At 74.8% G+C, this 56718-nt stretch carries 59 protein-coding genes and 1 pseudogene (1 of these 60 only partly in view); 31 read left to right on the top strand and 29 right to left on the bottom strand.

Annotation, left to right across the window (positions count from 1 at the left end; translation table 11 throughout):
• The 4 genes in view from ACI795_RS06730 to ppk2 are tightly spaced (at most 56 nt apart) and all read left to right on the top strand, a layout consistent with a single transcriptional unit that may run on beyond the window.
• A protein-coding gene (locus ACI795_RS06730) for a GNAT family N-acetyltransferase (protein ID WP_457074588.1) crosses the window boundary here: on the top strand, positions 1-177 show its 3' end. It extends 588 nt beyond the left edge of the window; only the last 177 of its 765 coding nucleotides appear in the window; its start codon lies beyond the left edge, outside the window; it ends in the stop codon at positions 175-177.
• A complete protein-coding gene (locus tag ACI795_RS06735; protein WP_457074589.1) occupies positions 174-1082 on the top strand; it encodes a lysophospholipid acyltransferase family protein in 909 nt (302 codons plus the stop codon). Before ACI795_RS06730 ends, ACI795_RS06735 begins: the two co-directional genes overlap by 4 nt.
• A complete protein-coding gene (locus tag ACI795_RS06740; protein ID WP_457074591.1) occupies positions 1072-2253 on the top strand; it encodes a glycosyltransferase family 4 protein in 1182 nt (393 codons plus the stop codon). Before ACI795_RS06735 ends, ACI795_RS06740 begins: the two co-directional genes overlap by 11 nt.
• A gap of 56 nt (positions 2254-2309) precedes the next feature.
• Complete coding sequence (ppk2, locus tag ACI795_RS06745) at positions 2310-3239, top strand: polyphosphate kinase 2 (RefSeq protein WP_457074594.1); 930 nt, start codon at positions 2310-2312, stop codon at positions 3237-3239.
• Between the two features lie 85 nt (positions 3240-3324).
• Here ppk2 and ACI795_RS06750 read toward each other — a convergent pair whose 3' ends face one another.
• The gene (locus ACI795_RS06750; protein ID WP_457074596.1) at positions 3325-4116 is read right to left on the bottom strand and encodes a DUF2382 domain-containing protein; all 792 of its coding nucleotides are present in this window, start codon (positions 4114-4116) and stop codon (positions 3325-3327) included.
• A gap of 257 nt (positions 4117-4373) precedes the next feature.
• Here ACI795_RS06750 and ACI795_RS06755 point away from each other — a divergent pair, with 257 nt between their 5' ends.
• Positions 4374-5183: a DUF3097 domain-containing protein gene (locus ACI795_RS06755; RefSeq protein ID WP_457074599.1), complete on the top strand. Its 810-nt coding sequence runs from the start codon at positions 4374-4376 to the stop codon at positions 5181-5183.
• Between the two features lie 211 nt (positions 5184-5394).
• On the opposite strand, the gene ACI795_RS06760 is transcribed toward ACI795_RS06755, so the two are convergent.
• From ACI795_RS06760 to ACI795_RS06775, 4 genes are all read right to left on the bottom strand, one after another.
• Positions 5395-6237, bottom strand: coding sequence for an aldo/keto reductase (locus tag ACI795_RS06760; RefSeq protein WP_457074601.1), 843 nt, complete (start codon positions 6235-6237; stop codon positions 5395-5397).
• 134 nt (positions 6238-6371) lie between these two features.
• On the bottom strand, positions 6372-6779 hold the full coding sequence (locus ACI795_RS06765; RefSeq protein ID WP_457074603.1) for a MerR family transcriptional regulator: 408 nt from the start codon (positions 6777-6779) through the stop codon (positions 6372-6374).
• The gene (locus ACI795_RS06770; RefSeq protein ID WP_457074604.1) at positions 6779-8260 is read right to left on the bottom strand and encodes a SulP family inorganic anion transporter; all 1482 of its coding nucleotides are present in this window, start codon (positions 8258-8260) and stop codon (positions 6779-6781) included. The genes ACI795_RS06765 and ACI795_RS06770 overlap by 1 nt, the downstream gene beginning before the upstream one ends.
• 90 nt (positions 8261-8350) lie before the next feature.
• The gene (locus ACI795_RS06775) at positions 8351-9607 is read right to left on the bottom strand and encodes an MFS transporter (protein WP_457074606.1); all 1257 of its coding nucleotides are present in this window, start codon (positions 9605-9607) and stop codon (positions 8351-8353) included.
• Between the two features lie 120 nt (positions 9608-9727).
• Between ACI795_RS06775 and moaA the strand changes: the two genes are divergently transcribed.
• Genes moaA through ACI795_RS06790 form a run of 3 tightly spaced genes read left to right on the top strand, consistent with a single transcriptional unit; the run spans position 9728 to position 11277 of the window.
• A complete protein-coding gene (moaA, locus tag ACI795_RS06780) occupies positions 9728-10777 on the top strand; it encodes a GTP 3',8-cyclase MoaA (protein WP_457074607.1) in 1050 nt (349 codons plus the stop codon).
• Positions 10778-10782: 5 nt separating this feature from the next.
• Positions 10783-11025, top strand: coding sequence for a MoaD/ThiS family protein (locus ACI795_RS06785; RefSeq protein WP_457066642.1), 243 nt, complete (start codon positions 10783-10785; stop codon positions 11023-11025).
• Positions 11026-11049: 24 nt separating this feature from the next.
• On the top strand, positions 11050-11277 hold the full coding sequence (locus tag ACI795_RS06790; protein ID WP_457074609.1) for a hypothetical protein: 228 nt from the start codon (positions 11050-11052) through the stop codon (positions 11275-11277).
• Between the two features lie 6 nt (positions 11278-11283).
• Here the strand turns inward: ACI795_RS06790 and ACI795_RS06795 are convergent, their stop codons facing one another.
• The 9 genes and pseudogenes from ACI795_RS06795 to ACI795_RS06835 form a co-directional block, all read right to left on the bottom strand.
• Positions 11284-12894 (bottom strand): SpoIIE family protein phosphatase, encoded by a 1611-nt coding sequence (locus ACI795_RS06795; RefSeq protein ID WP_457074611.1) that lies wholly within the window; start codon positions 12892-12894, stop codon positions 11284-11286.
• A 96-nt stretch (positions 12895-12990) separates the two neighbouring features.
• A complete protein-coding gene (locus tag ACI795_RS06800) occupies positions 12991-13410 on the bottom strand; it encodes a molybdenum cofactor biosynthesis protein MoaE (RefSeq protein ID WP_457074613.1) in 420 nt (139 codons plus the stop codon).
• Between the two features lie 23 nt (positions 13411-13433).
• Entirely contained in the window at positions 13434-14009 is a 576-nt protein-coding gene (locus ACI795_RS06805) for a nucleotidyltransferase family protein (RefSeq protein WP_457074614.1), read from the bottom strand.
• 12 nt (positions 14010-14021) lie between these two features.
• A complete protein-coding gene (locus ACI795_RS06810; RefSeq protein ID WP_457074760.1) occupies positions 14022-14477 on the bottom strand; it encodes a TOBE domain-containing protein in 456 nt (151 codons plus the stop codon).
• Positions 14478-14597: 120 nt separating this feature from the next.
• Positions 14598-15035 (bottom strand): annotated as a pseudogene (locus ACI795_RS06815) (ATP-binding cassette domain-containing protein); the annotation flags it as partial.
• A 29-nt stretch (positions 15036-15064) separates the two neighbouring features.
• A complete protein-coding gene (gene modB, locus ACI795_RS06820; protein WP_457074616.1) occupies positions 15065-15871 on the bottom strand; it encodes a molybdate ABC transporter permease subunit in 807 nt (268 codons plus the stop codon).
• Positions 15868-16614 carry a molybdate ABC transporter substrate-binding protein gene (gene modA / locus ACI795_RS06825; protein ID WP_457074618.1) on the bottom strand — a complete coding sequence of 249 codons (747 nt, stop codon included), beginning with the start codon at positions 16612-16614 and terminating at the stop codon, positions 15868-15870. The genes modB and modA overlap by 4 nt, the downstream gene beginning before the upstream one ends.
• Before the next feature lie 68 nt (positions 16615-16682).
• The gene (locus ACI795_RS06830; protein WP_457074620.1) at positions 16683-17075 is read right to left on the bottom strand and encodes a TOBE domain-containing protein; all 393 of its coding nucleotides are present in this window, start codon (positions 17073-17075) and stop codon (positions 16683-16685) included.
• A gap of 68 nt (positions 17076-17143) precedes the next feature.
• Positions 17144-17911 (bottom strand): polyprenol monophosphomannose synthase, encoded by a 768-nt coding sequence (locus ACI795_RS06835; protein ID WP_457074622.1) that lies wholly within the window; start codon positions 17909-17911, stop codon positions 17144-17146.
• 182 nt (positions 17912-18093) lie between these two features.
• Here ACI795_RS06835 and ACI795_RS06840 point away from each other — a divergent pair, with 182 nt between their 5' ends.
• From ACI795_RS06840 to ACI795_RS06895, 12 genes are all read left to right on the top strand, one after another.
• Positions 18094-18360 (top strand): hypothetical protein, encoded by a 267-nt coding sequence (locus ACI795_RS06840; RefSeq protein ID WP_457074623.1) that lies wholly within the window; start codon positions 18094-18096, stop codon positions 18358-18360.
• A gap of 4 nt (positions 18361-18364) precedes the next feature.
• Complete coding sequence (locus ACI795_RS06845) at positions 18365-19789, top strand: phospholipid carrier-dependent glycosyltransferase (protein ID WP_457074624.1); 1425 nt, start codon at positions 18365-18367, stop codon at positions 19787-19789.
• A gap of 65 nt (positions 19790-19854) precedes the next feature.
• Positions 19855-20223, top strand: coding sequence for a PadR family transcriptional regulator (locus ACI795_RS06850; RefSeq protein ID WP_457074625.1), 369 nt, complete (start codon positions 19855-19857; stop codon positions 20221-20223).
• A complete protein-coding gene (locus ACI795_RS06855; RefSeq protein WP_457074626.1) occupies positions 20220-20957 on the top strand; it encodes a hypothetical protein in 738 nt (245 codons plus the stop codon). The genes ACI795_RS06850 and ACI795_RS06855 overlap by 4 nt, the downstream gene beginning before the upstream one ends.
• A 56-nt stretch (positions 20958-21013) precedes the next feature.
• Positions 21014-22720 carry a RecQ family ATP-dependent DNA helicase gene (locus ACI795_RS06860; protein ID WP_457074627.1) on the top strand — a complete coding sequence of 569 codons (1707 nt, stop codon included), beginning with the start codon at positions 21014-21016 and terminating at the stop codon, positions 22718-22720.
• A gap of 89 nt (positions 22721-22809) precedes the next feature.
• A complete protein-coding gene (locus ACI795_RS06865) occupies positions 22810-24459 on the top strand; it encodes a carbamoyltransferase family protein (protein WP_457074628.1) in 1650 nt (549 codons plus the stop codon).
• A 120-nt stretch (positions 24460-24579) separates the two neighbouring features.
• Positions 24580-25038, top strand: a complete 459-nt coding sequence (locus ACI795_RS06870) for a DUF4383 domain-containing protein (protein WP_457074629.1) — start codon at positions 24580-24582, stop codon at positions 25036-25038.
• Between the two features lie 82 nt (positions 25039-25120).
• On the top strand, positions 25121-26332 hold the full coding sequence (locus ACI795_RS06875) for an acyl-CoA dehydrogenase family protein (RefSeq protein WP_457074630.1): 1212 nt from the start codon (positions 25121-25123) through the stop codon (positions 26330-26332).
• Positions 26333-26591: 259 nt separating this feature from the next.
• Positions 26592-26921 carry a sigma-70 family RNA polymerase sigma factor gene (locus tag ACI795_RS06880; protein WP_457074631.1) on the top strand — a complete coding sequence of 110 codons (330 nt, stop codon included), beginning with the start codon at positions 26592-26594 and terminating at the stop codon, positions 26919-26921.
• Position 26922: 1 nt separating this feature from the next.
• Positions 26923-28275, top strand: a complete 1353-nt coding sequence (locus ACI795_RS06885) for a hypothetical protein (protein ID WP_457074632.1) — start codon at positions 26923-26925, stop codon at positions 28273-28275.
• Positions 28272-28451, top strand: coding sequence for a hypothetical protein (locus ACI795_RS06890; protein ID WP_457074634.1), 180 nt, complete (start codon positions 28272-28274; stop codon positions 28449-28451). Before ACI795_RS06885 ends, ACI795_RS06890 begins: the two co-directional genes overlap by 4 nt.
• A 77-nt stretch (positions 28452-28528) precedes the next feature.
• Positions 28529-29518: a LacI family DNA-binding transcriptional regulator gene (locus ACI795_RS06895; RefSeq protein ID WP_457074635.1), complete on the top strand. Its 990-nt coding sequence runs from the start codon at positions 28529-28531 to the stop codon at positions 29516-29518.
• Positions 29519-29526: 8 nt separating this feature from the next.
• On the opposite strand, the gene ACI795_RS06900 is transcribed toward ACI795_RS06895, so the two are convergent.
• The gene (locus ACI795_RS06900) at positions 29527-29724 is read right to left on the bottom strand and encodes a hypothetical protein (RefSeq protein ID WP_457074637.1); all 198 of its coding nucleotides are present in this window, start codon (positions 29722-29724) and stop codon (positions 29527-29529) included.
• Positions 29721-30221, bottom strand: coding sequence for a GbsR/MarR family transcriptional regulator (locus tag ACI795_RS06905; protein ID WP_457074638.1), 501 nt, complete (start codon positions 30219-30221; stop codon positions 29721-29723). Before ACI795_RS06905 ends, ACI795_RS06900 begins: the two co-directional genes overlap by 4 nt.
• A gap of 96 nt (positions 30222-30317) precedes the next feature.
• Here ACI795_RS06905 and ACI795_RS06910 point away from each other — a divergent pair, with 96 nt between their 5' ends.
• Genes ACI795_RS06910 through ACI795_RS06920 form a run of 3 tightly spaced genes read left to right on the top strand, consistent with a single transcriptional unit; the run spans position 30318 to position 33399 of the window.
• Complete coding sequence (locus tag ACI795_RS06910; RefSeq protein ID WP_457074640.1) at positions 30318-31226, top strand: ATP-binding cassette domain-containing protein; 909 nt, start codon at positions 30318-30320, stop codon at positions 31224-31226.
• The gene (locus ACI795_RS06915) at positions 31223-32824 is read left to right on the top strand and encodes an ABC transporter permease (protein ID WP_457074642.1); all 1602 of its coding nucleotides are present in this window, start codon (positions 31223-31225) and stop codon (positions 32822-32824) included. Before ACI795_RS06910 ends, ACI795_RS06915 begins: the two co-directional genes overlap by 4 nt.
• A gap of 53 nt (positions 32825-32877) precedes the next feature.
• Entirely contained in the window at positions 32878-33399 is a 522-nt protein-coding gene (locus tag ACI795_RS06920) for a GNAT family N-acetyltransferase (protein WP_457074644.1), read from the top strand.
• A 3-nt stretch (positions 33400-33402) separates the two neighbouring features.
• Here the strand turns inward: ACI795_RS06920 and ACI795_RS06925 are convergent, their stop codons facing one another.
• On the bottom strand, positions 33403-35007 hold the full coding sequence (locus ACI795_RS06925; RefSeq protein ID WP_457074645.1) for an LCP family glycopolymer transferase: 1605 nt from the start codon (positions 35005-35007) through the stop codon (positions 33403-33405).
• A gap of 287 nt (positions 35008-35294) precedes the next feature.
• Between ACI795_RS06925 and ACI795_RS06930 the strand changes: the two genes are divergently transcribed.
• The 3 genes from ACI795_RS06930 (at position 35295) to ACI795_RS06940 (ending at position 37315) form a co-directional block, all read left to right on the top strand.
• On the top strand, positions 35295-36257 hold the full coding sequence (locus tag ACI795_RS06930) for an acyl-ACP desaturase (RefSeq protein WP_457074646.1): 963 nt from the start codon (positions 35295-35297) through the stop codon (positions 36255-36257).
• A 33-nt stretch (positions 36258-36290) separates the two neighbouring features.
• The gene (locus ACI795_RS06935) at positions 36291-37091 is read left to right on the top strand and encodes an exodeoxyribonuclease III (protein WP_457074647.1); all 801 of its coding nucleotides are present in this window, start codon (positions 36291-36293) and stop codon (positions 37089-37091) included.
• 74 nt (positions 37092-37165) lie between these two features.
• On the top strand, positions 37166-37315 hold the full coding sequence (locus ACI795_RS06940; RefSeq protein WP_457074649.1) for a hypothetical protein: 150 nt from the start codon (positions 37166-37168) through the stop codon (positions 37313-37315).
• Positions 37316-37334: 19 nt separating this feature from the next.
• Here the strand turns inward: ACI795_RS06940 and ACI795_RS06945 are convergent, their stop codons facing one another.
• Positions 37335-38189 (bottom strand): PP2C family protein-serine/threonine phosphatase, encoded by an 855-nt coding sequence (locus tag ACI795_RS06945; protein ID WP_457074651.1) that lies wholly within the window; start codon positions 38187-38189, stop codon positions 37335-37337.
• 178 nt (positions 38190-38367) lie between these two features.
• On the opposite strand from ACI795_RS06945, the gene yaaA reads away from it, so the two are divergent.
• On the top strand, positions 38368-39126 hold the full coding sequence (gene yaaA / locus ACI795_RS06950) for a peroxide stress protein YaaA (protein ID WP_457074652.1): 759 nt from the start codon (positions 38368-38370) through the stop codon (positions 39124-39126).
• A 42-nt stretch (positions 39127-39168) separates the two neighbouring features.
• Entirely contained in the window at positions 39169-40581 is a 1413-nt protein-coding gene (locus ACI795_RS06955; RefSeq protein ID WP_457074655.1) for an amidase, read from the top strand.
• Positions 40582-40606: 25 nt separating this feature from the next.
• On the opposite strand, the gene ACI795_RS06960 is transcribed toward ACI795_RS06955, so the two are convergent.
• From ACI795_RS06960 to ACI795_RS06970, 3 genes are all read right to left on the bottom strand, one after another.
• The gene (locus tag ACI795_RS06960; RefSeq protein WP_457074657.1) at positions 40607-41059 is read right to left on the bottom strand and encodes a PGPGW domain-containing protein; all 453 of its coding nucleotides are present in this window, start codon (positions 41057-41059) and stop codon (positions 40607-40609) included.
• Positions 41060-41088: 29 nt separating this feature from the next.
• Positions 41089-46014 (bottom strand): NAD-glutamate dehydrogenase, encoded by a 4926-nt coding sequence (locus ACI795_RS06965; protein ID WP_457074659.1) that lies wholly within the window; start codon positions 46012-46014, stop codon positions 41089-41091.
• 72 nt (positions 46015-46086) lie between these two features.
• On the bottom strand, positions 46087-46476 hold the full coding sequence (locus ACI795_RS06970; protein WP_457074661.1) for a phage holin family protein: 390 nt from the start codon (positions 46474-46476) through the stop codon (positions 46087-46089).
• A gap of 186 nt (positions 46477-46662) precedes the next feature.
• On the opposite strand from ACI795_RS06970, the gene ACI795_RS06975 reads away from it, so the two are divergent.
• The 3 genes from ACI795_RS06975 to ACI795_RS06985 all read left to right on the top strand — a co-directional run bounded on the left by ACI795_RS06975 (position 46663) and on the right by ACI795_RS06985 (position 49890).
• Positions 46663-47379, top strand: coding sequence for a TVP38/TMEM64 family protein (locus ACI795_RS06975; RefSeq protein WP_457074663.1), 717 nt, complete (start codon positions 46663-46665; stop codon positions 47377-47379).
• A gap of 248 nt (positions 47380-47627) precedes the next feature.
• Positions 47628-48815 carry an AAA family ATPase gene (locus ACI795_RS06980; protein WP_457074664.1) on the top strand — a complete coding sequence of 396 codons (1188 nt, stop codon included), beginning with the start codon at positions 47628-47630 and terminating at the stop codon, positions 48813-48815.
• 127 nt (positions 48816-48942) lie between these two features.
• Positions 48943-49890: an alpha/beta fold hydrolase gene (locus ACI795_RS06985; RefSeq protein WP_457074666.1), complete on the top strand. Its 948-nt coding sequence runs from the start codon at positions 48943-48945 to the stop codon at positions 49888-49890.
• Positions 49891-49896: 6 nt separating this feature from the next.
• Here the strand turns inward: ACI795_RS06985 and ACI795_RS06990 are convergent, their stop codons facing one another.
• The 8 genes from ACI795_RS06990 to ACI795_RS07025 all read right to left on the bottom strand — a co-directional run bounded on the left by ACI795_RS06990 (position 49897) and on the right by ACI795_RS07025 (position 56512).
• Entirely contained in the window at positions 49897-51609 is a 1713-nt protein-coding gene (locus ACI795_RS06990) for a SpoIIE family protein phosphatase (protein ID WP_457074668.1), read from the bottom strand.
• Positions 51610-51776: 167 nt separating this feature from the next.
• The gene (locus ACI795_RS06995) at positions 51777-52265 is read right to left on the bottom strand and encodes a hypothetical protein (protein ID WP_457074669.1); all 489 of its coding nucleotides are present in this window, start codon (positions 52263-52265) and stop codon (positions 51777-51779) included.
• Entirely contained in the window at positions 52262-52624 is a 363-nt protein-coding gene (locus ACI795_RS07000; RefSeq protein WP_457074671.1) for a response regulator, read from the bottom strand. Before ACI795_RS07000 ends, ACI795_RS06995 begins: the two co-directional genes overlap by 4 nt.
• The gene (locus ACI795_RS07005; protein WP_457074674.1) at positions 52621-53142 is read right to left on the bottom strand and encodes a chemotaxis protein CheX; all 522 of its coding nucleotides are present in this window, start codon (positions 53140-53142) and stop codon (positions 52621-52623) included. The genes ACI795_RS07000 and ACI795_RS07005 overlap by 4 nt, the downstream gene beginning before the upstream one ends.
• Positions 53139-53525 (bottom strand): response regulator, encoded by a 387-nt coding sequence (locus tag ACI795_RS07010; RefSeq protein WP_457074762.1) that lies wholly within the window; start codon positions 53523-53525, stop codon positions 53139-53141. Before ACI795_RS07010 ends, ACI795_RS07005 begins: the two co-directional genes overlap by 4 nt.
• 2 nt (positions 53526-53527) lie before the next feature.
• The gene (locus tag ACI795_RS07015; RefSeq protein WP_457074675.1) at positions 53528-54352 is read right to left on the bottom strand and encodes a CheR family methyltransferase; all 825 of its coding nucleotides are present in this window, start codon (positions 54350-54352) and stop codon (positions 53528-53530) included.
• Positions 54349-55482, bottom strand: a complete 1134-nt coding sequence (locus ACI795_RS07020) for a protein-glutamate methylesterase/protein-glutamine glutaminase (RefSeq protein ID WP_457074677.1) — start codon at positions 55480-55482, stop codon at positions 54349-54351. The genes ACI795_RS07015 and ACI795_RS07020 overlap by 4 nt, the downstream gene beginning before the upstream one ends.
• Positions 55483-55582: 100 nt before the next feature.
• Positions 55583-56512 carry a hypothetical protein gene (locus ACI795_RS07025; RefSeq protein WP_457074679.1) on the bottom strand — a complete coding sequence of 310 codons (930 nt, stop codon included), beginning with the start codon at positions 56510-56512 and terminating at the stop codon, positions 55583-55585.
• Positions 56513-56718 lie beyond the last annotated feature (206 nt).

The following is a 56718-nucleotide window of genomic DNA, read 5'->3' on the forward strand; positions in this document are numbered from 1 at the left end:
CGGCCCGAGCGCCTGGTGGTCCCGCCACTGCTGCGCGCCTACCTGAAGCTGGGGGCGCGGGTCTGCGGACGGCCGGCCTGGGACCCGGCCTTCGGGACGGCGGACTTCTACGTGCTGCTCGACCTCGCCGACGTCCCCCGCCCGGTGCTCGACCGGCTCACCGGAGCCGGGCGATGAGCGTCTGGCTGCCGGTGAGCGCCTGCACCACCGCCTGCGCCGGCGACCCGGCCCCCACCGTGGACGCCGGCACCCGGCGGCGACGGTGGCTGCGGCTGGCCGGGGCGCTCGCCGGGGCGGGCGCCGCCTCGCTGCGGGCTCCGCTGGCCAGCCCACGCGGTCGGCGCCGGATCCTCGTCTGCGCCGCCGCCCGGGTCCTGACGGCGGCCGGCGTCCGCGTCGAGGTGCACGCCTCCCCCGTCGGCTGGCCCCGCACCGGGCCCGGCCACGGCCCCGGGCACCTGGTGGTCAGCAACCACGTCTCCTGGGTCGACGACCTGGCGGTGCTCACCGCCGTCCCCGGCCTGCCGGTGGCCAAGCATGAGGTGGGCGCGTGGCCGCTGGTGGGCCCGCTGGCCCGCCGCGCCGGGGTGGTGCTGCTCGACCGCGCCCGGATCCGCACCCTGCCGGCCGCGGTGGCGCAGGCCGCCGCGGCGCTGCGCGCCGGCGCGACCGTGACGGTGCACCCGGAGGGGACGACGTCCTGCGGGGTGGAGCTGGAGCGGTTCCGCCCCGCCTTCTTCCAGGCCGCGGTCGACGCCGCGGCGCCGGTGTGCCCGGTCGCCGTCCGGTACCGGGTGGGCGGCGGGGCGCCCACCGCGCTCGCCGGCTACCTCGCCGACGAGCCCCTGTGGCGCAGCGTCGCCCGGGTGGTCGCCGCGCGGGACCTGGTCGTCGAGGTGCACCTGCTGCCGGCCCTGGACCCGGCGGGGGCGGACCGGCGCGAACTGGCCGCACTGGCCGAGTACGCCGTCGCCGCGGTCACCGAGTCCCGCGCCCCGGTCGTCACGGCGCACCCACGCCGGCTGCGGGAACCCGTCCGTCGGGTCGTGCCGGCACCCCGGGAACCCTCTCGTGCTGCGTGAGGAGGTGCCCGCCGACCCGGCCACCGTGGCCGTGCCCGGCGCGCCCGGGATGCGCGTGCTGGTGGTGGCGGAGACCTTCCTCCCGGCGGTCAACGGGGTCGTGAACTCGGTCCTGCGGCTGGTCGACCACCTGGCCGTGCGGGGGCACGACCCGGTGGTGCTCGCGCCCTCCGGGGCGGACTACGAGTCCCGCTGCGGCGCCTGGGTGCAGGTGGTCACCGTGCCGGCGATGCGGCTGCCCCGGTACCGCCAGCTGCAGCTCGCCCGGCCGGCCGGCGACCTCACCGGGGTGGTGCGCCGGCTGGCTCCCGACGTCGTCCACCTGGCGTCGCCCGCGGTGCTCGGGCTGGCCGCCGGCCGCGCCGCCCGCAGCCTGGGCGTGCCGTCGGTCGCGGTCTTCCAGACCGATCTGGCCGCCTACGCCCAGCGCTACCGGCTGCCCGGTGGCGAGGCCGCCGCCTGGCGGTTCCTGCGGACCGTGCACGGCACCGCCGACCTCACGCTCGCGCCGTCCTCACCGACGGCGGCGGAGCTCCGGCGGCACGGCATCGCGCCGGTGGCGCTGTGGCCGCGCGGGGTGGACCTGGAGCAGTTCCACCCCGGCCGGCGGGACCCGGCACTGCGCGCCGAGCTGGCTCCCGGCGGTGAACTGCTGGTCGGGGTGGTGGCACGGTTGGCGCTGGAGAAGCGGCTGGAGCTGCTCGCGCCGGTCAGCGAGCTGCCGGGCGTGCGGCTGGTCGTGGTCGGGGACGGTCCCCAGCGGCGGGCGCTGTCCCGGGCGATGCCGCGGGCGCGGTTCCTCGGCCAGCTCGGCGGTGCGGACCTGGGCGCCGTCGTCGCCTCGCTGGACCTGTTCGTCCACCCGGGGGCCGACGAGACGTTCTGCCAGGCGGTGCAGGAGGCGCTCGCCGCCGGGGTGCCGGCCGTGGTCGCCGCCTCCGGCGGGCCGCTGGACCTGGTGCGGCACCGGGAGAACGGCTGGCTGTGGGCCGGTGACGACCCGCACGTGCTGGCCGCGCTCGTCGCCGGGCTGCGCGACGACCCGGGCGCCCTGCAGGCGGCCGCCGTCCGGGCACGGCCCTCGGTGGCGAGCCGCACCTGGGGCCGGGTCGGCGATGCGCTCATCGACCACCTGCGGCAGGTCCGGGCCGCGGCCCAGTTGCGCGGGTGAGCGGCGGCACCGGTTCCACGTGGAACCGGCCGGGCGGTTCGGGTGAAGATCAGGGCGTGGACATCCGACCGGCGCCCTCCTCCGTCATCGACCTGTCGCAGTGGCGGCTCAACGCCCTGCCCGACACCAACAGCGACGAGGACTGGGACGACGACCGCGAGCTCTTCGACCCGGACGGCAACCGGGTCGACTCCTGGCGCGAGGGCTTCCCCTACGACGAGCGGCTGCACCGCCGCGAGTACGAGATCCAGAAGCGGGTGCTGCAGATCGAGCTGCTGAAGCTGCAGGGCTGGGTGAAGGAGACCGGCCAGAAGCTGGTCATCGTCTTCGAGGGCCGGGACGCCGCAGGCAAGGGCGGCACCATCAAGCGGTTCACCGAGCACCTCAACCCGCGCGGCGCCCGGGTGGTGGCGCTGGACAAGCCGTCCGAGCGCGAGCAGACCCAGTGGTACTTCCAGCGCTACGTGCAGCACCTGCCCGCCGCCGGGGAGATCGTGCTGTTCGACCGGTCCTGGTACAACCGCGCCGGCGTCGAGCGGGTGATGGGCTACTGCACACCGGAGGAGTACCGGCTGTTCATGCGCCAGGCCCCGGAGTTCGAGCGGATGCTCGTCGAGTCGGGCATCCACCTGGTGAAGTTCTGGTTCTCGGTGACCCGCGGCGAGCAGCGCAGCCGGTTCATCGTGCGGCAGATCGACCCGGTGCGGCAGTGGAAGCTCTCCCCCACCGACCTCGCCTCGCTGGACCGGTGGGACGCCTACACCGAGGCGAAGGAGGCGATGTTCCTGCACACCGACACCGAGCACGCGCCCTGGACGGTGGTCAAGAGCAACGACAAGAAGCGCGCCCGGCTCGGCGCCATGCGGCACGTGCTGCACCGCTTCGACTACACCGGCAAGGACGCCGCGGCGGTCGGGACGCCGGACCCGCTGATCGTCGGCCCGGCCGCCGACGTGCTGGAGGACGACGCCGCAGACCACGGCTGAGCTGCCGGCCCCGGCCACCCGGCCCCGGACAGCACAGCGCCCGCCCCGAACGGCCGGGGCGGGCGCTGGCAGGATCCTGCGGGGATCAGCGGCTGGTGCCGGTGACCCCGTCGGTGTCGACCTGCTCCTTGCGGACGGTCTCGCTGACCTGCTGCTGCTCGGTGACGGTCTCGGTGTCCAGGCGGACACGCTCGACCGGGACGGCCTCCTTCTCCACGACGGGGCGCTCGGCGTGCAGCGTCACCTCGTGCTCCTCCTCGGAGATCGCCGGGCCGTCCATGGCGTTGCCCCGGTTGGCGTCGGTGATCGGCTCACGCTCGATGCGGACCTCCTCGTGGGACACGGGGACGGTCTCGGTCACGTTCTCGGTGACCACGTACTTGCGCAGCCGGGCGCGGCCGGTCTCCTCCTGCCGGGTGCCGACGTTGACGCGCTCCTCGGAGAGGGTCATGGCGTCGTCGGTGGTCGGGCCGGAGGTGTCGTGGCCAACGGTGCCGTGGCGGTTGGTGTCGGTCGTGCCGGCAGCCGCGTCCGTCCGGGTCGTCGTCTCGGTGGTGGCCGTGCCACGGGTGGTGCCGTAGTACCGGTAGAGCTCCTGCTCCTCCTCGGGGGAGAGGTGCCCGTCGGTGTCGATCTTCGGCGCGTCCTTGACCTTCGCCTTGCTCACCGGGACCCGGACGCCGTCACCGGTCAGGTCCGCGTCCGCGATGGGGACGAAGGACTCCTTGGTGCCGAACATGCCGGTCTTCACGGTGACCCACTCCGGCTGGCCGGACTGGTCGTCGAGGTACACCTCGGAAGCGGTGCCGATCTTGTCGCCGTCGGCGTCGTAGACGTCTGCGCCGATCACGCGGTCGAGGGTGTCGGTGCCGATCATGGTTCCGTTCTCCTCAAGTTCGGGGACGTGTCGTCGCACAGAGATCTGCCCACGCACCACTTGCGGAAACGGCGGGTCCATGATCGACACGCGCGGGCACGGGGGTAGCACCCCGGTCTGCGGCGGCGTCCGTGCAGGTCAGGAGCGCCGTGTGCGGGACGATCAGCACAGGGGGCGACACGCCCGGGCGGGCCGGATTGGTCCCGGGACTGGCGTGTCGTCCAGATCGGCGCCACGTTCCCGCTCAGCATGGAGGGGTGCCTCCCCGTTCGCCGTACGACAACCTGGTCCACCCCCGCACCCGGAAGAAGCCGACGCCTGAGGTCGAGGCGCTGAAGGACGTCGTCGTCGAGGACCCCAGCAGCGGGTTCGTCGGCGCCGTCGTCCGGTGCGAGAAGGACGTCGTCCACCTCGAGGACCGGTTCGGGAAGGTGCGCGCCTACCCGCTGGGCCCCGGCTTCTGGGTCGACGGCCGGCCCGTGGTGCTGGTGCGGCCCAAGCAGAACGCCCCGTCGGGCCCGCAGCGCAGCGCGTCGGGGTCGACGTACGTGGTCGGCGCCCGGGCGCGGGTGGCCCGGGAGGGGCGGATCTACGTCGAGGGCAAGCACGACGCCGAGCTGGTGGAGAAGGTCTGGGGCCACGACCTGCGCATCGAGGGCGTCGTGGTCGAGCCGCTGCACGGCGTCGACGACCTGCCCGGGATCGTGCGAGAGTTCCGCCCGTCGTCGGGACGCCGGCTGGGCGTGCTCGTCGACCACCTGGTGACCGGTTCCAAGGAGTCCCGGATCGCCGCCCAGATCACCGGCGACCACGCCCTGGTCGTCGGCCACCCGTTCATCGACATCTGGCAGGCGGTCAAGCCCTCCGTCGTGGGGATCAAGGCCTGGCCGACCGTGCCCCGGGGCGAGGACTGGAAGACCGGCGTCTGCAAGCGGCTGGGCTGGGAGGACGACACCGGCTACGTGTGGGCCCAGCGCATCCTGGCCCGGGTGAAGGTGTGGACCGACCTGGAGCCGACGCTGATCGGCCGGGTCGAGGAGCTCATCGACTTCGTCACCACGGACTGAGCTGCGGCTTCCCACGTTCTTCAGGCGCTCTCCACGCACTGCGGCACGAGGGAAGCGGGAGGAACGCGGGGGATGCGGCCCGCGGACCCAGGACACGGCGACGGCCGCCGTCCCCGGAGGGACGACGGCCGCGTGGTGACGTGCTGGAACGGCCCCGCTGCAGGAGCCCGCGCTGAGCGTGCGAAGCGTGGGGGGCAGCGGGGTCCTTCAATCAGCTGGGGATGTAGTTGAAGTCGTCGGGGTTCGGGCCGTTGCGGCCGTCGGCCCGGTCCAGACCGTCGATCTCGCGCATGTCGTCCGCGGTGAGCTCGAAGTCGAACAGGTCGAAGTTCTGCTCGACGCGGCTGCGGGTGACCGACTTCGGGAAGATGATGTCGCCGCGCTGGATGGCCCACCGGAGCGCGGCCTGGGCCGGGCTCTTGCCGTACCGCTCGCCGACCCGGATGAGCGTCTCGTCGTCGAGCACCTTGCCCTGCGCGATCGGCGCCCACGCCTCGGTGCGGATCTCGTGGTCGGCGTTGAACGCCCGCAGGTCGTTCTGCGCGAAGTACGGGTGGACCTCGATCTGGTTCACCACCGGGCGGATCTCGGTCTCGGAGAACAGCCGGCGCAGGTGGTGGGCGTTGAAGTTGGAGACGCCGATGGCCTTGACCCGGCCGGAACGGTAGATCTCCTCCATCGCCTTCCAGGTCTCGACGTAGTCGACGTCGATGCCCGGCAGCGGCCAGTGGATGAGGAACAGGTCGAGGTAGTCGAACTTCAGCGCGTCCATCGTCCCGTCGAACGCCTTCAGCGCGGCGTCGCGGGCGTGGAAGCCGTTGTTCAGCTTGGAGGTCACGAAGATCTCCTCGCGCGGGACGCCGGACTGGCGGACGGCCTCGCCGACCTCGGCCTCGTTGCCGTACATCTGGGCGGTGTCGATGTGCCGGTAGCCGACCTCGAGCGCCGTGCGGGTGGCCTCGACGGTGTCCTCGGGCTTGATCTGGAAGACGCCGAAGCCGAGCTGCGGGATCTCGACGCCGTTGTTCAGGGTGATCGTGGGCACGGTGGCCATGCGATGTCCTCCTCGGGTGGTCTGCGGTGGTCTGGCGGCGCGCGAGGTCGTTCCGCGCTGCCGGCCTGGTGCAGTGCCTACCCGAGGCCGTCCGCCGTTACCCGCGAGGGATCTCACCCGAGGACCGGGAATGCTCAGCTCTCGGCGGGCAGCCGGCCGGCCAGGTCGGCGGCGAACCCCTCGGCCACCGCGAGCTGCTCCCGCAGCGCGGTGACCCGGGCGGTCGCGGCCTCGTGGAACATCCGCAGCCGGTCGACCAGCACGGCCCGGTCACCGTCCCCCGCCGCCAGGTCGGCGAGCAGCGTGAGCAGCTCCTGCATCTCCTCCAGGCTGAAGCCCAGCGGCTTCATCCGCTTGATCACCTCGAAGCGGGCGACGTCGGCGTCGCTGTAGAGCCGGAACCCGCCGTCGCTGCGGGCGGTGGGGACGACGAGCCCGTTCTCCTCGTAGAAGCGGATGGTCCGCAGACTCAGCCCGGTCCGCTCGGCGACCTGGCCGATCTGCATCAGCCCACCACCGGCGGCCGCGGTGGCCGAGGCCATCAGTGCGCCCCGGTCAGCTGGCCCGAGTGCCGCTCGTAGCGGTCCGCCGAGTGGCCGGTGAGCCCGACGACCTGCACGTGCTTGCCGCGCAGCTCGTACTTGTGGGTGATCGCGTCCAGCGCGGCGACGGTCGAGGCGTCCCAGACGTGGGCGTCGGTCAGGTCGATGACCACGTTCTGCGGGTCTCCGGCGTAGTCGAACTGCGTGTACAGGTCGTTGCTGGAGGCGAAGAACAGCGCGCCGCGCACGGAGTAGACGCGGGTGTCGGCGTCGGGGTCGACCTCGCTGGTCACCTCCACCAGGTGGGCGACCCGGCGGGCGAAGAGCACGCAGGCGACGAGCACGCCGGCGGCCACCCCGATGGCGAGGTTGTGGGTCATCAGCGTGCCGGCGACGGTCGTGAGCATCACCGCGGTCTCGCTGCGCGGCATCCGGTGGATGGTGCGCAGGCTGTACCAGTCGAAGGTGGCGATCGACACGAACACCATCACCGCGACGAGCGCGGCCATCGGGATGACCGCGACGACGTCACCCAGCGCGACCACCAGCACCAGCAGCAGGGCCCCGGCCAGGAAGGTGGAGAGCCGGGTGCGCGCCCCGGACTTCACGTTGATCATCGTCTGGCCGATCATCGCGCAGCCGCCCATGCCGCCGAACAGGCCCGAGGCGATGTTCGCGGTGCCCTGGCCCCACGACTCCCGCGACTTGTTCGAGGGGGTGTCGGTGAGGTCGTCGACGAGCTTGGCCGTCATCAGCGACTCCATCAGGCCCACGAAGGCGACGCCGAGGGCGAAGGGGGTGATGATCGTCAGCGTCTCGAGGGTGAACGGGACGGCCGGGATGCCGAAGAACGGCAGGCTGTCGGGCAGCTCGCCCTGGTCACCGACGGTCGGGACCTCCCACCCGGCGGCGACGACGACCCCGGTGACCAGGATGATCGCCACCAGCGGCGCCGGGACGGCGGTGGTGAACCGCGGCAGCCCGAAGATGATCACCAGCCCGGCGGCAGCCAGCGGGTAGACCAGCCACGGCACGTCGACCAGGTGGGTGAGCTGCGCGCTGAAGATCAGGATGGCCAGGGCGTTGACGAAGCCGACCATCACGCTGCGCGGGATGAACCGCATCAGCCGGGCGAAACCGACCAGGCCCAGCACCACCTGGAACACCCCGCCCAGGACGACGGCGGCGAACAGGTACTCGACGCCGTACTCGACGGCCAGCGGCGCCACCACCAGCGCGATCGCCCCGGTCGCCGCCGTGATCATGGCCGGGCGGCCGCCGGTGAAGGCGATCACCACCGCCATCACGAACGACGAGTAGAGCCCCACCCGGGGGTCGACCCCGGCGAGGATGGAGAAGCTGATCGCCTCCGGGATGAGCGCCAGGGCGACGACGAGGCCGGCGAGCACCTCGGTGCGGGCGACGGAGGGGCGGAGCCAGGCCGGGCGGGTCAGCCGTGGCGTGGGCAGGGTGGTGGGCACGCAGGTCTCCAGGGGATCTCCGGCGCAGGGCGGAACGCCCGCGCGACACTGGCTCCCACCCTGCCGGGCAAACCTCCCCTGACGTAAGGGTCAGGTGGTGAGTTCTCCGTCACGCCGGGTGGGGACCTCCGCCACCACCGGCGCGTCCGGACGGCGCAGCACCAGCCACCCGGCGACGCCGACCAACCCGGCCAGCGCCGCACCGAGCGCCGGGACGGCGAACGCCCCCTCGGCACCCCAGGCGTCCACGGCGGCTCCGGCCAGTGCCGAGCCCGCGGTCACCCCCACGGTCAGCCCGGTGGAGGTCCAGGTCAGCCCCTCGGTCAGCGCCGCCCGCGGGACCCGTGACTCGACCAACGACATCCCCGCGACCAGCAGCGGGGCGATGGTCAGCCCGGCGAGGAAGGCCAGCCCGACCAGCATCGGCAGCGAGTCGACCAGGTGGAGCGTCTGCGCTGCGGCGGCGAAGAGCAGGGCGCAGGCCAGGAACCGGCTGACCAGGGTGCCGGGCAGCCGGAGCACGCCGTAGGCCAGCCCGGCGACCAGGCTCCCGGCGGCGTACGTGGACAGCGCGAGGCCGGCCGCGGCCGGGTGCCCCTCCGCATCGGCGAACCCGACGACCACGACGTCGATCGCACCGAAGACGATGCCCATCGCCAGGTAGGTGACCGCGATCGCCACCAACCCGGCGGTGAGCACCCGCACCCGGGGCCGCGGCTGACCGGCCACCCGCCGCTCCACCGGCGGCGCGGTCGCCTCCAGCCGGGAGAGCACCAGCCCGCCGACGACGCCGAGCAGCAGCCCGGTCAGGAAGCCGGCCGGCGGCGACACCGCGGCTGCGAGCACGGTGACCGCGGGTGGGGCGGCGACGAAGACCACCTCGTCGGCGACCGACTCGAATGCGAAGGCGGTCTGCCGCTGCGCGGCGTCCGGCAGCGCGTGCGCCCAGCGGCTGCGCACCACCGAGCCGACGTTGGAGCCGCTGGCCCCGCACACGGCGGCCAGGGCGAACCAGGCCCAGCGGGGCCCGTCGGTCACCACCACGGTGACGAAGGCCAGGCCGGTGACCAGGTAGAGCAGCGCCGTCCAGCGCAGCACCGGGCTCTGCCCGATCCGGTCCATCAGCCGGGCCCACTGTGGGCTGGCGATCGCGAAGGACAGCGACAGCGTGCCGGCGACCGCGCCGGCCAGCGCGTAGCTGCCGGTCTCGCCGGCGACGAGCAGGACCGACCCCAGCCCGACCGTCGCCATCGGCACCCGGGCGAACCACCCGGCCAGCGAGAAGGCCCGGGCGCCGGGCACGGCGAACAGCTGGGCGTAGGGGGAGAAGACGGTGCGGGGTGACACGGTTCTCGTTCTCGCGCTCTCTGGCCACAGGCGAGTGCGGGGGTGCCCGCCGGACCCTCGGGTGGCGGTGCCGAACGTAGCAGCGCGCCACGGCTCGCGTCCGCCATTACATTGGGCCCGGTGACGACCTCCAGCCCCCTGCCCGACCCGCGGGTGCGCCCGCAGGTCACCCCGGGCACCGGCGGTCTGGTGGACCGGCACGGCCGGGTCGCCACCGACCTGCGGGTGTCGCTCACCGACCGCTGCAACCTGCGCTGCACGTACTGCATGCCACCGGAGGGCCTGCAGTGGCTCCCGAAGGTGGAGCAGCTCACCGACGACGAGGTCGTCCGGCTGGTCCGGATCGGCGTCGAGCTGCTGGGCGTCCGCGAGGTGCGGTTCACCGGCGGCGAGCCGCTGCTGCGCCCCGGGCTCCCGGGCATCGTGGCGGCCAGCACCGCGCTGCACCCCCGGCCGGAGGTCTCCCTGACCACCAACGCGATCGGGCTGTCCCGGATGGCGCCGGCGCTGGCCGAGGCCGGGCTGGACCGGATCAACGTCAGCCTGGACACCCTGGACCGCGACCGGTTCAAGCAGCTGACGTACCGCGACCGGCTCGACGACGTGCTGGCCGGCCTGCGGGCCGCGCGGGACGCCGGGCTCACCCCGGTGAAGGTCAACGCCGTGCTGCTGCACGGGATCAACGACGTCGACGCCGTCCCGCTGCTCGACTTCTGCCTGGAGCAGGGCTACGAGCTGCGGTTCATCGAGCAGATGCCGCTGGACGCCCACCACGCCTGGACCCGCGGCCGGATGGTCACCGGTGAGGACATCCTGGCGCGGCTCTCGACCGCACACACCCTCACCCCCGCCACCGAGGACCGCGGCTCCGCCCCGGCCGAACGCTGGCTGGTCGACGGCGGACCCGCCACGGTGGGTGTGATCGCCTCGGTCACCCGTTCCTTCTGCGGCGCCTGCGACCGGACCCGGGTCACCGCCGACGGCCAGGTGCGCAACTGCCTGTTCGCCCGCGAGGAGTCCGACCTGCGCGGCCCGATGCGCGAGGGCGCCACCGACGCCGAGCTGGCCGACCGCTGGCGCATCGCCACCCTGGGCAAGCTGCCCGGCCACGGCATCGACGACCCGTCGTTCCTGCAGCCGTCGCGGCCGATGTCCGCGATCGGGGGCTGAGGCCGGTGACCGTCACCGTGCGGTACTTCGCCGGGGCGCGGGCCGCGGCGGGCGTGACCACCGAGTCCCGGGAGGCGGCCAGCCTCGAGGAGCTGGTCGGCCAGATCGTCGACGCCCACGGCGAGCGGCTGGAGCGGGTGCTCACCGCCTGCTCGTTCCTGGTCGACGGAACGCAGACCCGGGACCGGTCGTTGGTGCTGGCGCCCGGTGCGGTGGTGGACGTCCTGCCGCCCTTTGCAGGAGGTTGATGACATGAGCGTGTGGAACAAGGCATGAGCATCTGGGACAAGGCCAGGGCCAAGGTCGAGCAGGCCGTGGGCCACGCCGAGGAGGTCTGGGGCCAGTCGCACGGCGACGCGGCCGCGACCCTCGACGGGGAGGCCCGCCGGCTGGAGGGCGAGGCCGAGGAGGAGCAGGCCGAGGAGGAGCAGGCCGGACACGGCGACGAGGCGCACCGCCGTCCGGACGACGACGGGCTGGCCGGCGCCGGAGCCCGCTGACCCCGCTCAGCCCACGCGGACCGGGGCCGCGAGGCGGATGGCGACCAGCGCGACGTCGTCCTCCGGCCGGCCGTGCACCAGCCGGTCGAGCAGTTCGTCGCACAGCTGACCCAGCGGCAGGCCGGCGAGCTCGACCGCGGTCTGCCGCAGGCGCGCCATCCCCTCGTCCAGGTCGCCGCCGCGCCGCTCGATGAGCCCGTCGGTGAACAGCAGCACCGTCGTCCCGCAGTCCAGGGTGACCACCGACTCCGCCCGCTGGGCGGTGGCGTCGACCCCGAGCATCAGGTCGCCGCGCCAGTCGGCCAGCGCGGCGAGGGTGCCGTCGGGGTGGATCACCAGCGGCGGCAGGTGCCCGGCGTTGCTCCAGCGCATCCGGGTGAGCCCCCGCGCGGCCTCCGCCGGGGTCTGCTCGAAGCGGGCGACCGCGGCGGTGGCGTAGGTGTCCACGTGCAGCTGCGCCATCGCGGCGTCCAGCCCGCGGAGCACCTCGCCCGGGCCGGCGTCGCTGTAGGTGGCGACCCCGCGCAGCAGCGCCCGCAGCTGGCCCATCGCCGCCGCGGCCACGGTGTCGTGGCCGACGACGTCCCCGATCACCAGCATCGTCGCCCCGGACGGCTGGGTGAACGCGTCGTACCAGTCGCCGCCGACCCGCGCGGCCTCCGCCGCCGGGGTGTAGCGGACCACCACCTCGGCCTGGTCGTCCTCGTAGCCGCCGGTGAGCAGGCTGCGCTGCAGGGCCTCGGCGAGCTGCCGCTGCTGGTCGAACAACCGGGCGTTGTCCAGCACCAGCCCGGCCCGGTCGGCGACCTCCTGGGAGGTGGCCAGGTCGGCCTCGCTGGGCGCGCGGCCGTCGTCGAAGTAGAGGGTGAGGACGCCGAGGGTGCGGCCCCGTCCGCGCAGCGGCAGGGTCACCCCGGAACCGGGGGCCAGCAGCTGCAGCAGCTCCCGGGCCTCGCACTCGGGCAGCAGGTCGGTGACGTCGGCACCCGGGGCGACCACCGTCTCCCCGAGCAGGGCGCGCACCACCGGCGAGGTGGCCGGCATCGACGACAGCCGGACCTCCGCGTACCGCTCCACCAGTGCCCGCCTCGCCGGGTCGACGTGCCACCAGCCGACGTCGCGCGGACGCCCGTCGTCGTCGAGGACGGTGAGGATGCACCAGTCGCCCATCACCGGGACGATCAGCCGCGGGATGCGGGCAGCCGCGGTGTCGACGTCCAGGGTGCCGGCCAGCTCCGCGCTGACCCGGGCCAGCATCGCCAGCCGGTCCTGGGCGGCCCGCCGGTCGGTGACGTCGATGAAGTACATCGCCAGACCGGCCTCGCTGGGCACCGCGCGCACCTCGAACCAGGCGTACAGCGGGTGCGGGTAGAAGGCCTCGATGACGGCCGGGCGCCCGGTGGCCACGCACTCGCGGAAGGTGCGGCCGAACTCGTTGTCGACGTTGGGCGGGAAGACCGACCAGTAGTCGCGACCGACCAGCTCCTCGCGCGAACGCCCGACGAACGCCTCGCCCGCGGCGTTGAGGTAGGTGATCCGCCACTCGCGGTCGACGGACATGAAGCCCATCGGCATCAGCTCGAGCTCCCGCTCGCCGCCCTCGTGCTGCGCCGCCATGCCCACCTCCCCGTCCCGGATCAGAGGCCGAGCGGTTCTGTTATGTCATGACGGATCGATGACGGGCAAGCAGCCACACCCCAGGCGCCCCACCGGTCACGGACAGGCCACCCACTCCTCCTGGCCGTCGGTGAACACCTGCCGCTTCCAGATCGGCAACCGGGCCTTCACCTCGTCGACCAGTTCGGCGCAGGCGGTGAACGCCTGGCCGCGGTGGGCGGCGCTCACCGCGCACGCCAGCGCGACGTCGCCGATGCCCAGCAGGCCGATCCGGTGCGAGACGGCGACGGAGCGGACCTCCGGGCGCGCGGCGAACTCGGCGGCGATCTCGGCGATCAGCTCCGGGGCCGTGGGGTGGCCGACGTACTCCAGCTCGGTGACCGACCGGCCGCCGTCGTGGTCGCGCACGACGCCGGCGAAGGAGACCACCGCACCGGCCGCCCTCTCGGCGACGGCGTCCTCGTGCTCGGCCACCGAGAGCGGCTCGTCGGTGACCCGGGCCAGCAGCGTGCTCACGGGCGCGACGGTACCCGCGCGGGTCAGCCGGCCGGGGGCACGTCCAGGTCGGTGGGGTCGGCCAGGCCGGTGCAGTCGACCTCGACGACGTCGCGGCCGGCCAGGTAGCCGCGGGCGCCCTCGTCACCGGTCGCGGCAGCGGCCACCCCGGCCCAGTGCTCGCGGCCCAGCAGCACCGGGTGGCTGCGGACCCCGTCGTAGGTGGCGACCGCCAGGACGTCCGGAGCGGCGTGCGCGGCCACCCGGGCCAGCGCCTCCGGCGTCATCCCCGGCATGTCGACCAGCTGCACCAGCACGGCGTCGGCCCGGCCGGGCCAGCCGCGCAACCCGTCCAGGCCGGTGCGCAGGCTGGAGGCCATCCCGGTCTCCCAGTCGCGGTTGGCCAGCACGGTGGCGCCGGAGAGGTCCGCGCGCTGCCACACCTCGACGGCGGAGGCGCCGAGGACGACGAGCACCGGGTCGCACACCGCGGCCGCCGTCCGGACCGCCCGCTCGACCAGCAGGCTGCCCCGGTACTCGACCAGGGCCTTGGGCATGCCGTACCGCCGGCCGCCCCCGGCGGCGAGCACCAGGCCGGCGACGGGCGCGTCCGATGTCATCCACCCACTCTCTCAGCGGGGGTAGACGGTGACCTCGCTGGCCTTCACCGCAGCCCAGACCCGGGCGCCCGGGGCGAGCGCCAGCTCGGCGAAGGACGCCGCGGTGACGTCGGCGGTCAGCGGCACCTCCCCGGCCAGGTCGCACCGCACCACCGAGCCGTGCGGCGTCGCGGCCACCAGCTCCACCGGCCACGCGTTGCGCGGACTGCCCTCGGGGCGCGCCAGGTGCAGCGCCACCGACTCCGGCCGGAGGGCGGCGAACACCGGACCGTGCACGGTCTCCGCGATCGACACCCGGCCGCCGTCGTCGAGGGCGACCGACGTCCCGGATGCCACCCCGGGCAGCAGCACCAGGCCGACCAGCCGGGCGACGTAGTCGGTGCGCGGCCGCCGGGCCACCTCCGCCGGCGTGCCGGTCTGCACGACCCGCCCGTCCTCGACCACCAGCACCCGGCCGGCCAGCGCCATCGCGTCCACCGGGTCGTGCGTCACCAGCACCGCGCAGCCGGCGTAGTCGGCCAGGTGCCGGTGCAGCTCGGCCCGGACCGCCAGCCGGGTGCGCGCGTCCAGCGCCGAGAGCGGCTCGTCCAGCAGCAGCACCCGCGGGTCGCCCACCAGCGCACGGGCCAGCGCAGCGCGCTGCGCCTGCCCACCGGAGAGCTGCCCGGGACGCCGCCCACCGAGCTCGCCGAGCCCCACCCGGTCCAGCCAGCCCGTCGCCACCGCCCGGGCGTCGGCGCGACGGGCTCCGCGGGCGCGCAGGCCGAAGGCGACGTTCTCGGTGATCGTCAGGTGCGGGAACAGCAGGTGGTCCTGGAAGACCATGCCCAGCGGGCGGCGGTGCGCGGTGAGGTGCACGCCCGGTGCGTCCCACAGCTCGTCGTCGACCCGGACCCGGCCGCCGTCCGGGCGCAGCAGCCCGGCGAGCACCCGCAGGACGGTGGACTTGCCCGCCCCGTTGGGGCCCAGCACCGCGAGCACCTCGCCGTCGGCGACGGAGAGCTCGACGTCGACGGCGAACCCACCCCGGTCGACGACGACGTGCGCGTCCAGGCTCATGCCGCCGCCCGTCCGAGCCAGCGGTCGCGGAGCAGCAGCAGGGTGGCCAGCGAGACGGCGAGCAGCACCAGGGACAGCGCGATCGCGGCGTCCGGGTCCGACTGCAGCGCCAGGTACACCGCCAGCGGCATCGTCTGCGTCGTCCCGGGGAAGTTCCCGGCGAAGGTGATCGTCGCGCCGAACTCGCCCAGCGCCCGCGCCCAGCACAGCACCGCACCGGCGGCGATCCCCGGCGCGACCAGCGGCAGGGTGACCCGGCGGAACGTCGTCCACCGGTCGGCGCCGAGGGTGGCCGCGGCGTCCTCGAACCGGGCGTCGGCGGCGCGCAGCGCCCCCTCCACGCTGATCACCAGGAACGGCATCGCGACGAACGTCTCGGCGAGGACGACGGCGGTGGTGGTGAACGGGACCGTCCAGCCGAACACCTCGTACAGCTGCTGCCCGACGATCCCCTGCCGACCGAGCACCAGGAACAGCGCGACGCCGCCGACCACCGGGGGCAGCACCAGCGGCACGGTCACCAGCGCCCGGAGCACGCTGCGCCCGCGTGCCCGGGAGCGGGCCAGCACCCAGGCGAGCGGGACGCCGAGCAGCAGGGACAGACCGGTGGCCAGGGTGGCCGAGAGCAGCGACAGCCGCAGCGCCTGGCCCACCGCCGGCTCGGCGAGCAGGGTGGGCAGCTGCGACCAGGGTGCCCGCAGCACCAGGCCGAGCAGCGGCAGCACCAGGAACACGACGGCCACCACCGCCGGCACCAGCAGCGGCGCCGGGACCCCGGCGTCCCGGTGCCGACGGGTGCTCACGGGACGGCGAACCCGGCGTCGGCGAGCGCCTGCTGCCCGGCGTCGCCGCGCACCAGGTCCACGAAGGCCTGCGCCGCGGTCGGATTCGCCGCGTCGGCCAGCACGGCGATCGGGTAGGCGTTGACCTGCCGGCCGGCCTCCGGGACCGGGATGCCCTCGACCCGGTCACCGGCGGCCCGCACGTCGGTGGCGTAGACGAGCGCCGCGTCCACCTCGCCCAGCTGCACCTTGGTCAGGGCGGCCCGGACGTCCTCCTCCTCGGTGTCCGGCCGGGCTTTGACGCCCGTGTCGGCGAGGACCGCCCGGGCCGCGGCGCCGCACGGGACGGCGGCCGCGCAGACCGCGAGGGTGAGGTCCTCGTCGGCGAGGTCGGCCAGCCCCGTGACCCCGCCCGGGTTGCCGGCCGGAACGGCGATCTCCAGGACGTTGCCGGCGAACACCACCGGGTCCTCGGCCAGGCCCGCGGCGGTGACCACCGCCATCTGCGGCTCGTCGGCCGAGGCGAAGACGTCCGCCGGGGCGCCCTGGGTGAGCTGGGTGGCCAGCGTGGAGCTGCCGGCGAAGGTGAACCGCACGGTCAGCCCGGGGTCCTGCGCCTCCAGCTCCGCGCCGAGGTCGGTGAAGACGTCGGTCAGCGAGGCGGCGGCGAGGACGGTGAGCGTGCGGTCGTCCCCGGCGGCCGGGGCACCGCAGCCGGTGAGCAGCAGCACGCCCGCCGCGGTGAGGACCAGCCCCCTCCTCACCGCACGATGACCCGGCAGGTGGGCGCTCGCTCCGCTCCTCACTCGCCGGCGCTCGCTGCGGTGCTCACTCACGGCACGTCCACGCTGACCTGGGTGGCCTTCACCGTGGCCACCGCGCGGGCGCCGACCTCCAGGCCCAGCTCGTCGGCGGCCTCCCGGCTCATCAGCGACACCAGCCGGAAGGGCCCGGCCTGGATCTCCACCTGGGCCATCACGCCGTCCCGCAGCACCCGGGTGACGATCCCGGCCATCCGGTTGCGGGCCGACGACGACCGGGTGACCCCCGGCGCCGGGGCGTCGTGCAGCTCGGCGGCGACCCGGGCCAGGTCGGCCCCGTCGACCTGCGCGGGGCCCGCGTCGCGGTGCGCGGCGAGCCGGTCGGCCTCGATCCAGCGCCGCACGGTGTCGTCGCTCACGCCCAGCAGCTGCGCGGCCTCGGCGATGCGGTAGGTGGTGGCCACTCGCGCACCGTAGCGGCCGCAAACGCGGGCCTACAAGCCAGTCAGACTCCGCAGATGCGGACTCCGGGTCACGCCGGGACGCGGCGGCGGAGCAGCACCGGGTGCCGGCCGCGGACCGGCTGCGCCCCGGTCCTCGCCGGCCGCAGCGAGGCCAGCGACCAGATGCCCACGCGGACCAGCGCCTCCCGGATGATCCGGCCGCTCATCTTGCTCTGCCCGAACTCCCGGTCGGCGAAGACGATCGGCACCTCGGCCAGGCGCAACCCGCGGGACCACACCTGCCGGGCCATGTCGATCTGGAAGCAGTAGCCCTGCGACTGCACCGACCCCAGGTCCAGCGACTCGAGCGCCTGCCGCCGGAAGGCGCGGAAGCCCCCGGTCGCATCGCCCAACGGCAGGCCGAGGGCGAGCTGGACGTAGCGGTTCGCACCGCGGCTGAGCAGCTCCCGGCGCCGCGGCCAGTTGCGCACGCTGCCACCGGGGACCCAGCGGGAGCCGAGCACGGCGTCGGCGGTCGCCAGCCGGTCCAGCAGCCGCGGCAGGTCCTCGGCCCGGTGCGACCCGTCGGCGTCCATCTGCGCAATGACGTCGTACCCCTGGTCCAGGGCCCAGCGGAAGCCCTGGACGTACGCCGGGCCGAGGCCGGCCTTGCCCGGTCGGTGCAGCACGTGCACCCGGGGGTCCGCGGCGGCGATCCGGTCGGCCAGGGCGCCGGTGCCGTCCGGGCTGGCGTCGTCGATGACCAGGACGTGCGCGTCCGGGACCGCCTCCAGCACGGCACTGAGGGTGCGGGGCAGGCTCTCGCGCTCCTGGTAGGTGGGGATGCAGACGCACACGTCTCGAAGGGTCACGATCGGAGCCATTGCCGCCCTCCGGCCGGAGGACACCTGAGCGAGGACACGATCGTGCAACGGTTGCGGCACAGGCGTGACCGGATCGTTACCCGCTCCCGTGGGTACCTCCCCGGAGGCGCGGTCATGGGACGGGGGACCGTTTCACCCGAGCTCAGGAGTCACCCATGAACCGCATCATCCGCGGCGTTGCCGCTGCCTCCTTCTCCGGCCTGGTCGTCTTCGGCGTCGGCGCCTGTGGCGCCGAGGAGGAGGGCACCGTCGACGTCACCGAGACCGAGCAGGTCACGGAGACCGAGGAGCAGTCGACCGAGGTCACCGAGACCCTCGAGCCCACCGAGACCGAGGTGTCCACCGAGACCGAGACGGTGGAGACCGAGACCGAGGTCAACACCGAGACCGAGACCGAGTACAGCACCGAGGACAACGGCTGATGCGATGAGCACAGTCGCTCCCGACGTGGAGCACCGAGCAACGGGCGGCGCCTTCCGGCGCCGCCCGTTGTGGGTCTGGGCACTGCCGCTCGCGCTCCTCCTGCTGGCCGCAGGCGTCCGGCTCTGGGCGCTCGGCGACCCCGGCCGCCTGTACTTCGACGAGAAGTACTACGTGCAGGACGCCGTGGACTACCTCAACCGCGGCGTCGAGGAGGGCCGGCCGGTCCATCCACCCATGGGCAAGTGGGTCATCGCCCTGGGCATCGAGCTGTTCGGCAGCGCCACTCCCACCGGCTGGCGGCTCGGGGTGGCGGTCGCCGGCTCCCTGACCGTCCTGCTGACCTACCTCAGCGGCCTGCGGCTGTTCCGGCGCCCCGCGCCCGCTGCGCTGGCGGCGCTGCTGGTCTGCCTGGACGGACTCGCGGTCACGACCAGCCGGATCGCCATGCTCGACGCCACCCTCGGGCTGTTCGTCGTCGCCGCGTTCTGGCTGGTGCTGGTGGACCGGGACGCGCGCCGGGCCGCCCGCGGACCGGGCGAACCGCTGCTCCGGTCGCTGCTGGGCTCCCGGTACCGGTGGCTGGCCGGGGTCGCCCTGGGACTGGCCGTGGCCACCAAGTGGTCCGGGCTGCTCGCGGTGGCCGCCGCCGGGCTGCTGGTGCTCGGCACCGAGCTCGCCGGTCGGGGCGAGGAGCTGCGCCGCGCGGCCCGCCGCGGCCTGGCCGTCGCCGCCGGCGGGGTGCTGAGCCTGCTGCTCGTCCCCGCCGCGGTCTACCTGACCAGCTACGCCGGCTTCTTCACCTCCTACTCCGACAGCCGGGCCTACGAGACCGCCTGCGCCGAGGGCGACTGCGGCACGTCTGCGGGTGACCGGCTGCAGACCTGGGTGGCCGACCAGGCCGACGTGGTCGCTTACCACGGGAGGCTCGAGGCCACCCACCCGTACCGGTCCAGCCCGCTGGGCTGGCCCTGGCTGCAGCGCCCGGTCCTCACCTATGCCGCGGAGTGCGCCACCACCGCGGACCCCGACGAGTGCGCCGTCCCGCCGGGCACCAAGGCCCGCATCGTGCAGCTGGGCAGCCCCGCGCTGTGGTGGCCGGCGCTGCTGGCCTACCCGGTGCTGCTGTGGCGCGCCGCCGCCCGCCGGGACGGGATCGCCGCCAGCATCCTCGTGCCGCTGCTGCTGCTGTGGGCCCCGTGGCTCGCCGCAGGCAAGCCCGGCTACTTCTTCTACCTGGTGCCGGCGGTGCCGTTCATCGCCCTCGCGCTGGTCCGGGCGGTCCAGGTCGGGCCACGCCCCCGGCTGGTCGGCGCCGGGGTCGCCGTCCTGTCGGTCGCGGCATTCGCGTTCTTCGCCCCGCTCTGGCTGGGACTGCCGACCGACCCCGACCTGCTGGACTTGCGGTACTGGCTGCCCACCTGGCGGTGACCCCGTGGGGGGACACGTCGGCGAGCGTGGTTGCGTTGCTACCTAGGTAGGTTCACCATCTAGGTGTGTCCCCGCCCTCGGGAGCCCCGAACCCCTGGCCTGCGCAGTGGCTGCGCGGCGTGCTCGAGCTGGCCGTCCTCGCCGTGGTCGACCGCGGGGAGACCTACGGCTACCGGATCGCCGCCGACCTGGAGGAGGCCGGCTTCGGCGTCGTCAAGGGCGGCACCCTCTACCCGCTGCTGGCCCGGTTGGAGGAGGACGGCGCCGTCGCCGCGACCTGGCGCGAGGGCGAGTCCGGACCCGGACGCAAGTGGTACAGCGCCACCCCCGCCGGCCGGCGGCGCCTGCGCGAGCAGGGTGCCTCCTGGCGGGCCTTCGCCCAGGTCACGGCCGACCTGCTGCCCGACCCCGTCCCGACCGGAGGCACCCCGTGACCGATCCCACCGCCCAGCCCGTGGCCGCCCCCCGCGCCGTCGACCGGTACTGCGACGACCTCCTGGTCGCGCTGCGCGTGCGCGACGTCCCGGGCCCGCGCATCGGGGAGGTGCTCACCGAGGTCCGCGCACACCTCGCCGACAGCGGGGAGAGCCCGGTCGCGGCGTTCGGCGCCCCGGAGGACTACGCCGCGGCGCTGACGGCGGACCGACCCCCGACCCCGGCCCGCGAGCGGGTGCACGAGGGGCTGGTCGCCGCCGCGTTCGCGGTGGGCGGCAGCTGGCTGGCGGACGGCGCGATGAGCCTGGCCGACGGCGAGCCGACCGCACTGGGGCCGGGAACGCTGCTGGTCGCCCTGCTCGCCGCGCTGGGTGGGCCCTGGGCGCTGACGCAGCTCGTCTCCAGCTCGCGGGCCCGGGTCGCGCGAGGGTTCCTGGCCGTGATCGGGACGCTCGCCGCCCTCGTCGCCGTCGACCAGCTGCTCGACGACCGGTTCGCGTTGGGCGTGCCGGCCGCCGTCACGGCGGCGCTCGGCCTCCTGGCGCTCGGCGCGGGCACGCTGGCCCTGCGCGGCTCGGCCGACCCGGTGGTCGACCCGTTCGTCCCGCCGGCCGTCGCCGACGCGCGTCGCCGGCGCGACGAGCGGCTGGTCACCGCCGCGCTGTGGGGCTGGCTGCTGCTCCTGGTGGCCGTGGCGGTCGGCGCGGCCGTGCTCGCCGACCGGCTGAGCTGACCAGCGCCGCACCCGGGCGTCGTTTGCCGATCTCGGGGGTCGGGCAGATGCCGCCGGTGACCAGCACCGCTCAGCAGAACCCCGTCGGCGGCTCCGCGTCGGCGCGCACCCGGCGCATCCGGGAGACCGCCCGGGAGGTGCTCGGGTTCGAGGACTTCCGCCCCGGTCAGGAGGAGGCGATGAAGGCCGTCGCCGCCGGCCGGGACACCCTGGCGGTGCTGCCCAGCGGCGCCGGCAAGTCGGCGGTGTACACCGTGCTCGGCACGCTGCTCGACGGCCCGGTGCTCATCGTCTCCCCGCTCATCGCCCTGCAGCGCGACCAGGTGCAGCGGCTGGCGGAGCTCGGCGAGGAGACGGTCGGGCGGGCTGCCGTGCTCAACTCCAGCCTGTCCGGCGGTGACCAGCAGACGGTCCTCGACGAGCTCCGTGACGGAACGGTCCGCTACTGCTTCCTCGCCCCGGAGCAGCTGGCCAAGCCCGAGGTCGTCGAGGCCATCCGCGAGGCGGGGCCGGCACTGTTCGTCGTCGACGAGGCGCACTGCGTCTCCGCCTGGGGGCACGACTTCCGCCCCGACTACCTGCGCCTGGGCGGCGTGGTCGAGCAGCTCGGCCACCCGACCGTGCTGGCGCTGACCGCAACCGCGGCCCCGCCGGTGCGCGCGGAGATCGTCGAGCGGCTGGAGATGCGCGACCCGGAGGTCGTCGTCGCAGGCTTCGACCGGCCGGAGATCCGGCTGGAGGTCGAGCAGCACGCCGACGCGCAGGGCAAGCACACCGCAGTCCTGGACCGGGTCACCGAGCTGACCGAGCAGGGCACCGGGATCCTCTACAGCGCCACCCGCCGGGGCACCGAGGAGTTCGCGCAGGCGCTCACCGAGCGCGGGCTGCGGGCGCAGGCCTATCACGCGGGGCTGAAGAAGAGCGACCGCGATGAGGTGCAGCGGGCCTTCATGGCCGGCGAGCTCGACGTCGTGGTCGCCACCACCGCCTTCGGCATGGGCATCGACCGGCCCGAGACCCGGTTCGTGGTGCACGCCGAGCCCGCCGACTCCATCGACAGCTACTACCAGGAGATCGGCCGGGCCGGCCGGGACGGCGAGCCGGCCACCGCGGTGCTGGTCTACCGGCAGGAGGACCTGGGCATCCGCAAGTTCTTCGCCGCCGGCGCCCCGGCGGAGGAGGAGCTCCAGCAGGTCGCCGGCCTGGTCCGGGCCGGCGTCGAGGCCGGGATGGACGGCGTCGACGTGAAGGAGCTGCGCGAGGAGACCGGCCGGGCCGCCACGCCGCTGGTCCGCGACCTGAACCTGCTGGAGCAGGCGGGCGCGGTGGTGCTCGACGACGAGGGGACGGCGTCCCCGGCCCCGGACGCCCCGGCACCGGGCGAGGCCGCCGCAGCCGCCCGCGAACTGGCCGAGCACCACATCCGCGTCGACGAGAGCCGGATCGAGATGATGCGCGGCTACGCCGAGACCACCGGGTGCCGCCGCCAGTTCCTCCTGGGGTACTTCGGCGAGCAGCTCGACGAGCCGTGCGGCAACTGCGACAACTGCAGCGCGGGGCTCTCCACCGAGCAGCACACCGCCGACGCCGATCACCCCTTCCCGGTCGACATGGCCGTGCAGCACACCGAGTGGGGCCCGGGCATCGTCATGCGGCACGAGGACGACCGGGTGGTCGTGCTCTTCGAGGAGGTCGGCTACAAGACCCTCGCCCTCAAGGCCGTCGTGGACAACCAGCTGCTGACCGGACGCACGGCCGGGTGATCTACGCCCTTTCGCCGTGCGGGTTCCCCGCGGCGGCTTGATCATGAACGCGGACCGGGCGAACGAGCCCGGCCGGGAGGAGCACGCGCGTGAAGGTCCTGGGCATCAACGCCATCTACCACGACCCGGCGGCGGCCCTGGTCGTCGACGGCAAGGTCGTGGCCGCGGCGGAGGAGGAGCGGTTCAGCCGGCGCAAGCACGGCAAGCGCCCGCTGCCCTGGAGCGCCTGGGAGCAGCCCGAGCTGGCCGCGGCCTGGTGCCTCGAGGAGGCCGGCATCCGGCCCGAGGAGCTCGACGCGGTCGCCTACTCCTTCGACCCGGCCCTGATGGGCACCCCGGAGGAGTCCGGGCTGAACGACCCCGGCGACGTCATGCGCAAGAAGTACGCCGAGATGGCCCCGGACTTCCTGGCCCATGCGCTGCCCGGCCTGGACCCGGCGAAGGTCCGCTTCGTCAAGCACCACGTCGCGCACGCCGCCTCGGCCGGCAAGGCCGCCCCGCAGCGCGACAACGCCGTCCTGGTGCTCGACGGCCGCGGCGAGGCGCACAGCCACCTGGCCGGCCGGTACGTCGACGGCCAGCTGGAGGTGCTCGCCGGCCAGGCGCTGCCGCACTCGCTGGGCCTGATGTACGAGGACCTCACCGACCACCTCGGCTTCCTGCGCAGCTCCGACGAGTTCAAGGTCATGGCGATGGCCTCCTACGGCAAGCCGCGGTTCCTCGGCGAGCTGTCCGAGCTGATCCGCGCCACCGACGACGGCGGCTTCCGCACCGAGAAGATCGACTTCACCGAGTTCGCCCCCCGGCTCCGCAAGGGCGACCAGTGGACCTCCGACCACGCCGACCTCGCCGCCAGCGTGCAGACGCGGCTGGAGGAGGTGCTGGTCGACCTGGCCCGCTGGGTGCACGAGCAGACCGGCGAGAAGACGCTGACCCTGGCCGGCGGCACCGCGCTCAACTGCGTGGCCAACACCCGGATCCTGGCCGAGAGCCCGTTCGAGGAGGTCTGGGTGCAGCCCGCCGCCGGCGACGCCGGCACGGCCCTGGGCGCCGCGCTGCACGTCGCCACCGAGCTGGGGGAGACCACCGAGCCGATGCCGGGGGCCGCGCTGGGCCGTGGCTGGAGCGACGACGAGATCGAGCAGTGGCTGGTCACCGCCGCGATCGACTACGAGCGCCCGGACGACGTCGCCGAGGCGGTCGCCGAGGTGCTGGCCGACAACGGCGTCGTCGCCTGGTTCCAGGGCCGCAGCGAGTACGGCCCCCGGGCGCTCGGGCACCGCTCGCTGCTCGCCCACCCCGGCTTCGAGGCCAACCTCGAGCGGATGAACGACGTCAAGGGGCGTGAGCAGTTCCGCCCGGTGGCGCCGATGGTGCTGCTGGAGCGGGCCCCGGAGATCTTCAGCCGCGGCCCGATCCCCTCGCCGTACATGCTCTTCGTGCACGACGTGGCCCCGGAGTGGAAGGACCGCATCCCCACCGTCACCCACGTCGACGGGACCGCGCGGATCCAGACCATCGACCCGGCCACCGAACCGCTGGTGCACCGGATGATCTCGGCGTTCGAGCGCCGCACCGGCATCCCGGTCGTGGTCAACACCAGCCTGAACACCGCCGGGCGCCCGATGGTCGACGACCCGCGCGACGCCCTCGAGTGCTTCGGCTCGGCGCCGGTCGACCTGCTGGCCATCGGCCCGTTCGTCGTCCGCCGCCCGAAGGCCACCCCCCGCCCCGCCTGAGGTCACGATCCGGAAACGGCCGTCACCCGAGCGGGTGACGGCCGTTTCGGGTGATCATGCCTGGGAACTCCCTGCGATGGCCCGCTGAGATCCGGCGGCCCGACGACACGGAGGGCACCCATGACTGCAGCAGACCGCAACACCGGCAACCGGGGAATGACCTGGCCGCAGATGCTGGCCATGGCGATCGGCGTGATCTACACGCTGATCGGCATCATCGGCTTCTTCATCACCGGCTTCGACGACTTCGCCGCGCACACCGACGAGACCCTGCTCGGGTTCTCCATCAACCCGCTGCACAACATCGTGCACCTGGTGATCGGCCTGGCCGGCATCGCGCTGGCCCGGAAGCTCAGCACCGCCCGGACCTACGGGTGGCTGCTCGCCGTCGGCTACGGCGCCGCGTTCGTCTACGGCCTGTTCGCCGCCGGCGAGGAGGAGCCGCTGAACTTCCTCAGCATCAACTGGGCGGACAACTGGCTGCACCTGGTCAGTGTCATCGCCGGCCTGGCCATCGCGCTCGGCCCTGTGAAGGACGCGGTCGACCGGGGCCGGGACGAGTCCCTGCGCACCCGCTGACCCAGCCCCGCACCGACACCGCCGCCCCGGCCGCCACCCGGCGTCCGGGGCGGTCGTGCGTCCGCACCGCTACGGTCCGGGGATGGACTTCAGCCTGTCCGCCCGGGCCGAGGACGTCACCGGCCGGATGTGGGACTTCATGCGGGAACGGGTGTTCCCCGCCGAGCCGGTGTACGACGCCTGGCGCGCTTCGCGCGGCCATGACGACCACGGGCACCCACCGGTGCTCGAGGAGCTCAAGGCGGAGGCACGCGCCCGCGGGCTGTGGAACCTCTTCTCCCCCGAGCTCTCCGGGCTGAGCAACCTGGAGTACGCCGGCGTCGCCGAGGTGACCGGCTGGTCACCGGTGATCGCGCCGGAGGTGACCAACTGCGGGGCCCCGGACACCGGCAACATGGAGACCCTGATGCTCTTCGGGACCCCGGAGCAGAAGACGCGCTGGCTCGAGCCGCTGCTGGCCGGGGAGATCCGGTCGGGGTTCGCGATGACCGAGCCCGACGTCGCCAGCTCCGACGCCCGCAACATCCAGACCTCGATCGTCCGGGACGGCGACGAGTACGTGGTCAACGGGCGCAAGTGGTGGACCAGCGGTGCCGCCGACGAGCGCTGCCAGGTGTTCATCGTGATGGGCAAGACCGACCCCGGGGGCGCCGCGCACCGGCAGCAGTCGATGGTGCTGGTGCCGCGGGGCACCCCCGGGCTGGAGATCGTCCGGCACCTGCCGGTGTTCGGCTACCAGGACCAGCACGGGCACTCGGAGCTGCGGTTCACCGACGTCCGGGTGCCGGTGGCGAACCTGCTGTCCGGCGAGGGCGACGGCTTCATGATCGCCCAGGCCCGGCTGGGCCCCGGCCGCATCCACCACTGCATGCGCGCGATCGGCATGGCCGAGCGGGCGCTGGCGCTGATGGTGGAGCGGGCCAAGGCCCGGGTCGCCTTCGGCCGCCCGCTGGCCGAGCAGGGCACCGTCCGGGAGCTGATCGCCCGCTCGCGCATCGAGATCGACTCCGCCCGGCTGCTGGTGCTCAAGACCGCCGACCTGATCGACCGGCACGGTGCCAAGGGCGCGCGCACCGAGATCGCCGCGATCAAGGTGGCCGCGCCCCAGGTCGCCTGCGACGTGATCGACCGGGCGATCCAGGTGCACGGCGGCGCCGGGGTCAGCGACGACACCGTGCTGGCCCGCTTCTACGCCAGCGCCCGCACGCTGCGGATCGTCGACGGCCCCGACGCGGTGCACGTCCGCTCGGTGGCCCGGGAGGAGCTGGCGCGCGAGCGCCCCTGGCACGGCTGAAGGTCACGACTCGGTCACGGTGACACCCCTGCGGCGCCCCCCACGGCGTCCTAGGGGGTGACGGCGGGAGGAGACCGGGTGCGAGCCGATCACGAGGCGGAGTTCGAGGCGTTCGTCGCCGCGCGCTCCGACGACCTGCTGCGGGTCGGGTTCCTGCTGACCGCCGACCGCGGTCACGCCGAGGACCTGCTGCAGACGGCGCTGCTCAAGGCCTACCGCCACTGGGGGGCGGATCTCCCGCGCGGACCCCTACCCCTACGTGCGCAAGGTGCTGGTCACCAGCGCGGCCAGCTGGCGACGCCGGCGGACGACGCAGGAGATCGTCTCGCTCCCGGCGCACGACGTCGCCGGCCCCGACCCGACCGACGACGTCGCCGAGCGGGACCGCATGGCCACCGCGCTGGCCACCCTGCCGCCCCGGATGCGGGCGGTGCTGGTGCTCCGCTACGGCGAGGACCTCGGCGAGGCGGCCACCGCCGCGGCGCTGGGCTGCTCGGTGAACACCGTCAAGAGCCAGACCACCCGAGGGCTCGCCCGGCTGCGTGCCGTGCTCGGCGAGCTCCCCACCCCTGCCCACTTGGAGTGCTGACGTGGACCTCATCGACGTCGAGATCGAGCTGCGGTCGCACCTGGCGAACCGGCCCACCCCACTGGCCCCCGACCCGCGGGACCTGGTGACCCGCACCCGCGACCGGCACCGCCGTCGGCGCCGCCACCAGGCCGCCGTCGCCGGCGTCGGGCTGTCCGTGGCGCTGGTGTTCGGCGCCGTCCCGGTGGTGGGCGCCCTGCTGCCCGAGCCCGGCACCGCGGTCGATGCCGCCGCACCCTCACGGGGGGTGAGCACGCAGAGCCTCTACGACCTGCCCACCCGGGGGCCCCTCGCCGACGACAGCGCCTGGCTGCAGGCGGTGGCCGCCCTGCCGTGGCGGGCCGACGAGCTCGACCCGGACACCCCTCCGCCCGTCGACAGCCGACGGGTGGCCTGGGCCGGCGACGTGGCCGGCGTCCGGGTCGCGTTCGTGCTGGGCAGCGCGGACGGCCGGCTCAGCGGGACCTGGTTCACCGGCCCGGCCGGCGCCGTCCCGGCGGCGATGACGCAGGCGACCGGAGGCCAGCGGGTGGTCCGCAACCAGCCGCTGGGGTTCCTCGACGTCCCCGCCGGCGGGTCGTCCGGTGTGCTGGTGGTCGTCGGCCTTCCCGGTGACACCGTCGAGCTGGTGGACGGCACCACCGTGACCGCGGACGGTGAGGAGCGGGTGGACCGGCGGCCGCTGCCCGGGGAGGACGGCGTGGCGGCCGGCCGGATCAGCACGCTCCGCGGCCTGGCGCACGGCGTGCGGGCCGTCGTGTCACGCAACGGGCAGGAGCTCGACTCGATGAGCTACGTCTCCTCCGACCGGGCCACCGCGATCGCGCGGTCCCCGGTCGAGGGGCTCACCGACCCGCGGGGCGTGCGCTCCCGGGTCTCCGCGGAAACGCTGCAGCAGGTGCTGGGGACGGTGGTGGGCGCCTACGGGTCCGGGATGGACGGCGCGACCCCCGTGCTGCTCGCGGCGGGGCCGACCGGGTCCGGCGAGCTGGTGCTGGCCGGGATCACGTTCCGCTCCGGCGCGACGGTGCTGGTGGTCGGCGCCACCCGGCTGAAGGCCGACGGGGCGACCACCGGCTCGGCGTCGACCGCCGACCCGCAGCCAGCCGGCGTCCCGCTGGTCGATCAGCTGCTGGCGGTGCCGCTGGGCGGGGACCTCGCGCTGAGCGGGCCCCGGGACGCCGCGGTGGCCGAGGTGCTGGACGGCGACGGGGCGCTCCTCACCACCCTGCCGCTGGTCGCCGGTTCCGGCGTGGGCAGCGCGGGGGACGGCCCAGCCGCGGCCTCGGTCCGCTTCCTGGCCGCGGACGGCACCGTGCTGGCCGAGGCCCCGGTCACCGAGCTGGCCCGATGACCGGGGAGCCCGCGTCGGTCATCGCCATGCGGCAACTGGCCGAGGAGGCCCACCGGCGGCCGCGGGGCCGGAGCACGGCGCTGCTGCGGACGGCGGCGGAGCACGCGGCCGACCGCCGGCAGCAGCGCGCCGGCGATCGGCCGGCCGGTCCCGGGGGCCAGCCCGCGGACGGCTGAGAACGGTTCCAGCCGGGCGGGCGGTTCCCCACCGGTTCCCGCGGTGGTACGACAGGGGCCCCGGCGGAGGAGGCAGCGTGGGCGAGGTCCGGCCCCCGGTGACGATCGAGCACGTGGCCCGGGTCGCCGGGGTTTCCCGGGCGACGGTGTCCCGGGTGCTGACCGGTTCCGGTCCCGCCTCGGCCGCGTCGGCCGCCCGGGTGCGGGACGCCGTCCAACAGCTCGGCTACGTCGCCGACCCGGTGGCCCGGGCGCTCGTGCGCGGGCGGGGCACCCGGCTGGTCGTCGCGGTGACCAGCGCGTCGGACGGTGACCTGGTCGACTGCCCCTACGTGTCCCGGGTGGTCGGTTCGGCCGCGCAGCAGTGCGCCGGCGAAGGCCTCGGCGTGGCGCTGCAGTGGCTGCCGCTGGCTGCGCCGGCGCCCGTCCTCGACGTGCTGGCCCGGGACCGCTCGGTCGCCGGGGTGGTCCTGGTCAACACCACCGCCCGGGTCCTGGCCGCCGTCCCAGCCCGGCTGGCCGGGCGGGTCGTCTCCATCGGTGCCGGCTCGCCGGCCGTCCCCCTCGTCGACGTCGATGGCGCGATGGCCGCGACTGCGCTCACCGAGCACCTCCTCCGGTCCGGTCGTCGCCGCGTGGCGATGCTGGCCGGGCCGCCGTGGCTGCCCTGCGCGCAGCCCCCGGTCGCCGCCCACCGGTCCGCGATGCACGCCGCCGGGCTGCCCGATCGGGTGCTGGCCGGTGACTACACCACCGCGAGCGGCCGGCGCGGTGCCGCCGAGGCGTTGCGCCGCTGGCCGGACACCGACGCGCTGTACGCCATCTGCGACGAGACGGCGCTCGGGGCGATCCGGACGGTGCGGGCGCTGGGCCGCCGGGTGCCCGACGACGTCGCGGTCACCGGCTTCGACGACCTGCCGCTGGCCGCCTTCAGCGGACCGTCGCTGACCACCGCGACCCATCCGGTCGAGGCGATCGCGGCCCGGGCCGCGGGCACCGTGCTCGGGTACGACGCGGCTCCGGTCACGCTGTTCCCCTCGGAGCTGGTCGTGCGCGAGAGCGCGTGACCCCCGGGTCAGCCGCGCGGCGCGCGGCGGTACAGGAGGAACCCGACCACCGCGAGCGCGACGGCCAGCACGAGCTGGCCGATGCCGACGCCGGCCCGGTCGGCGCCGAACCAGGTGACGCTGGAGACCAGCAACACGGCCGCGATGCCGAGCACGAGCAGGGCGACGAGTCGTTCACTGGGGCGGCGGGGGGCGGGTGAGGTCACGCGCCGACCCTACGGGCGCGCCGGTCCCGCTCGGCGGGCCATCGCTCGAGCATCGCGGCGAGCTCCGCGCGGAAGTACGCGAAGAAGTCCCGGGTCTCGGCCAGCCGCCGGCCGCCGGGCCGCTCGTCGCCGAGATCGGCCACCCCCGCGGCGACCACCCGCTCGTAGTGCTCCAGGGCGCCCAGCCGGGCGGCGAAGAACCGGGACCACAGGTCCTCGTCGTGCAGCACGTAGAGGTCGCTGCGCGTGCCCGGCTCCCGCTCCCGGGTCAGGAACCCGATCTGCACCAGCTGGCGCACCGCGCCGCTGATCGCCGCGGGGCTGACCTGGAGCCCCTCGGCGAGCTCGGTCGCGGTGTAGCGGTCGGCGTCGTCGGCGAGTGCGTAGGCGAGCACCCGGGCGGCCATCGGCTGCATCCCGGTCTCGCGCAGCACCAGGGCGAACCGCTCCACGAACCGGAGCAGCACGACCCGCTCGGCGTCGTCCTCGTCGGCCACCGGACCTCCTCTCCTGCACTCGGGACGCGAGGTTACCCGCCTGTATCACCATCAATGAGCTTCACAAGTTTGTGAAGCGTGTGTAGCTTCGCCGCCATGACCGAGGTGATCGCGGTGTCCGGGCTGGTGAAGTCCTTCGGGCGCACCCGGGCGCTGGACGGGTTGGACCTCACCGTGCGCGCCGGGGAGGTGCACGGCTTCCTCGGCCCGAACGGCGCGGGGAAGTCCACGACGATCCGGGTGCTGCTCGGGCTGCTGCGGGCCGACTCCGGCGACGTGCGGCTGCTGGGCGGCGACCCCTGGCGGGACGCCGTCGCCCTGCACCGCCGGCTGGCCTACGTGCCCGGCGACGTCGTCCTGTGGCCCACCCTCAGCGGCGGGGAGGTGATCGACCTGCTCGGCCGGCTGCGCGGCGGCCTGGACCCCCGGCGGCGCGCCGAGCTGCTGGAGCGCTTCGACCTCGACCCGCGCAAGAAGGCGCGGACCTACTCCAAGGGCAACCGGCAGAAGGTCGCGCTCGTCGCGGCGCTGGCCTCCGACGCCGAGCTGCTGGTGCTCGACGAGCCGACCTCCGGGCTCGACCCGCTGATGGAGGCGACCTTCCAGCGCTGCGTGCAGGAGGTCCGTGCCGAGGGCCGCACGGTGCTGCTGAGCAGCCACATCCTCGCCGAGGCGGAGGCGCTGTGCGACCGGGTGAGCATCATCCGGCAGGGCCGCACCGTGCAGAGCGGCACCCTCGCCGAGCTGCGCCACCTGACCCGCACCGCGGTCACCGCGGAGACCGACCGCCCCGCGCCCGGGCTGGCCGAGCTGCCCGGGGTGCACGGGCTGGAGGCGACCGACGGCCGCGTGGCCTTCGACGTCGACGGCGACGCGCTGGACGCCGCGGTGCGCTGCCTGAGCGAGGCCGGGCTGCGGTCCCTGCACAGCGCGCCGCCCACCCTGGAGGAGCTCTTCCTCCGGCACTACGACCAGACGGCCGCCACCGCGGACGGCGCGCGGTGACCGCCCGCCCCGCGCTGACCGGCACCGGCGCGCTGCTCCGGTTCGCGCTCCGCCGGGACCGGGTGCGGCTGCCCGTCTGGGTGGTCGGCGGCACCCTGCTGGTGGTCGTGCAGTCCGCCGCCGCCCAGTCGACCTACGACTCGCCCGGCTCGCTGGCCGCCTACCGGGTCTCCGTGGGCAGCAACGCCGCCTCGATCGCCCTCGCCGGCCCGCCGGTGGGCCTGGACACGATCGCGGGCACCGTCGCCTTCGAGATGGCCACCCCGCTCGCCGTCGTCGCGGCGCTGATGGTCATGTTCACCACCGTGCGGCACACCCGCGCCGACGAGGAGCTCGGGCGCACCGAGCTGGTCCGGTCGACCCGGATCGGCCGGCACGCCCCGCTGGCCGCGGGCGCGGCCGTCGCCGCGCTGGCCAGTGCGGCACTGGGGGCGGCGATCGGCGCCGGGGCCACCGCCAGCGGCCTCCCCGCGACCGGCTCCTTCCTGCTGGGCGCCTCGGCGACGGCGACCGGGCTGGTGTTCACCGGGCTCACCGCACTGGCCGCCCAGGTCGTCTCCACCGCGCGCGGGGTGTACGGCCTGGTCGGCGCCCTGCTCGGGGCGTCCCTGGTGGTGCGGGCCATCGGCGACGTCGAGGGCAACGGACTGTCCTGGGCGTCCCCGGTGGGCTGGGCCCAGGCCAGCCACCCCTGGTCCGACGACCGCTGGTGGCCGCTGCTGCTGAGCGTGGCCGGTGGCGGGCTGGCGCTGGCGGCGGCCGCCCAGGTGCTGGACCGGCGGGACCTCGGTGCCGGGCTGGTGCAGCCCCGCCCCGCGGCCGCGGTGGCCCCGCGGTCACTGCTCTCACCCCTGGGCCTGGCCTGGCGGCTGCACCGCGGCGCCCTGCTCGGCTGGGCGGTCGGGGTGGCGCTGCTGGGCGCGGTCTACGGCGCCCTCGCCGAGTCGGTGGAGACGCTGCTGACCGACAACCCCGACGTCGCCGCCTTCCTGCCCGATGCCTCCTCGGCCGGGCTGGTCGACGCCTTCCTCAGCGTGGCGCTGACCATGACGGCGCTGCTGGTGGCCGCCTACGGGGTCTCGGCGGCGCTGCGGGCCCGGTCCGAGGAGGCCGCCGGTCGCGCCGAGCCGGTGCTGGCCACCGCGACCTCGCGGAGCCGCTGGCTGGGCGGGCACGTCCTGATCACCCTCGCCGGGACGTTCGTGCTGCTCGGGCTCGGCGGGCTCGGCATGGGTGCGGCCCGCGCGGTCTCCACCGGGGACCCCGGTGACCTCGCCCGGGTGCTCGGCGCGGCGCTGGCGCACACGGCCGGCGTCTGGGTGGTGGTCGCGGTCGCCGTCGCCCTGGTCGGGCTGGCCCCCGAGCCGGCGCTGCCCGCGGCCTGGGCAGCCTTCGGTGTGGTCGCCGTCGTCACGTTGTTCGCCGAGTCCTTCGACTGGCCCAGCTGGGTGGCCGACCTCTCGCCGCTGGCCTGGACGCCGGCCATGCCGGTGGAGCCCTGGTCGACCGCGCCGGTGGCCGGGCTGCTGGCGGTCACCGCGGCGCTGGCCACGATCGGCCTCGGCGCGTTCCGCCGCCGCGACCTCGCCACCGCCTGAGGCAGGCCGGGAAATCGGCTGCGGCCACGCCGGGCCCGGGGCAGCATGCCGGCGTGATCATCCGCCGCGAGCAGCCGGCCGACGCCGGACGCGTTCGTGAGGTGCACCGCGCGGCGTTCGCGCCGCCGGACCTCCCGGACGGCGGAGAGGCCGTGGAGGTGCGGCTGGTCGACGAGCTCCGCGCGGACCCCGGCTTCCTGCCCCACCTGGCGCTCGTCGCGGTCCAGGGGGATCAGGTGATCGGGCATGTGCTCGCCACCCGCGGCCGGCTGGAGCCCCTCGGGGTCCCCGCGCTGGGCCTGGGGCCGCTCGGGGTGCTCCCCACCGCCCAGCGGCGCGGCGTCGGGACCGCCCTGGTGCACGCACTGCTCGCCGTGGCCGAGGCGTGCGACGAACGGCTGGTCGTCCTGCTGGGCGCACCGGCGTACTACCGGCGGTTCGGGTTCCGCCCCGCCGCCGAGTTGGGGGTCACCGCCCCGGACCCGCACTGGGGCGAGCACTTCCAGGCTCGACTGCTGGGCCCGGCGACGCCGCCGGGCACCTTCCGGTACGCCGCACCCTTCGACCGGCTCTGAGGCTCAGCTGCGCTTGGTCGGCGGCTTGCCGGCGTCCAGCGCCTCCCGCGCCTGGGCCGGGTCGTAGGCGCAGGCGTCGGTCACCTCGGCGGCCGGGCTCGCGGCCGCCGAGGTGCCCGGCGAGCTCGACGCGGCCGGCGGACTCGGCGCAGCGGCGGAGCTCGACGGCTGCGTGGCGCCGGCCGGCGGCGCGGTGGTCCCGGCTGCTGCGTCGCCGTCCGACGGCGGCTGCAGCGCCTCCTGCACCAGTGACCGGATGCGGTCGTAGTCCGGATAGGCCGGGGTGATCACCGTGTCGTCGAAGACGACGCTGCGGATCTCGGTGTCCTGCACGAGGAAGGCCAGGTCGACGACGTCGTCCAGCAGCGACTGCGGGATGTCGGTGGAGACGATGTCCTGCGTCGTCGCGGCCAGCTCCCGGTACCGGGACAGCAGGGTCACCGGGTCGGCGGACTCGACGATCGCGTCGATGACGCAGCGCTGGCGGTCCATCCGCTGGTAGTCCGAGAGCCCGTAGCGGCCCCGGGCGAAGTCCAGCGCGCGCGGGCCGTCCATGTGCTGGTCCGGGCCCGGCGCGATGTAGTCGTCGGGGAGCTCCTGACCGACGATGCCGTTGACCGGGACCCAGTAGTTCACGTTGACCGTGATGCCGCCCAGCGCGTCGACCAGCCGGCTGAACCCCTCGAGGTTGACCAGCACGAAGTAGTCGATGTGCAGGCCCAGCGCCTCGCCGACGCCCAGCTTGAGCATGTCCGCGCCGAGGTCGTCGGTCGGCCCCAGGATGTCGGGGTACCAGGCCGGGCCGTTGCGGTACACGGCGTTGAGCAGGCTCTCGCTCTCGCTGCCGACGTCGAACCCGTCGGGCCAGACGTCGTGCAGCGGGCTGTCCTCGGGGAAGGGCAGGTCCTCGAGGTTGCGGGGCAGGCTGAACAGCGTCGTCTGCCCGGTGCGGGTCTGGATGTTGGCGACGATGACGGTGTCGGTGCGCACCCCGTCGCGCCCCTCCCCGCCGTCGCCGCCGAGCAGGAGGACGTTGACCTCCTGCTGGTCCCCGAAGGGGTGGTCGTCGTCCACCGGCTCGGTGACGGTGGCGCTCTCCCGGTCGGCGAACACCGTCTCGACCAGGTCGCGCTGCGCCAGGGCGGCCCCCACCGCCTGGTGGGTCGGCCAGGCGATCCCCGCGCAGAGGACCAGGACCACCCCGGCGCCCACCGCCTGCTGCCAGGGACGGAGCCGGCGCGGGCGCAGCACGAGGTACCCGGCGACCACCATCACCGCCCAGGCCACGGCGAGCACGACCATCCCGACGACCACCCAGGTGAGGGCGGTGGAGTCCACGGCCACCCGGACGGCGTCCCGCCAGCCGCCCAGCCCGAGCCACACCAGCCCGGCCATCAGCAGCCCGAACACGACGAGGACGGCGGCGCCCAGGCGGCGCCGGCCACCGGCCACCAGGGCCGTGCCCGGCAGGACGGCGCCGACGACGGTGAGCCACAGCGCGGAGCCGAAGCCGCGGACGGAGTGCCGGCCGTGGCCGCGGACGGCGGTGGCGCCGGCGGGTGGCGGGGGTCCGGAGGTGCGGGCCGGGCCCGACGGGTCGTCGCTCACGCAGCCGTCGTCCCCTCGCAGCACCCGATCATCCCGCCCATGCTCCCACCGTGGGCGGGTGCCGTGCGCCGGATCCACCTGTGGATCACCCGTCCGGGCCTGCGATGTCGACGGTGCGTCCTCGCATGATCACGGTCAGCCCACGTTCCCGGGCGCGGCTGCGACCGGGGGAACGACCTGCGGACTGCACCGGCCGAGCCCTGGGTAACCGGGGAGAGCGGCGCCGCCGCCCACGTTGTTACGGTTGCGTAGGTTACGAGACCGTAGGTCAGATCCCAGGAGGACCCGTGCCGCAGACCCCGTCACAGTCCGCGCTGCTCATCGAGCTCGAGTCGGTCGTGGAGGAGAACCTCAACCGCCATCTCGGGCTGGCCCAGGAGTGGCACCCGCACGACTACGTCCCCTGGTCCGAGGGGCGCGACTTCGGGTTCCTCGGGGGCGAGGACTGGTCGCCGGAGCAGTCGAGGCTGGACGAGACCGCCAAGGCGGCGATGTTCACCAACCTGCTCACCGAGGACAACCTGCCCAGCTACCACCGGGAGATCGCCACCCAGTTCGGCCGGGACGGCGCCTGGGGCACCTGGGTGGGCCGCTGGACGGCGGAGGAGAACCGGCACGGCATCGCCCTGCGGGACTACCTCGTCGTCACCCGTGGGGTCGACCCGGTGGAGCTCGAGCGGGCCCGGATGGACTACATGACCTCCGGCTACGACTCCGGCGACAAGACCGCGCTGGAGACGGTCGCCTACGTGTCCTTCCAGGAGCTCGCCACCCGGGTGAGCCACCGGAACACCGGCAAGGCCACCGGCGACCCGATCGCCGACCAGCTGCTCGCCCGGATCGCCAAGGACGAGAACCTGCACATGGTCTTCTACCGGAACATCGTCTCCGCGGCGTTCGAGATCGACCCCGACGCCACCATGCGCGCAGTCGCCGACGAGGTCATGCGGTTCGAGATGCCCGGGGCCACCATGGCCGGCTTCCGCAAGAACTCGGTGATCATCGCCAAGGCCGGCATCTACGACCTGCGCCTGCACCACGACGAGGTCATCTCCCCGGTGCTGCGCGCCTGGAAGGTGTTCGAGCGGACCAACCTCGGCCCCGCGGGCGAGCAGGCCCGCGAGGAGCTGGCGCAGTTCATGGTGGGGCTGGACGCCCAGGCGACGAAGTTCGTGGAGAGCCGCGAGCGGCTGCGCGCCCGCCAGCAGGCCCGGCAGGACACCCAGCTCACCCCGCTCCCCCAAGCCTGACGACGGCGCCGGGCCCACCTAGGCTCGGTCCCCGTGCGCCTGGCGACCTGGAACGTGAACTCCATCCGCAGCCGCGTCGACCGGGTGGAAGCCTGGCTGCAGCGCAGCGACGTCGACGTCCTGGCGCTGCAGGAGACCAAGTGCAAGGACGAGCAGTTCCCCGAGGAGCGCTTCCGCGCGCTGGGCTACGAGGTGGCCCACGTCGGCTACTCGCAGTGGAACGGCGTCGCGCTGCTGTCCCGGGTGGGGCTGACCGACGTCGAGGTGGGCTTCCCGGGGATGCCGTCCTGGGCCAAGGAGGGCGCCGAGCCGGCCGCCGAGGCCCGGGCGCTGGGCGCCACCTGCGGCGGGGTCCGGGTGTGGAGCCTCTACGTGCCCAACGGCCGCACGCTCACCGACCCGCACCTGCAGTACAAGCTGGAGTGGCTGGAGGCCCTGCGGGTCAGCGCCGGCGGCTGGCTGACCGAGGACGCCGAGGCGCAGGTGGCGCTCGTCGGTGACTGGAACATCGCCCCGCAGGACGACGACGTCTGGGACATCTCGGTGTTCAGCTCCTCCACGCACGTCTCCGAGCCGGAGCGGGCGGCCTTCCGCGGCGTGGTCGAGGCCGGGTTCACCGACGTCGTCCGGCCGTACACCCCGGGGCCGGGCGTCTACACGTACTGGGACTACACCCAGCTGCGCTTCCCCCGCCGCGAGGGCATGCGCATCGACTTCGTGCTGGGCTCCCCCGCGCTGGCCCGCCGGGTCAGCGACGCCCGGATCGACCGCGAGGAGCGCAAGGGCAAGGGCGCCAGCGACCACGCCCCGGTCGTCGTCGACCTCGCCGACTGAGTCGCCGGCGGCTGGCGTGCGACGCCGCCGGTACGCCACCCGCGCACAGCGACGAGCCCTGCTGATGCGCGACGGTGGCTGCCGGCACGCAGCCGCCGTCACTGCTCCCCCACCCGGGCTCCCTGCCCACCGCCCTGCCCTCCGACGGCGAGCGGATGGACCTGCGCCACGCGGCGTGGGCACTCATGGCCCACGGAGACGTGGTGCGCCGCCGGGCGGCCTGAGGGCCGGACACCCTGCGGGTCAGTGCGGGCGGTGCTGGACCAGGCCGACCGGCACCGGGCCGGGCCAGTCGGCCTCCAGTGCCTCGGCGGTCTCCTCGCGCAGCTCCTGCGCCGCCCCCACGGTGCACAGCCGCTGCGGCAGCGGGCCCTCGGTCGATCGCACGTCGGCGACGACGACGGTGATGTTGTCCGTCGGCGGTCCGGCGAGCGCGGCGTCCCGCAGCGCCGCGGCCGCGTCGGCCGGGGTACCGGTGCCGAGCAGCCCGGCGATGACGTCCGGGGGGACGACGTCGGAGAGGCCGTCGGAGCAGACCATCACCCGATCACCGGGGGCGGCGTCCAGCCGGATCACGTCCAGCGCGGCGACGTCGTCGTCCGCGCCGTGCAGCGCGGCGTAGACCGCCGACCGCTGCGGGTGCACCCGGGCCTGGGCCGGGGTGAGGCTGCCGGCGTCGATCAGCGCCTGCACGAGGGTGTGGTCGGTGCTCACCTGGGTCAGCTCACCGGCCGAGAGCAGGTAGCCGCGGGAGTCGCCGATGTGCAGCAGCACCAGACCCTCCGCGTCGACGTGCATCGCGGTGAGGGTGGTCGCCATCGTGCGCAGCCGCGGGCGCTCGGTGTAGGCGGCGCGGATCCGCTCGTTCGCGCTGGCCACCACCCGGACCGGGTCGTCGGCCCCGTCCCCGGTGCTGCCCACGGCCAGCGGCGCGAGCCAGGTGGCGACCAGCGAGGAGGCGACCGCACCGCCGACGTTGCCGCCGACCCCGTCGGCGATCGCGACCAGCAGTGGCCCCCCGACCGCGGAGTCCTGGTTGTCCGGGCGTGGACCGCGGGTGGAGACGGCTGCGCTGTCCAGCACGAGCACCGTCTCCACCTCCTGACCTGCAGAACTCCACCCCGGGCACTGCGCACGGCAGTGATCGAGGACGTTAGATGACCCGACGGCGCATCGCCCGCGAGCAGCGCCGTACGCCGCCCGCGGCTCCGGGCGCCCCGACAGCCTGCCACCGCGGTGTCCGGGCACCGACCGCCGCCCCGTACCGTCGGACGACGTGCTCGTCCTGCTGCCCCCGTCGGAGACCAAGCAGCCCGGTGGCGAGGGTCCCCCGCTCGACCTGGCGGCGCTCACCGCGCCGGAGCTGACGCCGATCCGCGCGCAGTTGGTCGGCGCGCTGGTCGACCTCGCCGCCGACGTCCCGGCCGCCCGCGCCGCGCTCGGGCTCTCGGCGAAGCAGGACGAGGAGATCACCCGGAACGCCGCGCTGCGCACCAGCCCGACGATGCCGGCCATCGAGCGCTACACCGGCGTGCTCTACGACGCGCTGGACGTCCGGTCGCTGACCCGTGCCCAGCGGTCCCGCGCCGCCGGCCGGCTGGCCGTGGGGTCGGCGCTGTTCGGCGTCGTGCGGGCGGGCGACCCGGTGCCGGCCTACCGGCTCTCAGCGGGCTCGGCGCTGCCCGGCCTGCCCACCCTGCGGTCGCTGTGGAAGCCCGCGCTCACCGACGTGCTGGCCGGCACCGGCGAGCTCGTCGTCGACCTGCGCTCGGGCGCCTACGCGGAGCTGGCCCCGGTGCCGGACGCGGTCACCGTCCAGGTGCTCAGCGAGCGGCCGGACGGCACCCGTGCGGTCGTCTCGCACTTCAACAAGGCGCACAAGGGACGGCTGGCCCGCCTGCTGGCGACGACGACGGCCGAACCGGAGTCCGTGGTGCGCCTGCGCGCGCTGCTGCGCCGCAACGGGTTGCACGTGGAACACGACGGCGGCAGCCAGCTCACCCTGATCGTGCCGGTTGACGCGGTCACCCGGTGAGCACGGTTACTCACCGCTGAGAGACCGGCTAGCGTCGCCGGGGTGAGCGACGACCTGTGCACCCGCCCGGCCACCGAGCTGGCGGCGCTGATCCGCTCCCGGCAGGTGAGCGCCCGCGAGCTGCTGGAGGCCCACCTGGCGCGGATCGACCGGCTGGACCCGGCGCTCAACGCGATCGTGACGCTGGATCCCGAGGGCGCCCGCGCCGCGGCCGACGCCGCCGACGCCCAGCTCGCCGCCGGCCAGCCCGTCGGCCCGCTGCACGGCCTGCCGGTGGCGCACAAGGACACCCACCAGACCGGCGGCATGCGGACGACGTGGGGCTCGCCCCTGCACGCCGACACCGTGCCCGCGCGCGACGAGCTGGCCGTGGCCCGGCTGCGGGCCGCCGGCGCGATCCGGGTGGGCAAGACGAACGTGCCGGAGTTCGCCGCCGGATCACACACCTTCAACACCCTCTTCGGTGCCACGCACAACCCCTACCGGCACGGGCTGTCGGCCGGCGGGTCCTCCGGCGGGGCGGCCGCAGCGCTGGCGGCCGGGCTCGTGCCGCTGGCCGAGGGCAGCGACATGGGCGGCTCGCTGCGCAACCCCGCCGCCTTCTGCAACGTCGTGGGGCTGCGCACCACCCCGGGCCGGGTGCCCACCCACCCGGCACCGATCGGCTGGTCGCAGCTGTCGGTGCAGGGCCCGATGGGCCGGACCGTCTCCGACGTCGCCCTCCAGCTGTCGGTGCTGGCCGGCCCCGACCCGCGGGTGCCGATCTCGCTGTCCGAGCCCGGGCACCCCTTCGCCGCGCCACTGCCCACCGAGCTGACCGGCCTGCGGATCGCCTGGACCCCGGACCTCGGCGGCCGGGTGCCGGTCGACCCGGCGATCACCGAGGTCCTCATGGCCCAGCTCGGGGTGTTCCGGGACCTGGGCGCGATCGTCGAGGAGGACTGCCCGGACCTGCGCGACGCCGACGAGGTGTTCGGGGTGCTGCGGGCCTGGCTGTTCGAGGCGAGCTTCGGCGACCAGGTGCGGCGGAGCCCGGAGATGTTCAAGCAGACGATCCGCTGGAACGCCGAACGGGGCGCGGAGCTCACCGGGGCCGACGTCGGCCGGGCCGAGGTCGCGCACACGAAGCTGTACGAGCGCGTCGTCGCCTTCTTCGAGCGGTACGACGTGCTGCTCGCCCCGACCACGCAGGTGCTGCCCTTCCCGGTGGAGGTCGAGTACCCCACCGCGGTGAACGGGGTGGAGTTCGACGACTACCTGGGCTGGATGCGGTCCTGCACGCTGATCTCGGCCACCGGGTGCCCCGCGCTGTCGGTGCCCGGCGGCTTCACCGCCGACGGGCTGCCGGTGGGCCTGCAGGTCGTCGGCGCCCCCCGGGCGGACCGCCGGGTGCTCGAGGTCGGGCACGCCTTCGAGCAGGCCACCGGCCACGGCCTGCGCCGTCCCGAGCTCTGAGGAGGCCGCGGGTCGAGCCGGCGGCTCAGTCCTGGTGGGGCGCCGCCGCGCGGTAGGCGCCGCCGCTGCCGGGGACGCCGGCCGGGCGGTGCGCCCGCTCGACCTGGACGTGCTCTTCGTGCCGGGCGAAGACCACGGTCCCGACGAGGAAGAGCCCGGAGATGATCAGCACGACGGCGGTGAAGGCGTTGGCGAACGGGATGTCCACCCCGATCAGGGTGAGCACGCCGAGCGCGGCGAGGGCGAGTGCGGCGAGCACCGCCCCGGCAGCGCGCCACGGACTGCGGCCGACCTCCTCGATGCCCTCCTCGGCCTTCTCCCGGGCGTAGTCCAGCGGCTTCTTGGCCCAGGAGAAGCGGGTGGCGAGCACCGCCAGGCCGGCCGCCACGAGCACGAAGCCCGGCCCGGGCAGCACGAGGAGGGCGATGCCGGCGAGGGTCAGCAGGCCACCCAGGACGGCGACGACGACGGTCTTCACCGTCCGGTTGTGCCCCGCCGATCAGTGGGTCATGCGCGCCGGCGCAGGCCGCGCAGGGTGCGCACGGCGACGAGCAGCTCGGCGAGCTCGTGCCGCTCGCCGGTCGCCAGCTCCTCCAGCTGCACCGCGGCGCGTTGCTGGGCCACGTCCCAGGCGTCGGCCCACCGGCCGACCAGGGCGTCCGCCGGCTCGTCGTCCGACCGGCGCAGGCCCAGCACATCGGCGGCGAGCGTCACCTGCTCGGTGGCGAGGTCGTCGCGCAGCGAGGTGCGGGCGATGGAGTCCCACCGGCGGTTGCGGGGCAGCGCGATGACCAGCTCCCGCAGCGGGACCAGGCCCAGCCGCTCGCCCAGGCACTGGGCCACCTGGGCGGCCAGCGCGATCGGTGCGCCGGTGGTCTCGGCGACCACCGCGAGGTCGAGCGCAGCCGGCAGCAGCGGCGCGACCGCCACCTGCGCGGCCAGCTCCGCGGGGACGCCGTCGGCCTGCAGCGCGGCGGCCCGCTCCGCGTAGCCGGCGGCGTCGGCGCCCAGCAGCCACCCGGGCAGCCCGGCGGAGACCTCCGCGACGGGCCCGGTGAACCGGTCGACGACGGCCTGCAGCGACGGCGCGGGCTCCGCGGTCAGCTCCGGCAGCCGGAGGAGCCAGCGGGTGGCCCGCTCGGCCAGCCGGGTCGCCTCGGTGCGCAGGTGCACCTGGGTGGCCGCCGGCACCCGGTTGTCCAGCTCGCGCGGCGCGTCCCAGAGCCGGTCGACGTCGAAGACGGCCCGGGCGACGGCGTGGGCCCGGACCACCGCCGCCAGCGGCGCCCCGGTCTCCTCGGCCAGCCGGAACACCCCGGTGACGCCAGCGGTGTTGACGGTGCGGTTGGTGAGGACGGTCGCCACGATCTCCCGGCGCAGCGGGTGGTCGGCCAGCGCTGCGGCGAACCGGCCGCGCAGCGGACCGGGGAAGTACTCCTGCAGCAGCCCGGCCAGCGCCGGGTCATCGGGCAGCCCGGAGGCGAGCACCGCGTCGCCGGCCTCGATCTTGGCGTAGGCCAGCAGCACCGACAGCTCGGGGCCGGTCAGCGCCAGCCCGTCCCGGCGGCGCTCGGTGATCGCCCGGTCGTCGGGCAGGAACTCCACCGCCCGGTCCAGCCGGCCCCCGCGCTCCAGCCAGCGCAGGTAGCGCTGGTGGGCGTCGAGCAGGCCCCGCGCGGCCGCGGCCTCGCCGGCCAGCGTGGCGTTCTGCGCGTGGTTGTCGGTGAGCACGGCGGCCGCGACCTCGTCGGTCATCTCGGCCAGCAGCCGGGCCCGCCCCCCGGCGTCCAGCCGACCCTCGTCGACCACCCGGTTCAGCGCGATCTTGATGTTGACCTCGTGGTCGGAGGTGTCCACCCCGGCGGAGTTGTCGATGGCGTCGGTGTTCAGCCGCCCGCCGGTCAGGGCGTACTCGATCCGGCCGCGCTGGGTCAGGCCGAGGTTGCCGCCCTCCCCCACCACCCGGACGCGCAGCTGCCCCCCGTTGACCCGGACGGCGTCGTTGGCCTTGTCGCCCACGTCGGCCGCGCTCTCCGTGGCCGCCTTCACGTAGGTGCCGATGCCGCCGTTGAACAGCAGGTCGACCGGGGCGAGCAGCACGGCGCGGACCAGGTCGACCGGGCTGAGCGAATCGACGCCCGCGGGCAGCCCGAGGGCCTCGCGCATCGGCGCGGACACCGGCACCGCCTTCGCCGTCCGCGGCCACACCCCGCCGCCGGGGCTGATCAGCGACCGGTCGTAGTCCGCCCAGGAGGAGCGCGGCAGGCCGAACAGCCGCTGCCGCTCGGCGAAGGAGGTGGCGGCGTCCGGCGTCGGGTCGACGAACACGTGCCGGTGGTCGAAGGCGGCGACCAGCCGCAGGTGCTCGGACAGCAGCATGCCGTTGCCGAAGACGTCGCCGGACATGTCACCGATGCCGACGACGGTCACCTCCTGGCTCTGCACGTCGACGCCGAGCTCGCGGAAGTGCCGGGTGACCGACTCCCAGGCACCCCGGGCGGTGATGCCCATGGCCTTGTGGTCGTAGCCGACCGAGCCGCCGGAGGCGAAGGCGTCGCCCAGCCAGAAGCCGCGTTCGATCGCCACCGCGTTGGCCAGATCGGAGAAGGTCGCCGTCCCCTTGTCGGCGGCGACCACCAGGTAGGTGTCGTCACCGTCGTACCGGACCACCCGCTCCGGCGGGGCGACCTCCCCCTCGACCAGGTTGTCGGTGAGCGAGAGCAGGGCGCCGATGAACAGCCGGTAGCAGGCCTGCCCCTCGGCCAGCACGTCGTCCCGCGAAGCGCCCTCACCCGGCGGCCGGAGCGGGACGAACCCGCCCTTGGCGCCGGTGGGGACGATGACGGTGTTCTTCACCGTCTGCGCCTTGACCAGGCCGAGCACCTCGGTGCGCAGGTCCTCGCGGCGGTCGCTCCAGCGGAGCCCGCCCCGGGCGACGGCGCCGAAGCGCAGGTGCACCCCGAGCACCCGCGGGGAGCTGACCCAGACCTCCCGGGCCGGCCGCGGCTCGGGCAGGTCGGGCACCCCGGTCGGGTCCAGCTTCAGCGCCAGCGGCGCGCGCCCGGCGACGACGTCGGCGGTGTACGCCGTGGTGCGCACGGTCGCCCGGACCGCGGCGAGCAGCGCGGTGAGCACCCGGTCGGCGTCCAGCGACGCCACCTCGCCGATCGCCTCGGTCAGCGAGGTGACCAGCGCCTCGGTGCGGGACTCGCGCCCGGCGGCGCGGTCGGGGTGGAAGCGGGTCTCGAACAGCGCCACCAGCCGGGCGACGATGCGCGGGTGGGCGGCGAGTGTCTGCTGGAGGTAGTCCTGGCCGAAGGGCAGCCCGCCCTGGCGCAGCCACTGCACGTAGGCGCGCAGCACCGCCACCTGCCGCCAGGTGAGCCCGGCCAGCAGCACCAGGGCGTTGAGCCCGTCGTCCTCGGTGCGGCCGGCCCAGACCGCGGTGACCGTCTCGGTGAACCGCTCCGGGAGGGTGCCCGCGAAGGGCACCTCGTCGGTGGTGGAGGCCAGCCCGAAGTCGTAGACCCAGGCCAGCGGGGCGCCGATCCGGTCGATCTCGTAGGGCCGTTCGTCGAGGACGTCGACGCCCATGTGCTGCAGCACCGGGAGGACGTCGGACAGCAGCAGCCGGTCCCCCACCCGGTAGATCGTCAGCCGTCGCTCCCCCTCGGCCGGGTCCCGCGGCGAGCGCAGGCGCAGGTCCATCTGCCCCGGTGCGAGCCGGTCCAGCCGGGCCAGGTCGTCGACGGCGACCGCCGCCGGGAAGTCCTCCTGGTAGGCCGCGGGGAAGGCGTCGGCGACCCGGGCGAGCAGCCGGGGGGCTCCGTCGCCGTGCCGGGCGGCCAGCGCGTCGGCCAGGTCGTCGGTCCAGCTGCGGGCGGCGCCGGCCAGCGCCGTCTCCAGGGCCGGCACGTCGACGTCCGGCAGCTGCGGCAGCCCCCGCCGGCTGACCGGCACCCGCACGACGAAGTGCAGCCGGGTGAGCACCGACTCGCTGGAGCGGACGGTGAACTCCACCGCCGTCCCGCCCAGGTGCTCCAGCAGCAGCTGCTGCATCGCCAGCCGGACGGCGGTCGTGTAGCGGTCCCGGGGCAGGTAGACCAGCGCGGAGAAGAACCGGCCGAACGGGTCGCGGCGCAGGAACAGCCGGGTCTGCCGGCGTTCGCGCAGGTGCAGCACGGCCAGCGCCACCGGCAGCAGCTCGTCGACGTCGACCTGGAGCAGCTCGTCGCGCGGGTAGCTCTCCAGGACGTCGAGCAGCTCCTTGCCCGAGTGGCTGTCGGCCGGGACGCCGGAGCCGGCGAGGACGGCGGCGGCGGTGCGGCGCACCAGCGGCACGTCCCGGACGCTGCTGGCGTAGGCCTCGGTGGGGAACAGGCCGACCAGCAGGTGCTGACGCGCCCGGCTGCCGGGGGCGTCGCTGGGCAGGTCGACGACGACGAGGTCCAGCCAGGCGGGGCGCTGCACGGTCGACCGGGCGTCGCCCTTGGTCACCAGCACCCGGTGGCCGGTGCCGCCCCGGGCGGCCAGCGCGGCCGGGGCGACGGAGGTGGCCCGGTCGGGGGAGCTGCGCAGCACGCCGAGCTCCGACCCGGGCACCACCTCGGGAGTGGCGTCCTCCCCCACCAGCTCCACGGTCCGGGCGCCGAGGAAGAGGAACGTCCCGTCGGCCAGCCAGCGCAGCAGGGCCGCGGCCTCCGCCGGGTCGTCGGCCGGGTGACCGGCGGTGCCCTCGCCCGGGCCGACGGGGAGCCGGTCCAGCGCGGCCGCCACCGAACGGGCGCGGTCGGCGAGCGCAGCGGCGTCCTCGTGGGCCCGCCGGACGTCGGCGAGCACGCCGGCGAGCCCGGCGACCAGGTCGGCGGCGGCCTCGTCGTCGACCTGGCCGGCGAGCACCACGGCCATCCACGACTCGGCGGCCGCGTCCGGGCCGCTGGCGGCGGCGTCGGCGCTGTCGCAGAAGGCGGTCAGCGCACCCTCGGCGTCCCGGCGGACCACCACGACCGGGTGGACGACGTGCTCCACGGCGACGCCCTGGCGGACCACCTCCGCGGTGACCGAGTCGACCAGGTAGGGCATGTCGTCGACGACCACCCGCAGCACGGCCCGGCCGTCGGCGGTGCGGTGGACGTCGACGGTGGCGGTGCCCGGCGGCCGGGAGGCGGCCAGCGTGAGGTGGGCCAGGGCGAGCGCGGCGAGGTCGGCGGGATCGTGCCCGACGATCTCGGCAGCCGGCTCCCCGGCGTAGAAGCGGTGCAGCAGCGCCGCGGTGTCGGCCGGCGCGGGGGGGACGGGACCGGCGGCCGGCTCAGCGGCGAGCGTGCCGGCGGTCTCGGCCGCACGGTCGAGCAGGCGGCGCTTCTCCTGCTGGGCCGCCTCGAGCGCGGCCATGTCGGCACCCACGTCGGAGGACGAGCCGCGGCGGACCATGTCCGGCCACGCTAGTGGCCGCTCTCCCGGGCCGCACGCACATCGGCGAGCCGGGCGCGGCACGCCGCAGGCTCAGCCGGCGCGGACCTTCAGCGGCAGGATCAGCTCGGCGATCCAGCTGAACAGCGCGATCAGGAAACCGCCGACGAGCGCCGCCCAGAAGGTCTCCACGCTGAACCGGTCGGAGATCAGCGCGGTCAGGCCGAGCATCGCCGCGTTGATCACCAGCAGGAACACCCCGAGGGTGAGGATCACGAACGGCAGCGACAGCAACCGGACGATCGGCCCAACGATCGAGTTGACCAACGCGAACAGCAGCGCCACCCAGAGGTAGGTGCCGGTCTCGCCGAAGAACCCGGTGGGGTTGCCGATCACCTCGATCCCGTCGACCAGCCGGGTGACGGCGTAGATGATCGCCGCGAGCACGACGACGCGGAGGGCGAACTTCCCGATCGTGGCCACGGCAGCACGCTAGCCCCCGACGATCAGCGCAGGGCTCTGTTCGGTCGTCTAGTGCACTCTCGCGTCTCTGCTAGAGAAGTGCAGACACCTGCAGCAAGCTCGGGTGCCGGACGCCTCCGCAGCAGGTGGCGCGCCACCTCCCGGCCGGCCCGCCCTGGTCGCGCACCCCGGCACACTGGGCGGACCATGACCGACCAGGCCCGACGCCGCCGACTGCCGGCCCCCGCCGCCGGCCGGGCCGCACTCCTGGCCGCCCTGCTGCTGCTCGGCGCCGCTGTCGCCCTGGTCGTCGACGTGCCCGGGGTGGGCGAGGTGCGCGCCTGGCTGGACGACGCCGGACCCGCGGGCTGGGCAGGGTTGCTGGCCGGCTCGGCCCTGGCGACGCTGGCCCCCGTGCCGCGGACGGCGCTCTCGGTGCTGGCCGGGGTGCTCGCCGGGTTCTGGGGCGGTCTCGCACTGGCGCTGACCAGCGGCGTGCTCGGCGCGCTGGCCGGCTTCACGCTCGCCCGGCTGCTCGGTCGCGAGGCGGTCACCCGCCTGGCCGGGCCGCGACTGGCCCGGGCCGATGCCCTGCTCACCGACCGCGGCGTGGTCGCGGTGCTGGTCGCCCGACTGGTGCCGGTGCTGCCGTTCACCGTGGTCAGCTACGCGGGCGGCCTCTCCGGGATGCGCCTGCGCGACCACCTCCTCGGCTCGGCCATCGGCCTGATGCCGGGCACCGTGCTGCACGTCGCGGTGGGGGCGAGCGTGGGTGCGGCGGGTGTCGGCGACGGCCGGACGCTGCTGCTGGCCCTCGTGCCGCTCACCCTGGCGTTCGCCGTCCTCGCCGGGCTGCACTGGCGGCGACGCCGCGCTGCGCCCCACCAGGACGGCGCGGCTCTGCCGCCGTCTACCGATCTCTAGGGCAGGGCGAAGAGAGTCGGAGACAATGCTCGTCATCGCGACCTCCCCTGTCGGCGCCCCCGCTCATTCGAACACACGTTCGACGACTCTGCTACTCTCGTCCACGACGCAGCCGAGCGGCTCTGCCGCCGTCTCAGCACGTCTAGTGCTGGAGCTAGACAGCGACAGACGACGGTCGAGAGGCCGCCGCATGCCCTCGTCTACGCGTTTCTACCGTCGCGGCTATACGAGGCCATAGGCTGCTCGACATGGACCCCGTGCGGAACCCGTACGCCCCCGGCGCCGGTCAACGACCACCCGAGCTGGCCGGCCGGGACACCGAGCTCTCCGCCTTCGACGTCGTGCTCGAGCGGATCGCGCACGGGCGGCCGGAGCGGTCGCTGGTGCTCACCGGCCTGCGCGGGGTCGGCAAGACGGTCCTGCTCAACCAGCTGCGCTCGGCGGCCATCAGCCGCGGCTGGGGCACCGGGAAGATCGAGGCCCGACCCGACCAGTCGCTGCGCCGTCCCGTCTCCTCGGCCCTGCACATGGCGCTGCGGGAGCTCCGCCACCCCGACCAGGAGTCGATGGAGGCGGTGCTGGGCGTGCTCAAGGCCTTCGCCCTGCGCGGCTCCGACGCGTCGGCGAAGGTGCGCGACCGCTGGCAACCGGGGATCGACGCCCCCGCCAGCAGCGGCCGGGCCGACTCCGGCGACATGGAGATCGACCTCGTGGAGCTGCTCAGCGACGCCGCCGGCCTGGCCGCCGATGTCGGCAAGGGCATCGCGCTGTTCATCGACGAGATGCAGGACGTGCAGACCCCCGACGTGTCGGCGATCTGCGCGGCCTGCCACGAGCTGTCCCAGCAGGGAGCGCCGCTGATCGTCGTCGGCGCCGGCCTCCCCCACCTGCCCGCGGTGCTGTCGGCGTCCAAGAGCTACTCCGAACGGCTGTTCCGCTACCTGCGGATCGACCGGCTGGACCGCCCCGCCGCCGACCGGGCGCTGCTGGCCCCCGCCGAACGCGAGGACGTCACCTTCGAGCCCGAGGCGCTCGACGCCCTCTACGCCGCCGCCGACGGCTACCCCTACTTCGTGCAGGCCTACGGCAAGGTCACCTGGGACGTCGCCGCTTCCTCCCCCGTCACCGCGGCCGACGTCGCCATGGCCGCCCCCGCCGCCGAGGCCGAGCTGGCGGTCGGGTTCTTCGGTTCCCGGTACGACCGGGCGACCCCCGCCGAGCGCGAGTACATGCACGCCATGGCCGAGCTCGGCGGGCCCTCGGGCAGCCCGGTGGCGACGGCGGAGGTGGCCGCGGCCCTGGGTCGCAAGCCGGCGTCGCTCTCCCCCGCCCGCGACTCGCTGATCAAGAAGGGCCTGGTCTACTCCGCCGAGCGCGGGCAGATCGCCTTCACCGTGCCGCACTTCGGGCGTTACCTGCTCAGCCACGCCGAGTGAACCCGCCGTCCGCCGCGGGCTTCCTCGGCGGCATCGCGGTGGCCAGCGGGGGCCGTCCTGACCACCGCACGGGAGCACCGCCCCTGTTCCACGTGCAACCACCGGCCCGCCGGGGCAGGGTGATCACATGAGCGCGACCGGGAGCAGCAGGTACGACGTCCGCACGCCCGAGGAGATCACCGTCCCGGTGACCGGTGGTGACCTGGCCGCGCTCTACTGGGCCGCCGATGCCCCTGCCTCTCCCCTGGTGGTGCTGCTGCACGGCATCACCTCCAACGCGGCGACCTGGGCGTCGGTGGCCGCGGCGCTGGCCGGGGAGTGCGAGGTCGTCGCCCCCGACCTGCGGGGTCGCGCCGGGAGCGCCGGCCTGCCCGGCCCCTACGGCTTGGCCGCGCACGCCGCCGACGTCACGGCCCTGCTCGAGCGGTTCGGTGCCGACGCCCAGGGCGGAGCCGACGCCACGGTGCTCGTCGGGCACTCGATGGGCGGCTTCGTCGCCACCCTGGCCACCGCCGGCGAGGCCCGCGACCTGGTGCACGGGCTGGTGCTCGTCGACGGCGGGCTCCCCTTCGCCGTCCCCCCGGCCGCCGACACCGACGCGATGCTCGCCGCCTTCCTCGGCCCGACGCTGGACCGGCTGGACCGCACCTATCCCGACCTCGCCGCCGTGCGGGACTTCTGGGCCGACCACCCGGTGATCGGCCGGTGGGTCGACGACCCCACCGTGCAGGCCTTCCTCGCCCGCGATCTCACCGGCCAGCCGCCGGAGGTGCGCAGCTCGGTGGTGCACGAGGCCGTCCGGGTCGACGGGGCGGACATGCTGCGCAACCAGGCGGTGCTGGAGACGACGACGGACCTGCCGGTGCCGGCCACCCTGCTGTGGGCCACCCGCGGCATGGACGGCGAGGTGCCCGGCCTCTACGACGAGGTGCGGCTGGCCGGGATGAACCTCTCCGACGCGCACGTGCGCGCCCGCGAGGTGCCCGGCACCGACCACGACTCGATCATCTGGTCGGCCGAGGGCGTGGCGGCGGTGGCCGAGGCGGTCCGGGCCGCTGCGGGCGCGGACCGCTGACGCCGGTCAGTCCCGCGCGCCCACCGGGTGGCAGCGCACCGCCAGCACGGCGACGTCGTCCTCCGCGCCGTCGGCGAGCAGCTCCTCCAGCAGCTCGTCGCAGAGCCGCTCCAGCGACTCCCCCGCCAGCCGGGACACCGCCGTGCGCAGTCGCTCGCGGCCGGCGTCCAGGTCGCTGGTCCGCCGCTCGAAGAGGCCGTCGGTGAACAGCAGCAGGGTGCTGCCCGGTGGCAGCTCGGTCAGCTCCTCGCCCCGGGCGCCCTCCAGGCCCAGCCCCAGCGGCGGCCCCACCGGCGCCTCGAGGTCGGTCACCGTGCCGTCGGGGAGCACCAGCAGCGGCATCGGGTGCCCCGCGACCGCCCAGCGCAGCCGGCGCACCCCGGCGGCCCGGTCGGCGTCGTCGGTCTCGATCCGGGCCACCAGCGCGGTGGCGAGGGAGGCGACGTCCAGGCCGACCACGGCCCGGTCCACCCGCCGCAGCGCCTCCCCCGGGCCGGTCTGCCGGTCGTAGGCGATGGCCCGCACCAGGGTTCGCAGCTCGGCCATCGTGGCGGCCGCCTCCAGGTCGTGGCCCATCACGTCGCCGATGACCAGCACGGTCGCGCCGTCGGGCTGGAGGAAGGAGTCGTACCAGTCGCCGCCGATGGAGATGCCCTGCGCCGCCGGGCGGTACCGGACGGCCAGCTCCAGGTCGTCGGGCTGCACCGGCGGGGACAGCAGACTGCGCTGCAGCCGCTCGGCCACCCGGGTCTGCGCGGTGGCCAGCCGGGCGTTGTCCAGCGCGAGCCCGGCCCGCCGGGACATGATGTCGGCGGTGCGCAGCTCGGCGTCGGTGAACGGACCCCGCTCCGGGCCGGTGACCAGGGTGACCGCGCCGAACACCTCGCCGCGGGCGACCAGCGGGAACGTCGCCACCGAGTGCACCCGCAACGGCTCCAGCGCCTCCCTGGCCGCCGGGGTGGTCATCGCCGCCACCTGCCACGGCTCGATGTCCTGGATCACCACCGGCCGGCCGGCGCGCAGGGCGGTGGGCACCGGCGCGACCGCCTGGTTGGTGCGGGCGCGCAGGTCGGCGTACCGGTGCATGTGCGACACCATCGCCGGGTCGCGGTGGGCACGTCCGACGTCCCGCCGGACGCCGTCCTCGATCACGCTGACCAGGCACCAGTCGGCCAGCGGGGGCACGACCAGCTCCGCGAGGCGCTGCACCGCCTCATCGGTGTCCAGCGTCGCGGTCATCGCCTGGCTGATGTCCCCGAGCAGCATGAGGTGCCGACCGGCGAGCTCGGCCGCGTGCCCGGCTGCGGCCGCGCGCTCGGCCTCCTCCTCGCGGGCCGCGACCGCCTCGGCCCGGGCCTGCTCCGCCGCCCGCCGCTCGGTCACGTCGTCGTAGGTGACGACCAGCCCGGCGGCCGCGCGGAAGGCGTCCACCCGGAACCAGGCGCGCAGCGGCGGGTACCAGGCCTCGAAGGCAACCGGCTCGCCGGTGCGCGCGACGTGCTCGTAGTGCCGGGCGAACTCGCTGCCGACGGCCTCCGGGAACTCCGCCCAGATCCCCCGGCCCACCAGGTCCTCGACCCGCCGCTGCAGCAACCGCGCACCGGCCGGGTTGATGTAGCTGAAGCACCAGTCGTCGTCCAGCACGAACAACGGCCGGGGCATCACGTCGATGGCCTGCGCCAGCAGGTCGCCCGGCGGCGCCGCGCCGTCCGGGCTCATGCCGGTCACTCTGCCCCATGGCAGGGACCTCGCCGTACCACCCGCCCCGGATTCCGCGCGGCGCGTCCCTCCGGCGGGTGACGAACGACGGGACCGGGGGAGCTCAGCCGTCGTCCTGACGGCTGAGCTCCCCCGGTCCCGGGGTCGTGCTGGGTGTCGCGGGACGGTCAGTGCGCCGTCACGATGGACAGCGAGCCCGATCCGTAGCCGGCGACGTCGACCTTCAGGTCGATGCGGTTGAACGCCGCGGCCAGACCCGCGATGTCCCCGGGAACGGCCTCCCCCGGCGCGTGCAGCGTGTGCAGCTTCGAGTGGTTCACGCCCTCGCCGTTGAACATCGAGGCGGCGATGTTCACCACCTCGTACAGCGCCTCGAGGTGCATCGGGTAGAGCTCGCCCTCGTCGATCGCGTCCTCGAGGCCGCCCTTGGGGAGCAGCGCGAGGGCGCCGGCGAGCCAGGCGCCGAGCCGCAGCTCGACCAGGCAGAGCGCGGTGGTGGCCATGGTCGGGTCGACGTAGACGGCGACGGCGGGCTTGTCGTTCAGCGAGACCGGGTCACCGGGGGAGACCACGACCTCCTTGCCGAAGAGGCCCTCGAGCATGTCGCGGACGTCCTTGGCGGTGGGCAGCGTGGCCGGCTGCAGGGCGGCGGTCACGCGATCACCCCGTCCAGCGCGTCCTTGAAGGTGTCCTCGTTGAACGGCTTGGCGATGAGGAAGAGGGCGCCGGCGTTGGCCGCCTTCTCCCGCATCTCCGGGGAGCCCTCGGAGGTCACGAAGCCGAAGGGCACCTGCGACCCGGAGGCGCGCAGCGCCTCGAGGCACTCGATGCCGGTCATGTTGGGCATGTTCCAGTCCGACAGGACCAGGTCGGGGGAGTCCGACCCGACCTTGTCCAGGCACTGGCGGCCGTCCTCGGCCTCGATGATGTCGTGGTCGTCGTACCCGGCCTGGCGCAGGGTGCGGATCACGATCTGCCGCATGACACGGCTGTCGTCGGTCACCAGGATCTTCACTGCTGCGGCACCTCGTTCCGCTCGGTGTCCGGCGCCACGGGGGCGCCCTGGACGGTGATGGTCAGGGACTGGCCGCGCCACTGGCCGTTGATTCGGCAGACGTCGTCGAGCCGCCCGGTGGGCGGTGCGACGCCGGTCTGGGGGAGCCCGAGGCTGGAGGGCCCGGGCAGGACGGACTTGATGTTGCCGCCGAGGACGTTCGCCAGTTCGCCCAGCGCGTCCTCGACGTCCTCCTCCTCCACCAGGGTCGGCGGGCGGAGCATGAGGACGCTCTCGGTGAGCGCCTCGGCCGTCTCGCTGTCGCAGGTGAGGACGACGGCGCCGTTCCACGGGCCGGAGATCGTCACCCACGCGCTGACCGGCTCGAGCGGCGGCGGAGCCGGGACGGGGATGAAGACCTCGCCGTCGCCGACCAGGGACGGCCAGACCTCGTCGGCGATGCTCTGCACGGTCTGCGCGTCGAGCAGTGCGGAGATCGGCTGGGCACTCGGGACCAGGGCCATCTCAGGGGCGGTCATGCGGGGGCACCTTCCGGGAGCAGGCCGAGGAGCGCCAGCTTGTCGCGGAGCGCATCGGCGGTGAACGGCTTGATCAGGTACTCGTGCGCCCCGGCGGCCAGGGCCTTGACGATCTGCCCGTGCTCGCTCTCGGTGGTGACCATCATCAGCGTCACCTGGCGGTGGGCCGGGTTGGCGCGCACGGCGACGACGAACTGCAGCCCGTCCATCACCGGCATGTTCCAGTCGATGCAGCAGATGTCCGGGACGAAGCCGGACTCCAGGACGTCGAGGGCCTGGCGGCCGTCGCCGGCCTCCCGTACCTCCTCGAAGCCGAGATCGGTCAGGATGCTGCCGACGATGCGCCTCATGGCGCGGGAGTCGTCGATCACGAGGGCTCGCACGGTCAAGACCCCTTCCTCGGGCGGTAGGCGGAGCCGCGGCCGAGGACGACCCGCTCCCAGTTGTCGTCGACGCCGAGAGTGGTCTCGGCAGCGCCCAGGAACAGCCACCCGTCAGGTCGCATGAGCTGGCGGACGCGGTTCAAGATCCCCTGCTTGGTGGGGAGGTCGAAGTAGATGAGCACGTTGCGCAGGTAGACCACGTCGAACGGCCCGAGCCGGGGCAGCGGCGCGGCGAGGTTGCACTCGCTGGCGGTCACCATCCGGCGCAGCTCGGGCGAGATCTCCCACTCGTTGCCGGCCCGGGTGAAGTGCCGGACCAGCATCGGCGCGGGGAGCCCGCGGTTGACCTCGAGCTGGCTGAACCGGCCGGCCCGGGTCCGCTCGACCATCTCCCGGGAGAGGTCCGTGGCGGTGATCGACACCCGGCCGGCGGCGTTGGGCAGCACGTCGGACAGCAGCATCGCGATCGTGTAGGCCTCCTGCCCGCTGGAGCAGGCCGCCGACCAGATCTGCAGCCGCTCGTTGGGCCCGCGGGCGGCGAGCAGCTGCGGCAGCACCGTGCCGGTCAGCGCGGTGAACGGGTCGCCGTCGCGGAACCAGGAGGTCTCGTTCGTGGTGAGGGCCTCGACGATCCGCCGGGTGGTCGCCGGGTCCGGGCGGTTGCGGACGGACTCGACGAGCTCGCTGACCCCGGAGAGGCCGCGCTGCTGGGCCATCGGCAGGAGCCGGGCCTCGACCAGGTACTCCTTGCCGGGCTGCAGCACGATGGCGCTCTCCCGGTGCACCAGCTGGCGCACCCAGTCGAAGCTGGTGGCGGTGAGCGTCATCGCGTGCCTCCCATGGTCGTGAGGGGGCGGACGGTGCCGCCCGTCGGGCGGGGGTGGGGGAGCAGGCGGGTGATCGCCTCGGCGACCCGGCCCAGCGGGAGGACCTCGTCGGCGAAGCCGGCCTGGGTCACCGCACCGGGCATGCCCCAGACCACGGAGGTGGCCTGGTCCTGGGCGACGACGGTGCCGCCGGCGTCCCGGATCTGACCGGCGCCGATGCGACCGTCGGAGCCCATGCCGGTGAGGACCACCCCGAGGACGGCGCCGTCGTAGGCGGCGACCGCGGAGCGGAAGAGCACGTCGACCGCGGGGCGGCAGAAGTTCTCCGGCGGGGCCTGGTTCAGCGCCGTGCGCTTGTTGCCACCGCTGGAGCTGACCGTGAGGTGGTAGTCGCCGGGAGCGATGTGCACCGTGCCCGGTGCCAGCGGGGTGCCGTCGACGGCCTCCACGACCTGCAGCGGGCACAGCCGGTCCAGCCGCTGGGCGAACTGCCGGGTGAAGACCGGCGGCATGTGCTGGACGAGCAGCACCGGCACGGGCAGGGACGCCGGCAGCAGTGGCAGCACCTTGGTGAGCGCCTCGGGGCCACCGGTCGAGGAGCCGATCACCAGGACGGCGGGCTCCTTGGCGGCGCGGGTCCGCGGTGCCGGCGGCCGGGGGGCCACCGCCGCGGGCGCGGGCGCGGCAGCCGGACCAGAGGTGATCGGGCGCCCGGTGAGCGCCTTGATCTTGGGGATGAGCTGCTGCCGCACGCTCTCCATCGACTGCGCCACGCTGCCGACGTTGGCCGGCTTGGTGACGTACTCGTTGGCGCCGGCGGACAGCGCGTCGAGGGTGGCCGAGGCCCCGCGCTCGGTGAGCGTGCTGAACATGATGATCGGCACCCGGCTGTGCGCCTGGCCACCGGCGCGGCTGCGGATGGCCCGCACCGCCTCGATGCCGTTCATGTCCGGCATCTCGATGTCCATCGTGACCAGGTCGGGCTTCAGCTGCTCGAGCTTCGCCACCGCGATCCGGCCGTTCGCAGCCGTGCCGACGACCTGGATCATGGGGTCCTCGGAGAGGACGTCCGTCACGATCTTGCGGACGACGACCGAGTCGTCGACCACCATGACCTTGATCTTTTCCACGCGCTCCCCCGCTGCCGATGTACCGGCCAGGTGGGCCGCACACAACTTTCATCGGCATCCGCCCGCTTCTCTTGAGCGCAGCGGTGGGGCGAGCTGAGGACTACCCCGCGAGGGGGAGCGACCTCCCGGTCACCATCGCCCACGGCGCGCCGAGGACGGTCAGCGACTCCTCGTCGAGCAGGTCGGACATCGCCAGGCCCTGCACGCACCCGGCCAGCGCGTTCCACACGCCCTCGGCGCCGTCGCGGGAGGTGAAGCCGCTCTCGACGAAGGCGGTGACCGCCATCAGCTGGGCTGCGGCGAGGGTGCGGGTCCGGCCGGACACGTGCGCCGCCCAGGCGGCGCCGTGCATGGCGGCCGCCCACGGACGTCGCTGCGCCCGGCCGACCTCGACGGCCAGCCGCCAGCGCCGGCGGCCGGTCTCGCCCAGCCCGCGGACCTCGTCGAGCAGCTCGGCCAGCCCGGCGGTCGCCGGACCGAGGTCGGGGCGAGGGGTCGGCTCCAGGGCGGTGGCGGCGGCGTAGGGAGCGGTGAGCTCCTGCCGGACCGGGCGGGCGAGGGCCTCGGCGGCCCACCAGCCGGTGGCGGCGTCGGCCAGCACGTCGGCGGCGACCGCGGCCACGGCCGGGTCCAGGTCGGCGACCACCGGGTGCTCGGCACCGAGGACGTCGTCGCGCACCAGCCGCTCCAGGGCGGGGGTGTTGCCGATCGTCCCCCGCTCGAGCAGTGCGACGAGGCGGGCGTTGCGCTCGCCGCCGTCGTCGTCGACCGTGCCGGGAACGCCGCTGGGGACATCGCGCAGCTGAGGCACCCCGGCCGCGGCCAGCTCGTGCGCGCGCCGGGCCCGGACGGCCATCTCGGCCCGCTCGGCGGCGGGCCGGCCGGCGCCGGGGTGCGCCGCGGCGAGGCGGTGCAGGGTGGCGGCGTCGGCGCCCAGACCGGTCAGCAGCACATCGGCGACCTGGCCGCCGGCGGGCAGGCGGACCAGGTCGAAGCCGAGCGTGGCCGCGCTGACCAGGGAGTAGGGCACGTCGCCTCCTGTGGAAGTGGTGCACCCATCGTGGAGGCGGCGGCCCGGGCGCGCCACGCGACCGTCACCCGGTCGCGCGACGGCGTTGCGCCGACGGCCGGGTGTTCGTGCCCCGCCGTCAGGGCTAGATGACGCAGCGTGAAACACGCGTCACCCGGACGGGAAGCCCCGACACGGCAGCGGCCGCCGCCCTCCCCTGGGGGTGG

The organism is Modestobacter sp. SYSU DS0290, assembly GCF_054050955.1.

What these genes read in the sequence shown, in the direction of transcription:
- ACI795_RS06890 (WP_457074634.1), top strand. Translation starts at nt 28,272, where the DNA reads ATGACCGGGGAGCCCGCGTCGGTCATCGCCATGCGGCAACTGGCCGAG.
- ACI795_RS06985 (WP_457074666.1), top strand. Translation starts at nt 48,943, where the DNA reads ATGAGCGCGACCGGGAGCAGCAGGTACGACGTCCGCACGCCCGAGGAG.
- ACI795_RS06965 (WP_457074659.1), bottom strand. Translation starts at nt 46,014, where the DNA reads ATGGTCCGCCGCGGCTCGTCCTCCGACGTGGGTGCCGACATGGCCGCG.
- ACI795_RS07005 (WP_457074674.1), bottom strand. Translation starts at nt 53,142, where the DNA reads ATGACCGCCCCTGAGATGGCCCTGGTCCCGAGTGCCCAGCCGATCTCC.
- ACI795_RS06760 (WP_457074601.1), bottom strand. Translation starts at nt 6,237, where the DNA reads ATGGCCACCGTGCCCACGATCACCCTGAACAACGGCGTCGAGATCCCG.
- ACI795_RS06870 (WP_457074629.1), top strand. Translation starts at nt 24,580, where the DNA reads ATGACTGCAGCAGACCGCAACACCGGCAACCGGGGAATGACCTGGCCG.
- ACI795_RS07015 (WP_457074675.1), bottom strand. Translation starts at nt 54,352, where the DNA reads ATGACGCTCACCGCCACCAGCTTCGACTGGGTGCGCCAGCTGGTGCAC.
- ACI795_RS06750 (WP_457074596.1), bottom strand. Translation starts at nt 4,116, where the DNA reads ATGATCGGCACCGACACCCTCGACCGCGTGATCGGCGCAGACGTCTAC.
- ACI795_RS06990 (WP_457074668.1), bottom strand. Translation starts at nt 51,609, where the DNA reads ATGAGCCCGGACGGCGCGGCGCCGCCGGGCGACCTGCTGGCGCAGGCC.
- ACI795_RS06875 (WP_457074630.1), top strand. Translation starts at nt 25,121, where the DNA reads ATGGACTTCAGCCTGTCCGCCCGGGCCGAGGACGTCACCGGCCGGATG.
- ACI795_RS06975 (WP_457074663.1), top strand. Translation starts at nt 46,663, where the DNA reads ATGACCGACCAGGCCCGACGCCGCCGACTGCCGGCCCCCGCCGCCGGC.
- ACI795_RS06910 (WP_457074640.1), top strand. Translation starts at nt 30,318, where the DNA reads ATGACCGAGGTGATCGCGGTGTCCGGGCTGGTGAAGTCCTTCGGGCGC.
- ACI795_RS06735 (WP_457074589.1), top strand. Translation starts at nt 174, where the DNA reads ATGAGCGTCTGGCTGCCGGTGAGCGCCTGCACCACCGCCTGCGCCGGC.
- ACI795_RS06810 (WP_457074760.1), bottom strand. Translation starts at nt 14,477, where the DNA reads ATGGCGCTGGCCGGCCGGGTGCTGGTGGTCGAGGACGGGCGGGTCGTG.
- ACI795_RS06795 (WP_457074611.1), bottom strand. Translation starts at nt 12,894, where the DNA reads ATGGCGGCGCAGCACGAGGGCGGCGAGCGGGAGCTCGAGCTGATGCCG.
- ACI795_RS06805 (WP_457074614.1), bottom strand. Translation starts at nt 14,009, where the DNA reads ATGACATCGGACGCGCCCGTCGCCGGCCTGGTGCTCGCCGCCGGGGGC.
- ACI795_RS06980 (WP_457074664.1), top strand. Translation starts at nt 47,628, where the DNA reads ATGGACCCCGTGCGGAACCCGTACGCCCCCGGCGCCGGTCAACGACCA.
- ACI795_RS06840 (WP_457074623.1), top strand. Translation starts at nt 18,094, where the DNA reads ATGAACCGCATCATCCGCGGCGTTGCCGCTGCCTCCTTCTCCGGCCTG.
- ACI795_RS06790 (WP_457074609.1), top strand. Translation starts at nt 11,050, where the DNA reads ATGAGCATCTGGGACAAGGCCAGGGCCAAGGTCGAGCAGGCCGTGGGC.
- ACI795_RS06765 (WP_457074603.1), bottom strand. Translation starts at nt 6,779, where the DNA reads ATGGCCTCGGCCACCGCGGCCGCCGGTGGTGGGCTGATGCAGATCGGC.
- ACI795_RS06845 (WP_457074624.1), top strand. Translation starts at nt 18,365, where the DNA reads ATGAGCACAGTCGCTCCCGACGTGGAGCACCGAGCAACGGGCGGCGCC.